This is a genomic window from Rubellimicrobium aerolatum, assembly GCF_017872975.1.
GTDB classification, from domain to species: Bacteria; Pseudomonadota; Alphaproteobacteria; order Rhodobacterales; family Rhodobacteraceae; genus Rubellimicrobium; species Rubellimicrobium aerolatum.
The window spans coordinates 1-54872 of the sequence record NZ_JAGGJP010000014.1 but is presented as its reverse complement, the minus strand read 5'-3'; the positions used below and the strand labels follow the sequence as shown (position 1 = coordinate 54872).

Here is a 54872-nt window from a genome sequence, read left to right as displayed (position 1 = left end):
GCCCCGTGGCCGAAGATGGAGGCCACGACCTGCGCCTTCGCCTGGACCCGGCGCCGATCACGGTCCGAGGCGAGAAGGGGCTCCTTCAGCAGGCGGTCGCCAACCTCGTCGACAACGCCCTGCGCCACACCCCTCCGGGCAGCCGCATCGTCCTCTCTGTGGAGGTTTCGCAGGGTCGGGCCGAGGTCGCGGTCGCCGATGACGGCCCCGGCGTCCCCACGGCGGAGCGGGACGCGGTGCTGCGCCGCTTCACCCGGCTGGAGCGCAGCCGCACCACCGAGGGCCACGGCCTGGGGCTGTCGCTGGTGGCGGCCGTCGCGGCGCTCCATGAGGCCGAGCTGACGTTAGAGGACAACGACCCGGGTCTGCGGGTGCGATTGATCTTCCCGGCCGGCTGAGGGTTCACGGCACCGGGCGTTCGCGTCGAACCTTCGCCCGCTCAGGCCTTGCGAACCGCGTCGGTGCTCAGGGGGAGGCCTCACGACGAGCACCCCGCCGCGCAAGGCCGGTGACCAAGGGGCGGCTGCATGGCCGACCTCGCCTTACCCATTGTAGGCGACGAGGACGGCGCCGCCGGCGATCAGCGCTACCCCGAGCCAGTTGAGCCCCGAGAGCCTCTCGCCCAGGAACAGGACGGCGAAGACGGCCACCAGCACCACGCTGAGCTTGTCGATGGGCGCCACGCGTGAGGCCGGGCCGAGCTTGAGGGCGCGGAAGTAGCACAGCCAGGACGCGCCGGTGCCGAAGCCCGAGAGCACAAGGAAGGCCCAGGTACGTCCTGAGACCGTCGCCGGGTCCTGCCATTGGCCCGTCGCGCTGAGAAGCGTGCCGAGGACTGCGAGCACCACGACCGTGCGCGCGAAGGTGGCGAAGTCCGAGTTGACGCCGGCGACGCCCACCTTGGCGAAGATGGCCGTGAGCGCCGCGAAGGACGCCGACAACAACGCCCAGAGCTGCCACGACTGAAGAAGGCCCCTCACGACTCGCTCCTCCGGCCCCCGCCGCTCGCCGCCACTCTGCGCGTTCGCTCCTGCGTCGGCACCTTACAGATCGTTGAGACGGCCGACAGGCCGCTGCTAAGTCGCCTCGCGATGCAGCGGGCGCCATGACGGCGCCTGGGCCAGCAGCCCATCCCGACCCCGCCGCCATCCATGAAAGGATGCGTCCAGACCCTTCCCTAGCGGAAGCCGCATCTCTTCCCGGCCTCAACGTCCCTTACGGAGACCACACCCATGACCCTCCCCTCGGCGCGAGCCGACCAGGCGGCCCTTTTAAGCAAGGTGCCCGCCGTCACCCTTGGCTTCTGGGCCATCAAGGTGCTCGCCACCACGTTTGGCGAGACCGGCGGCGACACCCTCAGCATGACACTGGATCTGGGCTATCTCGCCGCCACCGCCATCTTCGGTGCCATCCTGGTCGGCATGATCGCCTGGCAGATGTCGGCGGACCGCTTCCGCCCCCTCCTTTACTGGGGAACCATCATCGCCTCGACCACAGCCGGCACCACGCTTGCGGACTTCGCTACCCGCTCGCTCGGCATCGGCTACCTTGGGGGCTCGACGCTGCTCCTAGCCTCGGTGCTCCTGTCGCTCGGAGGCTGGCGGCTCGCGGTCGGGCGCATCTCGGCCGACGACATTCACGACCGGCGCTCCGAGCTTTGGTACTGGATCACCATCACCCTATCACAGACGCTGGGCACCGCGCTCGGCGACTGGCTCGCCGACACGGCCGGCCTAGGCTACGTCGGCGCCGCGGCGATCTTCGCGGTCGGGCTCGCCGGCGTCGCGACCCTCCACTGGCGCGGCTTTGGCGACCGCGTGCTCCTGTTCTGGGCGGCCTTCATCCTCACGCGTCCGCTCGGCGCGGCCGTCGGCGACTTCCTCGACAAGCCGCTCGACCACGGCGGGCTCGACTTCAGCCGTCCCGTGGCCTCGGCGGTCCTCGCGGGAGCGATCCTGTCCCTTCTCGTCCTGCTGCCGCAGCGGGCTGGCCGGCACGCGTAGACAGACGCAACCACATGGGCCGCGCGGCCAAGAATGGCGGGTTGGGACACACCTGGCCCGTCCAGCCGAATGGCCACGACGGAAGGCTGTCCTGGCCACGTTCAAATCTCGGTCAGCCTGAACCCGGTTCAAGAAGCCGTCGAGGACATCATGAGCACCATCGAGGGGATGCGCCCCGCCATCTCGCACCGGCTCGCCGAGGCCCGCCGCAGGCTCGCGCCCTTGCGTCACCAGGGGCCGGAGGCCCCGGCGCACCACTGGGCCACCAAGTGGGTCCACTGGGTCGCAGCCGCGCTTCTCGTTTTTGCGTATGTCAGCAACGGCGACGTGACAGGCGCGCTAAGGGACCCCTCGGCCATGCGCTTCGAGGTCTGGGTGGGGATCGCCGTGACGGTGGCCTATGGGGCGCTCTGGCTCCTCGTGCGCAGCGCCAGCAAGGGTTCGCGGCTGCCGGCCGAGGCGCCATGGTGGGAGCGGCTGCTGGCGGGTCTCGTCCACAAGGGCATCTACCTCAGTATCGCCGCGGTCATCCTGACTGGCTTCGCGATGGCCTGGCTCGCGCCCTCGGATGTCACGGTCATCGGGCCTGGGTTCTTCGGCATCCAGACAACTACCCGCTTCGCGCTCGCCCGCGACCTCCACGAGTTCATGGCTGAGCTCCTCGGCTGGCTCTTTGCGGCGCACTTCGTTGGCGCCTTGTGGCACCGGGTGGTCCGCCATGACGGCGTGCTGCGCTCAATCTCGGTTCTACAGCGAGTGAAGACGATATAACGATGCGTCGATTGTGTCTGCGGGCAGGCAGAAGTCCTGACTAAAGCGCGGCGCGTTGGACGCAAGCCCCGCAGGCTTAGGTCGCGCGTATGTCCCGCGCGAAAGCAGAGCCTTCGCGGGCCCCGGCCACGCCTCTCCCCGCTGGTCTGCCGATCGCTCGCACCTTGGGCTACGCGAGAGTGTTGAAATAGGCCTGTGCTACTGTCGTTCGGCGGGCAAGAGCAGTTTCAGACCTCTGCTCATGCTAGGCAGTTCGGGCCTGCTCAGCAGGATTGGCTTCGAAATCATTTCTCGACAAGAGCGGCCCCGGGTCCGAGACCTCCACCTGCGTCGAGGCCCAGCGCCAAGCCGTGCTGATCCGGCAGGAGGATCCGGCTGGGATCCAGCAGCTTTGAAACTCGGCCTGAACGCGCCACAGTCGCGTCCTGTCCCGCAATCTGAGGTGGACGGGCCGGCCCCAAACAATCATATAATGTTGTCGAGCTTTGGCTGCGGCAAACATCGTTTGTGCCTTGTTGCCGTGACGTGTAACCGTGCGGCACAGCGCGCAGGACTCACAGAAGGAGATCCGACACCAGCCTAGAACGCAAAACCCCCGCGAGGTGGGCACCTCAACGGGGGGGATGCTAGACCAAGGGACGCCAATCCCTCACGGCCACGTAGATTTCAGGTCCGGTTCTAGCACCTCCCTTCATCGACGCAAGCAAAAAGCGCATCCGTGCGACCGGATGAGCCTTGCCCGGTGCCGCCTCGCTCCAACCCATCTGGACCCGAGGACCATGCTCCGACTTGCTTGCCCCCCTGCGGGCGAGGCTTCCCGTCCCGTGCTGCCCCCTGGCTGCACGCGCAGCGACGTGGAACGCCTCCTGCCCGTCCTCCGCCGCGCCTTCCGCCTTTCGGAGGCTTGCGCGTTCACCCTTCTGGCCTTCATCCAGGCCACCCGGCCCTCCGACTGGACCGATCCCGCGCGCGATCCGGTCTGCCACGCCATGCAGACGGCCATGGCGCAGCGGCTCGGGCTCACCCCGCGCGCGCTGCGCTACCACGAGGTCACCCTCGAGCGGGCGGGGCTGCTCCTGAAGACCACCGCCGCCGACGGCAGCCGCGGCTCCTTCGCCGGCGGGACCGTCGTGCAGGGCCTGAGCCTCGCGCCTCTCGTGGAGCGCATGCCGGAGCTCCTGGCGCTGGCCGCCGAGGACGAGGCCGAGCGGCAGCGCCTCCTGGGCCTGCGCCGGCAGTGCTCGGCCGCGCGCCGCGTCTTGAAGGGCGTGCTGCAGCGGCTCCTTGAGAGCGCGCCCCAGGCCCCGGCCACGACCGAGTGCCTCGCCTTCTACGCCGAGCTGCCCCGGCGCTACGACGGGCTCGAGGCGTCCGACCTCGACGCGCTCCTCTCGAGTCTGGACGAGGCTGTGGACAAGGGCCTGGGGCTGCTCGAAATGCGGCCTGAGTCTTCCGGCGTGCCGGAACCGGGCTTCCGCCTATCAGTACAAGCTACAAGAGAAGACAATCTTGAATCTTGTGTCGCCTCCGCCGACGGGACTCGGCCAGCCGGCACGCCGGCTGACGCTTCCTTGGTCGCGGCGCCTGTCGGCGCCGAGGAAGGCAGAGAACCACAGGCTCGCGACTTCCAGCGCGGGCACAAGCCCCATTGGCTGGAAACCTTCACGCCGCGACGGCTCTATGCGGCCTGCTCGGAGGACATGCGGATGTATCTCGACGCCACCAAGGGGCACCGGGCCTTGCCTAACGAGCTCGACCTGGTGCGCGCGGCGGTGATGATCCTGCCCGACCTCGGCATCAACCCCAGCGCCTGGGACGAGGCCACCGAGGCCATGGGGGACCTCGCGGCCGCCTTGGCGGTGATCGTCATCGACGCGCGGCGGTTCGACCCCGTCCGGCCCATCCGCAGCCCCGGGGGGGCGCTCCGGTCCTTCGCGCGCCTCGCCCTGGCGGGCAGGCTCAACCTCGCGGGCAGCCTGATCGGCCTCGTGGAGCGAAACCGGCGAGAGCCGGAGTGAGACCGGGCCCGAGGCCAAGGATCGGCGTCCCACGGCGTGCGCGGCCCGCCGGGCCGCGGCCGGAGACCCGCCGCGCCTTCGGGCCAACAGTTCGGGCGGCCGCGCCCTCGACCGGTGCTTGGAACCCCGCCCCTCCGGGCCCCTCGGTGGCGGCGGACTCTGTGCGGACCCGGCCCCCTTCACGACCGATGACGGCAACGCGCCCTTGGGGCTGGCCGGGCCGAGCCCAGCAAAAAGCCGGGCCGCCTCGGGGCGACCCGGCCTCACCTTCGCGTCCATCGCCGTCCCCGGCTGTGACGCCCCCTCATGCTGCTCCAGGCCGATTCGGCGGTCAAGGATGGCCGCGAGGCCCCTGCCCCTCACCTTCTCCAAATATCCCCGGAGGGCTTTCGAGCGCCTGGACAAGCAGCCGGGGGCTGCTTGTCGAGTCAAGGAAGGCCACGAGCGCCTGCGAGTGGCAGCCGGGGGCTGGCAGCCCCCGGAGCTCACACCAGCGAGGCGTTCGGACGCTCTCGCGTCCGGTCGGGTCCGGGGCGATCCTTCCACCAGACCAAGGCTGCGCCACGTCCCCAATCCGCTGTGGGATCCGAGCGGCGCAGCAAAGCAGCGCCGGAGCTCTTGCGGTGAGAGGACGCGCATGGCCCAGCCCTCGGAGGCGGGCGCGCCTTCTAGCTCGCGCCGGAGCGACGGGTCCGGATCGATGGGTCGCGTACGACGTCCTCTTCTCCGGATCAGTTGGGCCGTGGTGCGGGCAAGCGCCGGCTCCGCAGTGGGGGCGGCAGGGCCGGGGCTACTTCGGTCGGACGATCAGGACCTCGACCGGAACCCCGGCGTCCAAGGCCTCGCGGAACCATCGGGGCGCGCGGCCGCGACCCGACCAGACGTTCGCCTCGTTCTGGGGGTCCCGGTACTTGATGGGCACCTTCGTGCCGGCCAACACCGACGAGCGGGGCGGCTTGAGGGTCTCGCGCGAGAGCCCCCACCTCGCCAGGATCGCGCCCACAGGGTCATCCTTGTCGCTCACGGGGGCCCTCCCGGTTGCAGGAATCTCGACCGCTCGTGTCGATCCGGGCTGGTTCGCGCGATCTCCCGCCGCGAGCGCGCGACCGGACCCGGAGGGCGGTCACACCTGCAGGCCATGTTCCCGCACCGGCTCGAGCACGTCGCGGACGAGGGCCCGACGGAACTGCGGAACCAGATCCTCGCAAGGGACGCGCCGATCCCATTCGGGGTCGGAGACGGCGAACGTCCGGCCGCGCACCCGTCCGAGCCAGTCGCGGCGCGGCACGACCTGGCCCTTCAACCGAACCGGACACACGCGAAACAGGTCTTCGACGGGGGCCGGGGGCGGCTTCGCGGTCTCCCGGCGCTGGACGTCGCACCAATGGACCTGGACGTCGTACCACCGGAGGTCGCTCCACGCCTGCTCGTGGGTAGCACGCCTCCCAGATGAAGGCGGCCAGGCGCTCGATCTCGTTGGTGGGCGACTGGCCGCGTTCCAGGCCGAAGGCCACATGGGTGATCCCCTCGACCGTGATGCGGGCCACGCGCGTCCGGGATGCGGTCGAGCGGGAAGAGAACTCGATGAGGTTCGGCGCGGTGAACCGTTTCCGCGTGGGTTCCATCGGGCCTCTCCAAGTGTCGTGGCGCCATCTCGGTTCGGGGTGGCCGGGGACGGGTCGCACGAACACGGGCCCGGCGGTGAAGGAGTGTCGCCTAATCCGGTCGGATCCTCATGGCCTCAGGCGTGATGCCAGTCTCGACCGCCGCCACGAACCATTGCGGAGGCCGGCCCCGACCCGACCAGACGTTGGTCCTCGAGGCGGGGTCCCGGAACTTGGGAGGGATCCGGACCCCCGCCAGGGGAGAGCGGGACAGGTCCATGAGGTCCGCGAGGTGGAAGCCCCACGCCTCGGCCGCGGCCTGCGCGGCGGCCAGAGCCTTCCGTTTGCGGGCGAGGTCCGTCTTTCCGGCGAGCGCCTGATCGACCTTCCGCCGAAGGATCCGCAATTCGGCGGGCGTCAGGGTCGATAGGTCCGTCTGCTTCGTCGTCACGCCACCCTCGCCGCAAGCCTGTCGCCGTCAGCCCAGCAATTCCCGAAAGGGGCGCATGGGGCAACGCCTCAACAACCAGCCGTTGTTCATCCCGTCCCCGCGTGGCTTTGGCGTCTCGCCCGCGCGGCGGGCGACCGGGCTCTAGTCCCGGCCCGCCGGAGACCGGCCGGGACCGGAGCCAGGGCCTGGAGGCCCCGTCTCCGCCGCACGCGGTCACGATCCCTGACGCGGGCCAGAACCACCCGGACGTCCCCCCGGTCCTGGGGTCGGTCTTGGGTCGGGGGGTCCGGGGCCTGATCCCGAGCGCAGATTTCCGCCGCCGCGCGCGGCGGCGGAAATCTGGTCCCGGCGCCCTCCTCGCCGCGGGGCGATGGCCCCGCCGCGTCCGGCCCTTTGGGGGCCGGACCGGACGGCCCCGGCGCCCGGGAGCCTTCGGCCCCTTGACCCGGCCCCGAGCGGCGTCGCCTTCGGCTCCATCCCCGCCCCCGGTGCCCGGGGTCGGGGCTGGGCCAGTCTCGGCCGCCCGGGTCCGCGTCAACCCCCCGCCCCAAGACCGACCCCAGGCCCTCCGTCGGGCGGGGTGCGACCGGCGCGGCGGGACGGGAGGAGGCTTGCCGTTGATGTCGCTAGACTTTTTGTCCTAAGACGCTTGACATATAGACACAAAGTCTTTATATATGAGGCATGGGGAGCGCGGTGCTCCCCATGGTGCCCCCACCCGCTGGGGACAGGAGATGACCAAGATGACCAAGAGCCCTGAGGACCAGGAGCGCGGCTTCGACGCGGGACGCCTGATCGACGAGGCCAAGACGGCTGTCGTTATCGCAGAGCAGAACGACCGCTTCCGTTACAGCTTCGGCGCGGACCCTGCCGTGCCGGGCCGGATCGTCGTCACTCAAGGTGTCGCGGCCCTGGGCCGGGATGCGGGCCTGCGGATCGTGGTGGCGGTGATGCGCTTCGCGGACTTTTCCGAGGACAACGACCCCCACGGCTGGCGCGACTTCGGCGCCTTCGAGATCGAGGACGGGGGCCGCGCCGTCCGGCTCTACTGGAAGATCGACCTCTACGACGCCGACTACCGCTTCGGCTCCGAGGTCCCCGAGGACCCCGCCTGCACCCGGCGCGTCCTGACGATCCTGCTCCCCGACGAGTGGTGAGGACCGGCAGGGGCGCCGCCGCGCGCCCCTTCCACCCCGCGCGTTCGCGTCACCCTTGGAAAGGACCAACCCCCATGATCACCCAATCCCTTGTCGCCGAGGCCGCAGCCCTCGTCCCCTTCACCGACCTTTACCTGTCCCCGCTCAACCCGCGCGGGCTTGTCTCCGAGGCGGGCATCGAGGCCCTGGCCCAGAACATCCGCGAGCTGGGCCTGATCCAGAACCTCGCGGGTCTCCGGGACGAGACCGGTCGCGTCGGCGTCGTCGCCGGGGGCCGCCGGTTGCGCGCCCTGGCCCTCCTGCAGGACGATCCCCGGTTCCAGGCCGTCCCCGTCCGGCTTGCGCCCGACGAGGCCACCGCCGTCGTCTGGGCCTCGACCGAGAACCACCATCGCGAGCAGCCCCACCCCGCCGACGAGGTGCGCGAATACGGGGCGATGGCCGCGCGCGGCATTGCCGTGCCTGCCATCGCCATCGCCTTTGGCGTCTCCGACAAGCACGTCCAGCGCCGCCTTGCGCTCGCGCGCCTGCCTGCCCCCGTGCTCCAGGCCTTGCGCGACGACCAGATCAGCCTCGGCCAAGCCGCCGCCTTCACCATCAGCGACGACGAGGCGGTGAGCCTTCAGGTCCTGGCCCGCGTGCGCGGCCAGTCCTTCAGCGACCACCAGATCAAGCGCCTCTTGAAGCCCGAGAGCATCCGGGGCACCGACCGCCGGGCCGTCTTTGTGGGCCGGGAGGCCTATCTGGCCGCCGGAGGCCGTCTCGGCGGCGATCTCTTCACCGAGGAAGACCTGTTCGACAGCCCCGACGTGCTCGACCGGATGTTCGAGGCCAAGCTCCGGGCCGAGGCCGAGGCCCTGCGGGTGGCCCAAGGCTGGGCCTGGGCCGAGATCAGCCTGAGTGACTACTTGGGCCACCCGGAGATCGAGCGGTGGCAAGGCGGCCGGCTCTATCCGGCTCCGGGCGAACTGACCGAGGAGCAGGCCGCCCGCTACGACGAGCTGGCCGAACTGGCGAACGGCGACGTGCTGGACGAGGAGGGCGAGGCCGAGCTGGCGGCCCTGTCTGAGGCGGCGGACGGCGCCTACACGCCCGAGCAGAAGGCCCATGCCGGGATCATCCTGCGCGTCGATCACCGGGGCGAGGTGCGCGTCCACGACGGGATCGTGCGGCCCGAGGATTGCGAGGCGGCGATCGCGGCAGGTGTCCTCGCTCCCTCCCTCCACGGGGCGGGAACGGGGCCTAAGCCGCCGAAGCCGGCGATCTCCGCCGCCTTGGCCGAGGACCTGACCCGGATCACGCGCGGCGCGCGCCAAAGCGCCGCCCTCGACCACCCGGAGCTCCTCCTCGACCTCTTGGCCTTCCAACTGGTGGGTCAGCTCGGATACCGCTACGCGTTCGGGCTCCGGCCCACGGAGGTCCGCGTCCAGCCGTTGTCGGAAACGGGCTACACGTTGGACGAGCGCCTCCAAGCCCCGCGAGACGCCCCGAAGGACCCCTGGACGGCCGACTTCGCCAAGGCGTTCCGCGCCTTCCGCAAGCGAGGGCCCGAGGCCGTGCGCGCCGATCTGGTCCGGAGCCTCGCCGCTCTCCTCGACGTGGAGGACGAAACGCTGGGAGCCCTCATCGACAAGGAGGCGAAGGCCGACCTCCGCAAGGTCTGGACCCCCACCGCCGAGAACTTCTTCGCCCGCGTGGGCGGCTCCACCCTCGACGCGCTGTGGTGCGAGCTTCTGGAGCTCGCGCCCGAGCACCCGACCGCCACCTCCTTCGCCAAGCTGAAAAAGCGGGAGAAGGCCGAGACGCTGGAGGCCCTCTTCGCCGACCCCCGCGCCCACCGGAGCGTCACCGAGGCGCAGGCCACGCGGATCGCCACGTGGCGGCCCGAGACCCTGGCCTGAGGTCCCCTCGCCGGGGCGCCTGCCCGCGCCCCGGCCCCCGGCCCGCCCTGCCCCGGCGGTTGCTGAACCTCTGACAATCTTATAATGTTGCAGGGGTCGCTTCCCCTGCCCGATCGCGAAAGGATCGACCAGATGCGGACGTTTGCGGAGTTCCAGATCATCGGCCATGTGGGCAAGGTCCGCATGGTGGGACCCACCTTGCGGGTGGATGTCGCCGCCGACTACGGGCGCAAGGACGACAAGGGCCAGTTCCAGTCGAACCCCTACTGGAACGAGGTCACGCTGTTCAACGACCGGGTGATCGCCTGGGCCAAGGACAGCCTCAAGCCCGGAGACCTCGTTCACGCCCGGGGAACGCTTCGCCAGACCCGGTGGGAGAAGGACAGACAGACGTTCTACGGCGTCACGCTGGCGGCGGACGACTTCGACCTCCTGGCGCCGAAGGCTCCGGCGGCAAGTTGAGGCCCCAGCCTTCGACAGGGCCGGCCCCCGGGTGCGAGACCCCCCTGCGGGCGGTCTCGCACACGCCTTGAGATGCGGACATGGTGTCTCTAAATCAGGGCGCGAGCCCGTGGCGTCCCGCCACGGTCCTGGACCCGAAGGATGGCGAGCATGACCCTCAAGAGCCGTTCCATCGGCGAGCGCCTGTCGCGTGCCAAAAGCCCGGAGGTCCGCCGCGAGATCATGGCCGACTGGATCAAGGATTGGGAGCGCGACCAGCTCGCCATCGTCGCAGAGCTGAACCAGGCCCTCGATCAGCGGGATTGGAGCCAAGTCAGCCGCGGGGCCGGCCAACTCCGCGCCGTCACCCAGGAGCGCCTGGGCGCTCTCCAGCGCATCCTGCAGCGGCTGGCCGGAGAGGCCCCGGCGTGACCAACGTTCCGCCTGAAGCCCCCGGGTTCGGCGAGGTGTCGCCCCTCGAGGACGCCCGCCCGATCGCGACCATCCTGCGGGCGTTCATCGACCGCCATCGCACGACCGACGCCGGAGCCGCCGCCGTCCTTGGGCGGTCGCCCCGCACCATCACGCGCTACTTGGCGGGGGAGCCCTGCGAGGACGAGGCCGGCCTTCGGGCGCTGCTGGCTCTGATCGACGAGGGCCGCCTGCCTCCGCCGCGGCCGCGCGGCCGCAAGGGCCGCCCCCGCCGGCCGGCGTGATCCCGCCCCCTGCCCTATGGCTCGTCCGCGTCCGAATCGGGGTCCGGCGTCAGGAGGGGCGGCACCTTGGTCTTCATCAGCCGCGACACCTGGCCCGTGTCCCAGCGCAGAAGCCAGCCCAGGACCTCGCCCGTCACGGGATCGTTGATGGTGTGGATCATCGTGCCGATCTTGCGTTTCTGCCGTGCCATGCCGTTCCACCTGTTGCTGTGGGGTGCGGCGGCTGGACCGGCTCCTCCTGAACTGGGAGGCGGGGAGCAGCCGCGCTGCTCCCCTGCCCCAGCGGCGAGCGCCGAGAGGATGGGGGGGAAGCGGATTCGACAGGGGTGGTGCGGCCCGCAGGGCGAAGCCCGAGGACACGGCCCTGTCTAATCCGCTTCGGGGGGAAGGAGGTCGGAACTCCTTCCCCCCTGCCGGTCCTTGGCTTGACTGCCGGTGGGGGTCCCTCTTGGTGAGGGCCTGCGGCTCACGTCCGCTTGGCGATCTGCGCCAGCACGTCGTCCACGGCCTCCCAGAACGCCGGCTCGATCTGTCCGCGGATCAGCCACCACGCGCCCTTGACCCCCAGCGGATCATGGACGCGCGCCAAGCCGTCCAGCGCTCCGGCGTCGACCGTCAAGGTCGAGTCGAACAGGTTCTCGCGGCCGCCGCCCCGCTCGACGGCCCGTGGCTCGACGTAGGCGTCGCCCACCACATAGCCGGCGGCCGCCTTGCGCCAGGCGGCCTGCAGCACGTCGCGCTTCCGGAGTCCCGTGGCGGCGATGCGCTCCACCTGCGTGGCCAGCGGCCGGATCCCCACCGAGATCTGCACCCGCCCCTTCTTGGGGCCGGGCGCCTTGCTCGCAGCCGGGGCGCGCCGGTCCGGCTCCGGGCGCGCTGCGGATGGCGGAGCCGGCGCGATGACAGGGGCCGCGTGAGGCTGGAGCGGCCCCGGGGCCGCCTCCGGAGCCGTCTTCTTCGGCTCGGCCCGGGGCCGGGGATGGTCGACCGGCGGCGCGGGCGGTCCGGAGCGGCTCACCCCAAAGGACTCCGTGTAGTCCGGATCGTTCCCCAACAAGGCTTGGAAGGTCTTTCCTGGCCGCGGCATCCCTACCTCTCCATGATGTTGTTGAGCACGCCCATGGCTTCCACCAACGCCTCCTGGAAGTGGCGGGCCCGGTTGCGCTCCAACGGGCTCGGCTGGCTTTGGTAGCTTTGGGCGATCTCGCCCAGGAACCCACGCTCGTCCATCTCCTTGTAGGCGGCCCGGTCCTGGACGATCGTGTTGATGACGGGAAAGAGCCCGTGCGCCCTCTTGGCCAGCGCCACCTCCAGCTTCGTGGCCTTGGAGGGGAAGCGGGTCAGGACCACGCGGTGGGGGGGCAGGTCCTCTGGGCGCGAGGCGCGTTCCTGAAGTCGCTGGAACCACTGAGCGGTCTGCGTCCCCACCACGAGGTCGCTCGACGTGGCCAGCACGGGCGTGATCAGGTAATCCGCCAGCATGGCGATCTGGTCGGCCCACGCTCCGGCCGTTCCGGCCGTGTCGATGAAGATGAAGTCGGTCGCGTCGCCGTCGTAGGCCTCGTTGATCCGGGCGTCGAGCTCCTCGGTGTCCCGGGCCCGGGCGAAGGACGCCCCGGCCGGCACCATGCCCTGCTCCGTCGCGCGCTCGAACCACCCGCCCAGATCGCCTTGCGGATCGGTGTCGATCAACAGGACCGACTTGCCAGCCCCGAGCGCGGCGCTCGCCAGCGCCTTCACGAGGGTGGACTTGCCGCAGCCGCCCTTGCGCGCCACCGCGGCCACCACCACCATGTTGTCGTTCGCCATCCTGAACTCCTCGCCCCGACCCGGTCTGTGCGCCAGGACTGGGGGCTCGCCTGCTGCCTCGGACCGGACCCTAGCTGCTGGCCGCTGATCGGTCATCCCTTGCCGTCGGTTGCGGTCCTCTCCGCGCGGTGCTGTTGTAGCTGGCCCACATGGGCCGGTCTTGGACCGCCGTGTGCTGTACGATAAATGCGGGATGCTGATCGCGTCCAGCTTATTGGTAACTGCCTTGAGTGGAATGCTTGACGGCAAGCGCTTCACGCGGTGAGTGGATCGCTGATAGCTGGTCCGTGGCCCCTGATTCCTGTGTGTCGGGCGCTTAAAGGTTCCTGCTCGTTACTTATTGCTGGTCGCTAGCGGCTCGTTGGTCATGGCTGTTCGGTGAGTGCCGTGCGTCATCAGGGGTCCGTTGGACGGCACAGGGTCATAACTGAGTGCTGGTGGCTGTGCGACGTCCCGGAGTCGCTCTCCGGTTTCCGCCGTTCGGGGTGCGCCGTCCTTTGAACGGTCGGGTCGGCGCTGGCGGCGCCGAGGCGGCCCCTGGGGGCCGCCTGACATGGACTACGACCGCCTCCGACCTCCGCTTGCGCGAAGGCCTGCCTCGGTCGTAGATTTGGCGGGAAATAACACTGTATACTTTACACCATGCCTCGTCTCCGCTTGACCCCCGGCCAGCGCTTGGAGATCGCCCGCGAGCGGGCGAGGGGGGTGAGCGCGCGCGACCTCGCGGCGCGCTTCGCCGTCAGCCGCCAGACGATCCACGCCGTGGCGCGGCAGGTCGGGGACGCGTCGACGGTGCTCGACGGCACCACGCATGTGGTCAGCGCGCGGGTGTCGGATCGCGAGCTGCGGGCCTTCGAGGCCACCATCGGACGGCATGGCCTCAGCCGGTCCGAGGCGATCAAGCGCCTGGTGCGCGCGGCGGGGGAGGTCTTCGTGACTGAGGGGGAGGAGGCCGATCAGCTCCGGCGCCTGGGCGCGGCCGTCAACCGCATCGGCGGCAACATCAACCAGATCGCCAAGGCCTGCAACGAGGCCCGGATCAAGGGGCAGGCCTTGCCCTATACGGCCCGGTCCCACGCGGAGGTCCGCGAGGCGCTGACGGTGGTGTTCGAGGTGGCCGACCAGGTGCGTCAACTCGCGGAGGCGCGGCGCGCGACCCTCAACGTGGTGGTGGCGGCCACCCTCCACGAGGAGAGGCCGGATGAGACGGCCTGAGCTGTCCCCCGCCGCCGATCTGTTCGACACCGGCTGGAGCCGCGTGCGGGGGCGACGCGGCGGAAGCGGGGCAGGGGGGGCCTTCGGTCCGGAGGCCGGGTCGCGGGTCCTGAACCGTCGCGCGCAGATGGTGCGCGCCGCCCGCGGTCACAGCCCGGCGGTCTTCAAGGTCATCCGAAGGGGGGGCTGCCACACCCGCGCGCAGCTGCGCAACCAGCTCACCTATCTCACCACCAAGTCGGCCCATGTCTTCGACGCCCGCGGGCAGTACGACGGCCGCAGGGTGCTGAGCGCCGCGGACATCGACGCGGTGGCGCGGCGGTTCTCGGGGCAGTGGGACACCACGCGGCCTCTCAAGCTCGGCCACACCTCCCACCTGCTCATGTCGTTTCCCATCGGCACCCGGCCCGAGCACGTGCGCGACGTGGTGGAGAGCCTCTGCGACCGCTTCTTCCAAGGGCAGGGCGCCCGGTTCGACTACATCGCGGCCGTCCATACCGATCGCGCCCACCCCCACGCCCACATCGTGGTCAACCGGCAAAGCCCGGACGGGGAGCGCTTCTTCCTCAAGCGCGACCACCGCTTCAACTATCAGGCCTTCCGGCAGGCGATGGTGGAGCAGGGGGACCGGTTCGGGTTGCGCCTGGAGGCCACCGAGCGGTTCGACCGGGGTCGGATCACCTTCGGATCCCGCAGCGTCGAAGTGCAGCGCGCGCGCGTCGAGCGGCGCGCGCCCGTCGAGCGGGAGAGGGCCGGGCGCGGCCTCGACCGGGCGCTCCAGCAGGTCGCCCTGGCCAGCTCGACCTATCAGGACCTCGCGGCCGAGGCGAGCCGCGCGGGCTTCGAGGAGGTCAGCGACGCCCTGCTCCAGGCCAGCGCGATCCTGGCGCGCGGCGGCCACATCCTGCCCCAGGGCGGAATCTATGCGACCTACGACCAAGCCTCCTTCGACGACCTCCTGCGCGACCTTTCGCGAAGCTTGAGAGCCGTCGAGGAGCGCATCCACGCCGCCGAGCCGGCCGAGCGCCCCCGTTACCAGCACGAGCTCAACACCGTTCTCGTGTCGATCAGCCACCTCAACCCGCTCGGGCGCGCCTCCGCCTCGCTTCTGGAGCCCCCCAGCGCGGAGGGCCTCTACTCCCACCGGGCCCTCGAGCCGTCCGCCCGCCACCGGCTGGACGATCCGGCGATCGGGGCGGCGGTGGACGCGGCCTTGCGCTCGACCCCCCTGGCGCGGGCCGAAATCCTGGCCCGGCTGCGGCTCGGCGCCCCGAACGCGGCTCTCGAGCGGCAGTGGCTGGCCTCCGACGCCCGCCGCCTCGCGGCCCAGGACGGGCTCGACCTGTCCGGGTCCGACGGGTGGAGCCGGACGCTGGACCGGCTCGACCATGTGCATGGCGCCCTGGCCCGGACCCTGACGGCCGCCGGCGTCCGGCGCCACGGCGCGGGATCGACGCTGACGGACCCGGCTCCCGCGGCCTCCCTGGCCATCCTGTCCGCCATCGCCGAGCGGCTCCGTGACGCTCGCGCCTCGGCCCCAGCCTTCGATAGCCCCGGAGAGGCCGAGGCGTTCCGCCACGCCGTCGCGCGCCACCTGACGCCCGCCCAGTTGGCCCGGCTCGACGCCGGCGACGAGGAGGTCCTCGCCCCTCTGGCCGACAGCGCCCTGGACCGCTTGTGCCTGGCCAAGGCCTACCTCCAGGCCCACCCCGCCGCGCCACAACCGAACGCCCTCGCGCATGTGCTCGACCGCCTGGTGGACGCCCAGATCGACGCGCAGCGCCTTCGGCAGGGTCTCGGCCATGGCCTCACGCGCCGCTAGCTCATTCCCCGCTCCAGGAGATCCGTCCCATGGCCCCTGATGACACCCCAGACACCCTGACCCGGCAGTTCCACGCGAGCCTGGACAGCGCCCGAGCCCGGATCGCGGCCGCCGCTCCGGCCGCGCGTCCGGCCCTGGAGCAACGGCTGGATGAGGTCCTGACCTCGATCCGGCATCTCGACCCCGAGCGGCGCGATGCGGCTCGCCTGCCCGCCTCATCCTTCGGCGTCTACTCGCAGCACGCGCGCGATCCGGCCGGTCTCGCTCGCCTGGACGGTCCCGAGGTCCGGACGGCGGTGGAGGCTCTCCTGCGCGACACCCCGATCTCGGCCGACGAGGTGATGGCGCGCGTGCGGATCGGGGCCGCGAGCGCCGATCTGGAGGCCACCTGGACCCGCAAGGACTGGGAGGCCCTGGCCCGCGCCTACGACCTCGATGCCCCGGACGAGCGGAGCCGCGCGAGCGCCCGGGCCGCGCTGGAGGATCGCTTCGCCCGGGTATCGGGCGACCTGCGCCATCTGCTCGCCGACGCTGGCGTCGTCCAGCGCGCCGTGAACGAGGAGGAGGCGTTCGCCCAAGGCGGCTCCGTGGCCCGGGTGGTGGCCGAGCGCTTGCGCGACGCGTCCGCTCGCGCCCCGGCCTTCGCCTCGCGCGAGGAGGCGCGGGCCTTCCAGGAGGAGATCGAGCGCCGCCTCACCCCCGACCAGATCGACCGCCTGCTTCAGGGCGACGACGGAGCGTTGGCCGAGGTCGCGTCGGAGCCGCTCGACCGTCTCCAGCTGGCCCGGGCCTACCTCGAGGCGGATCGGGCCACCGAGGGGTCGGCCGCGCACGCCCGGCTTCTGGATCGCCTCGTGGACGCCCAGATCGACGCGCAGCGCCTTCGCCACGGCCACGCGCTGCGGGGAGCCGTCCATGGATAAGCGCCGTGTTCTTGCCGCCGGCCTTTCGTTCTCGCTCCTGGGCGCGGGCTTTGGCTACGCCCTGGCCAGCGCCTACCTGACGCAACGGTTCGGGGGCTCCCTCCAGAGTCCCGACTTCCTGTTCTTCCTGCGCAACTTCGCGGCGTTGCGGGAGCGGGCGCCCACCGAGTTCCTGATCGCGGCCGCCCTGGTGGGGGGATGCGTGCTGTTCGGGCTCGCCCTCACGGGCGTCGTGGCGCAGGAGAAGCTCACCACGTTCGGGCTCACCCAGTGGCAGACCCGGGCGCAGATGAAGCGGCACGGCTTCCTGGGGCCGCTCGGCCAAGGCTTCGTCCTGGGCAAGCTCGGCGATCCCAAGAGCCGCCAGCCGTTTCTCGTGTCCACCGAGTTCCCGCACGCGCTCCTGGTCGCGCCGACGGGGCGGGGCAAGGGCGTGGGCTTCGTGATCCCGAACCTCCTGACCTTCCGGGGCTCCGTCGTGGTGCTCGACGTGAAGGGCGAAAACTTCATGGAGACCGCCCGGCAGCGCCAGACCATGGGCAACCGCGTCATCCGCTTCGCGCCCGCCGACTGGAGCCGGAAGCCCAGCCACCGCTACAACCCCCTGCGCCGCATCTTTGAGCTGAAGAACCCCGACCAGCAGCTGATGGAGCTGCGGCTGACGGCCGGGCTCTTCCTCCAGACCGACAGCCCCGGGGCGGCCGGGTTCCTGGAAGGGGCCATGGACATCTTCGTGGCCGCAGGCATGCTGGCCTTCGAGCGGGGCACGCCCACGCTGGGCGCGATCTACCAGATCGCGGCCACGGGCGGGGACAAGCAGAGGGCCTACGCCAAGCTTGCGAACGAGGTGAAGAACCCGGCCGCGCATCTGTTGTTCGAGAACCTGGGCTCGACCAACGTCGACACTCTCACCTCCTGCATCTCGGTGCTGATGACCGCCGGTCTCAACGCCTGGGCCAACCCGGCCATCCAGGCCGCCACCGCCACCAGCGACTTCTCGTTCCGCGACCTTCGCCGCACGCCGCACGCCGTCTACCTGGAGGTCGCGCCCGACATGGTGCGGCCGCTGGCTCCGCTGATCCGGCTCTTCTTTGCGGACCTGATCGCCTCGCTGCAGGCCAAGAAGCCGGGTCCCGACGAGCCCTGGCGGGTGATGATCCTGCTGGACGAGTTCGACCGGCTCGGGCGGATGCCGATCGTGGCCGAGTCCATCAAGATGCTGCGCGGCTACGGCGGGCATCTGGCGCTGGTGACGCAGACCATCCCGGCGCTTGACGAGATCTACGGCGAGAACACGCGCCTGTCCCTGCAAGGGGGCGCCGGTGTGAAGGTCTACCTCACGCCCTCCGATCCCAAGACCATCGAGGAGCTGAGCGCGTCGACGGGCATGACGACCAAGCGCGTCATCTCCAAGTCGCGGCCCTTGGGTCCGCATGCCCTCAAGTCCCGAACCCTGACCGAGCGGACCGAAGACGCGCCGCTCCTGTCCGAGGACCAGGCCCGGACCATGAGCCTCGACGACGTGGTGGTGGTGATCGACGCCCAGAACCCGATCCGGGCGAAGCGCATCAAGTACTACGACGATGTCACGCTCAAGGCGGTCCACGCGGCCCAAGCCGGCGATTGGCCTTACCCCGATCCGGATGCCTTGGCGGTTGCGGAGGTGGTGGCGTTGCGTCAACGGGCCGAAGCCGCCGAAGAGCAGAACGTCCTCTTGTCCGGCCGGGTCGCCCAGATCGAAGCCAACTTCAAGGCGATGCAGGCGGCCCTCGCCGCGAAAACCGCCCCTCAGGAGCCGGCGTCACCCCCAACGCCCCCGCCCAAAGGCGGGATCGCGTCGGGGCCGCTGTCCGCGACCCCTGAGCCCCAGGCCGCCGTCGCGGCGCCGTCCGCCCGCCGGTCCCGATCCGCCCAGGTCGAACCTCCGGCGCCCCTCACCCTTCGTCCCGTCGTGGCCACGGAGGAGGAGGTCCAGACCTTGAAAGGCGTCATCCGGCAGATCGACAGCATTGCGTCCGACCTGTCCGGAAGCAGCGAGGATGCGGACGAGGCGCGGACCCGAAGCCGGACCTCCAAGCTCACCTGAGCGGGCGGGGCGCGTCAGCGTTCGCGGCTGGACGTGGGCCGGAGGTTGCTCGGTCCGGTGATCCCCGCCGCGTCCAGGCGCTTGTTGCGCTCCATGGCCTCCGTCATCAGGTGGGCCCGGTTCAGGCCCGTGCCGCGGCCGGCGGTGGCGGCGTCGAGGGCTCGTCGGGCCCCGGCCCCCGCCATCTCGGCGGCGCTGGCCCGACCGGCCTCGTAGCGGGCCTGATAGCCCCGGGTGTTGAACAGCCCTGAGGCGCCCGCGCGACCTTGGGAGAACAGGCTTGCGGCGGCGCCCGTCATGCTCGGCGCGGCCGCCATCATGATATTGCCGGAGAGACCTTTCACGATGAACGGGATCGCGGCGATCATGCCGGTGGCCATAAAGACCATGGCAAAAAATGGTAGGAGAGCCCCAATGCTATCGGCTTCAGTAGGATCGCCCATGCGACTTACCAAGCTGTTGGCCATGCCGATGATTGTGGCCATCACGCCCGAGATGACGAGCGGGAACATCGCATAGCTAACAAGATTTGATAGCCAGCGGTGGAAGTAGTCCTTTGTGGCTTCGAATATGGATGTCGCAATCATTATAGGTGCCAATCCGATCAACAGGGCCAACATGATCTTAGAGAAGATCAGAACGCCACCCGCTAGAGCACCTACGATCCCCATCATTGCAGTGCCCATGCTGGTGATGGCTGCACCTCTCATCCAACCCATCTCCTCTGTGGCAGCGTTCAAATATTGCGCAAGCCTGTCCATGAGGTTGTCAAAAGCTCCAGCAAACCCGACTGCTCCTTCGGGTACAGCCCCGCCAACAGCCTCTACCATGGCGCCACCAAGCTGATCTAAGCCGTCAGTGAGGGCGGAAGCGACTGTGTTGAATTGAATCCAATTGAGTGCGAACGCGTTGATAAGAATGAGACGCACAACGAGCAAAATCGCTGTGCGACCGTCCATGGACCGAGTTTGGAGAGAGAAGTTGAGCAGAACTAGAATGATGAGAAGAGTTGAGGCCACTATGAAGATCGATCCCATCGCCTCCGCCAAAGCTGCGAATGAAGATTGTGCCGCTGAGGCGATGAACTCATCGGCGGACTCTACCATCCATGAGACGATCCCCATCGTTCGTCCTCACCAGTTGCCTTGCTTTTGGCAGATTGCGCGCGTTTGTTGCCTTAAGCTATTTTTTAGATCCACAAATTCGCTCGTTGCTTCACTCTGAGCTTCATAATCCAGCTCTGCGTAATCACCCTGATACTCCGTCATGGCTGCGTCCCAGGAGGGTGCCTTGTTCGAGCAGGAGCAGTCACCGCTCGCCACGATGCTCTCGTAGGCCCGTGCTTCGTAGATCGACATCAGCAGCACCCCCTTGTAGCTGTCGCGCACGCTCAGGCTCTCGAGCCAGTCCGGTCGGGGCGGGCGATCCGGACAGGTGCGATACGTACGGGGGGCGTCGGCGCTCAGGTCGGGAACGGTGAGATCCGGAACCTCGGACGGTTCGGCGGCCTCGGACGTAGCTGGCTCTTCGGGAGCCTCCTGAGCCCACCCCGCCTCCCCGAACCCCGCCAGAGCCACCGCCAGGGCGAGGCCGATCCGCGTCGTCGTGGTCGTCATCGTCTCCTCCTTTGCGGCGCTCAGGCCGCCTGATCGTCCTCGGGGTGCAGCCCCGGCAGGTGGAACTCGGTGGGCCCCCGCCGGTCCCCGTGCCGGCCCACCTGCAGGATCACGTCGATGGTGCCCTCCACGTAAGCGACAAGCTCGGCGTAGGTCATGGGCAGGTTGGCCTTGGATGCGGCGATGGCGAGGCGCTTGACGGCGAGCTGGGGCGTCTCGGCGTGCAGCGTCGTCATCGAGCCGCCATGGCCGGTGTTGATGGCCTCCAGGAACGCCATGGCCTCGGCGCCCCGCACCTCGCCCAGGATGATGCGGTCGGGCCGCATCCGCAGCGTCGAGGTCAGGAGCCGGTCGGGGCTGCGCTCGGGGGTGTCCCGGTCGGTGAGGAGCGTGACCACGTTGGGCTGGCGGGGGTGCAGCTCGGCCGCGTCCTCGATGGTGACGAGGCGCTCGGGGACGGGCACCTGGTCGAGCAGCTTGCGCAGCACCACCGTCTTGCCGGTGTTGGTGCCGCCCGAGACCACGAGGTTGAGCCGGTGGTGGACGCAGAAGGCCAGCGCCGCCTCCAGATCGCCCCCGGCCACCACCGCGCGGAGCTGGGCGTTCCGCTCGCGCCGGCGCGCCTCCAGGCTTTGGGGCGCCTCATAGAGCCAGTCGAGCCGGATGGCCTCCAAGGGGACGGCCGAGAAGAAGCGCAGCGAGATGGCGGGGGCGGGGCCGGCGACGGCCGGGGCGGTCACCACCTGGGCGCGGATGGGCCGGCCGCCATGGAGGATCGACACGCTGAGGATGGGCCGGCGGTCGGAAAGCTGCGCGCGCGCCGCCGAGGCGATCTGGGCCGCGAAGTCGCGCCCCTGCACGGGGGTGAGCGTCACGCCCAGGGGCCGCATGGCGTGGTCGCCCTGGAACTCCCCCCAGACCCGGCCGTCGGGGTTGACGGCGATCTCGATCACGTCGTCGCGGCGCACGGCCGGGCCGAGGCGCTGGAGCGAGGCCGCGAGGTAGGAGTCCGCGACGGGGACGGGATCGGCGGGGGCGGGGACGAGGGTGGGGCTAGCGGTCATCCGAGAAGCTCCAGATCGCGGTCCACGAGCACGGTGATGCGGGCGCCCTGGTCGATGAAGAGGGTGGGCGGCACGGCGAGGTAGCCGTCCAGCACCGAGCGGCTGGCGTCCTCGGCGTCCCCGCCCAGCTCCTCCGCGAGCTCGGAGGCGAGCGGGTCCTCGACGGAGGCCGCCGCGGCCGCGGGCAGGGCGGAGATGAGCGACACCAGCGCCGCCGAGCCGAAGCGGGTGCCCAGGCGCCGGTCGATGCGCCCCGCAGTCCCCGACCGGCCCAGCTCGTCGGCGCCGTAGGCCGAGATGCTCACCGACTGGCCGTCGGGGGTGAGGATGCGGTCCCAGGCCACCATGAGGCGGCGCTGGGTGGGCTCGATCTGGCTGTTGTAGCGGCCCAGGAGCTTGGAGCCGCGCGGGATGAGGACGCGGGTGCCGTCGAAGCTGTGCACGTCCTCGGAGACGACGGCGCGGATGGCGCCGGGGAGGTCCGAGACGATGGCGGTCTCCAGGGCGGCCTGGATGACCGTGCCCTGGATCACGGTGCGGGATGGGTTGGCGATGACGGTGGCCTGCTCGACCTCGGCTCGGCGGGCCCCGGCGCGAAGGAACTCCTCGTTCTGTCCTAGGTCGGGCCCGGCGGCTGCTCCGGTCGCGCCCACCCCCGATCCCCCGAATGCCACGATGGGCGAGCTGATCCGCGCCTGGCGCTCGGCCTCGGCGCGGGCGCGGCGCGCCTCCAAGGCGGCCAGGCGCTCGGCCTCCGTGTCCCCCAGCGGGGATGCTTCCAATCCGCCGGGCGGCAGGGTCGGCCCGCTCCCGTCGAACTGGGCCGCCAGCAGCTGGGCCTGAAGGCCATCGGCTCGCAGCTGCTCCTGCTTGGCCTGACGCTGGGCGTCCTCCAAGGCGTCCTGCAGGTTCGCGGACTGCGAGGCGAGGTTGCTGACCTGCGCGCTCAGACTGGCGAGCTGTGCGGCGGTTCCGTCCTCGTCCGGCTGTTCGCCGCCAGCTGGTGCCGCCGCTTCGCGCAAGGCCTCCAGTTCGGCTCGCAGCTCGGCCAAGGTCTGCATCATCGCCTCGTCCGGCTGGGACGGTTCCGAGGAGGCCGGCACGGCGGGTGGCAGGGAGGGTTGAGCCGCGACCGGGATCGGCGCGGGCACCTCTGGCGCGGATTTCTGGGTCGGCATCGTCTCCCAGCCCGCTCCGGCGGGCTGGAACTCCTCGGGCTCGGCGACCGCCAGGGTGTCGCTGGCCTGACGCGACTGATGCAGCGCCAGAATGCCCCCCCAGAGCACCGACACGCCCAGGATCGCCGCAATGACTTTGATCGGTCCCGCTCCGGCCCGTGGCCGGCCTCGCATGGGCGTGTCGTCCAAGGCGGCCAGGTTCTCCCCCAAGCTTGCGGCATCGTCCTCGTTCATGATCCGGCCTCCCGATCTTGGGCCTGCACGCAGACCACCTCCTCGCCCAAGCGCAGCACCCAGCGGGGGCTGATCCCCGAGACGCGCACGACCCCGTCTTCGCGCGACGAGCTGTTGGCGGTGCGCTCGCCGCCCTCGGGGCCGACCCGCAGGATGGCGGGCAGGGGGGCGTTGGACCCAAACTGGAAATAGGTGAAGGTGCCGTCGTCCGAGACCGCCACGGGGGCGAACTCCGCCTCGCCGCTCACGCCGTAGCGGTAGGTGGTGGGCCGTGGCACGACGGCGTTCCTCGGGGGCGCGGAGGCGCCAGGGTAGGCGAAGCGCACCACGTAGTAGGTGGGACCGCCCCCTTCCACGACGTTGAAGTAGTAGGAGCGCAGGTTGGTGTAGACGTTGATGTTGGTGCTCACGCCCGACATCACCGGCTTGACCGCGAAGGCCTGCCCGCCCGGCACCCCGTCGAAGAGGAAGCCCTCGGTGTCGCCCGCGACGATGGAGGTGATGGTCTCGCCAGGGGCGAACTCCACGCTGGTGACGTGGGTCAGGTTGGTGTTGAGCCGATAAACCTCGCCATCGACGTAGGACGCCACCCGCACCCGCTCGTCGCGGTTGCCCCGTTGGGGCGTGGCTTCGGCCCAAGCGGCGGAGGCCAGGGCTGCAGAGAAAAGGGCGATCGAGCCTAGATGGGACCAACGGCTCATCTACTCCTCCAGTCGGTCCGAGACGATGGCGTAGTCCTCCACCGTAAAGCCCAGGGGGTTGGTCCAGACCCCATCGATCTGGCGCTGCGTCTCCGGATGGAAGGCAAACTTGAGTGTGGCCGTGAAGAGCCCGGTCGTGACGCCTTCCGGCGCGGTCAGCCGCTTGCGGAGCCGGACCTGGGCGCGGTCGTTGGTGATGAGCGCGATGCTCAGCACCTCCACGTCGATGCGGGCGTTCGGCCCATAGGCCTCGGGCGGGTAGGCGTCGTGCCCCGACGTCCAGAGCGCGCGCAGAGTGTCAGCGGCGGCGCCCTCGCTCATGGCCAGCGTCCGGCGCACGCGCAGGTCGTTGTCGAGCTGGTTGTAGGTCTCGCGGTCGCTCACGTAGCGGAACACCTCCGCCTCGACCACCGCCTGACGCTCGGTGAGCGTCACCGTCCCCACCCGCGCCTCCGGCAGGGCCATGCCAGTGGCGGGATCATAGGCCACGAGCGCCGGGGCCGGATCCACGTCGAGGACCGCCACGGCCGCTGCCGCGAGGCACCCCGCCACGCCGAATAAAAGACCCGCCCCGGCCAGCGCCTTCCACACGCGCTCGCGTCGCCGCGCCCCGAAGATCAGCTCTTCCTCCACGATGTCGTTCATGCGGGTCATGGGGCCTCACTCCAAGTCCGGCAGGGTAAAGTCGGTGTACTCGCGCTCGGCCGCGATGGTGGCGGCGTCGATGACCCCCGCCTGGCCCGCGCCGACGGTTGCGATCGACTGGAGGCGGAGCATTTCGAGCAGAACGATGCCGATCTCGGCGGTGACGCGGGTGTTGTGGTCGATGGAGGCCTTGAGGTCGGGCTGCTCGCCGATGGCCGCGACCAGCGCCTCCAGGCGTTCGGCCTCCACCCCCGCGTTCTCGTGGCTGACCTGGGCCGCCGCGCTTAGGGTGGCGCCCGTGGTGGCGCGGGTGGCGATGCGCTGTGCCTCCTCGTCTGTGCCGACCCCGTCGCCGGGGGTGCCGCCCGGATCAGACGGGCCGTCGCCGCTTGGGTTGCCGGCCGCCAAGCGCTCCAGGGTGGCCGCGTCGAAGCCCGCCTCGTTCAGCACGCCCTCGATCCCTTCGCGCATCCGGCCCGCGTTGGGGCCGGTGAGCTGCGACCAGTCCCCCTGTTGCACGGCCTGGATGGAGCCCACGACGTCGGTGAAGTTGCCGCCCAGGAGGTTGTCGAGCTCGCCGCCCATGACGAGCTCCATGATGTCGCGCTCGCCCGTGAGCGCCTCGTAGGTCTGAGTGAGCTTCGTGTATTGCTCCTCCAGCGTCCGGAGCTGCTCCAAGGCGGTGTCGAGGAGGTCGGACTGGAGGCCGAAGTCCTCCAGCATCTGGTCGAGCTGGCGGATCTGCTGGGCGATGGAGCTCCAGTCGACCACGGGGATGGCGGCGGAGGCGCTCTGGGCGAACCCCAGGACCAGAGCCGTCGAGAGAAGGAGGCGCTTCATGGCAGGGTCTCCAGGGTGAAATCCGTGTAGTCGCGCTCGGCCGCAAAGATCGCCGCCAGCGCCACCTGCTCGGCGCTCAGCGGCTGGACGTGGGCGGCCTGCAGGCGCGCCATCATCACCATCAAACGCGCGACCTCGGCGCGGGCGTAGGTGTTGAGGCTCATGGCTTCCTCGGCGTCCGCCGTCGCCCTGATGCGGGTGACGATGCTTCGGAGCCGGGTGGCGGCCGAGGCGATCTGGGCCTCCGTGTGGGCGCCGTAGACCATCGCCGCGTCGGCGGTGAGCGACAGCGTCGCGCCCGCGAGCAGCACCGGGTCGATGGTGCCCTTGGCGTCGATCCCGCCCACGAGGCCCAAGTAGCTGTTGTACTTGGCCGGGATGGCCTTCACGTAGCCCTGGGTCTCATCGAAGGGCGGCACGCCCCCGTACTTCTCGACCGCGCCGGGTCCGGCGTTGTAGGCCGCGAGCGCGAAGACGACGTTGCCGCCGAAGGCCTGGAGCTGCTGGGAGAGGTAGCGGGCGCCCCCTTCGACCTGCACGTAGGGGTCCTCGTAGTATTCGGGGTAGATGCCCAAGGCTTGCGCCGTGCCGGGGATGATTTGCGTGAGCCCGAAGGCCGCGGCCGGGGAGCGCGCGCCCACCTGGAAGCGGCTTTCCTGCCAGATCAGCGCCTGCAGGAGACAGCGCCACTGCACGGGCGAGAGGCCGGCGGCCGCGACGCCGGGGTAGCCCGCCGTGTCCTTGGCCACCTGGATGATGAGCTCCTCCACGGTGACGTTGGCGTCGCCGAAGAGCCGGGCGGCGGCCGGGTTGGGGTCCTGGGCGCCGTAAAGGACGGCCGCGGACCCGGGCGCGGTGCCGTCGCCCTCCAGCGCTGCGAGGGTGGCCGGGGTGCCGGAGCCGTCCGTGGCCGAGACGGAGGCCAGGATGCGGTCGAGGGCGGCGAGTTGGCCGCGCTCGATCTCCAGGGCCTGCGCCGCGTTCGTCCGTCGCTGCGCCTGCAGGGCCAGGTCCTCGCCCTTCTGGGCGATCACCGCCTCCTCGCGCAACTCCAGGCCTTCGTCGTGGACCGACCCGCCTCCGAACACGCTGCCGAAGAGACCCCCGAACAGGCCCGCCTCGCCCGCGCCTGGGAGGGCGAGCGCAAGCAGGAGAGCGGAAACGGCGACGGCGCTACGCATCCCCACCCAGGTTCTCAGGCAGAGGCTGGAACTCGCAAGGGTCGTGGCCCGCCAGGAAGCTGAAGCAAGTGGCCGTTGGTCCGGAGGTGGGCTCGCAGCCGGCGAGCCCGAACGCTGCAAGGCCCAGCCCAAGGAAGAGGAGAGCTCGCCGTCCCATGTCACAGCCTCCAGAAGTCGGGCCGGGATCGCCAGCCGGATCCCGCCAGGGCCTCGCCCTTCTCCATCCCACCCAGGATCGTGAGGAGCGGGCCCAGGGCGGACAGATCGGCGTTCAGCAAGGTCGAGCCCCGGTCGTCACGCACCAACGCCAGCCGGGAGCCGGGTCCGGTTTCCAAGAGCATGGCCAGCTCCTTGTCGTTGAGCCCCAGCATCTCGTAGTCGGAGGCCCGGGCGCGCAGGTTGGGCAGCAGCACCTGGGTGGGCACCGCCTCCACGATGGTCCGCCCCGTGCGGGTGCGCTCGAGCTGGCTGGCATATTGCGTCATCATCACCACGGCCGCGTTCTGCTTGCGGGCGGTGACGAGCCAGTTGGACAGGCGTTCCGCAAAGTACGTCGTGTCGAGCGCCTTCCAGGCCTCGTCCACGAGGATGACGGTGGGCCGGCGGTCCTCGATCAGCCGCTCGACGCGCCGGAACAGATAGGAGAGCACCGCCATGCGCTCGCGTTCGCTCTCGCTGTCGAGGATGCCCGTGAGGTCGAAGCCCACCACGTCGCCCTCCAGGCTGAACGTATCGCGGCGGCTTTGCCCGAAGATCCAGCCGTAGCGGCCCTCGGCCGTCCACTCGTGGATGCGCTCGTGCAGGTCGCCCCCGTCGTCGGTCGATGCAAAGAGCGAGGCGAGGTCCGTCCAGTTGCGTAAAGTCGGGGCGGCCCCGGCGTTCTGGCGCACGACCTCGCTGATGCGGTTCGTCTGCACCGGCGAGAGCGGCCGGTCTTCGCGGGAAAGGAGGGCTGTCAGCCAGTCGGCGAGCCAAGCCTGTCCGCGCTCGTCGGTCTCGAGCCACAGGGGATTGAGCCCCGTCGGTCGCCCCGCCTGGATCGGGGCGTACGATCCCCCGAGCGCCCGCACCGCCATCTCCAGGCCGGCTCGGTAGTCGAACACGACGACCCGCGCCCCCGCGCGCCGCGCTTGCGTCATCAGGAAGGCCGCCAGCACCGACTTGCCCGCGCCCGAGCGGCCCAGGATCAGGGTGTGGCCCGAGGTGGGCTCCTTCTCGGGGCTGCCCGCCTCGTGATGGCTGAACCAGTAACCCGACCGCTCGGGCGTGGGCAGCATGGTGATGGGCGTGCCCCAGGGCGTCTCCTCCGCGCGCTTGCCGAGCGAGGTGCGGTGGAAGGCCGCGAGGTCGGCGAAGTTGCGGTTGGTGATCGTGGCGCGGCGTGCGCGCATCGCGGCGTTGCCGGGAGCTTGCGCGAAGTAGTGGGTCTGCGCCGGAAAGGCCTCGTTGACCAGGGTGACACCCCGGCTGGCGGCGATGTTGCGGACCTCGCTTCCCAGTTCGTCCAGTTCGGCCACGCTTCTGGCAAACAGCGTCACGGTCATGTGGTGGTCACCGAAGATGAGCCGCCGGGCCTCCAGATCGTCGTGCGCCTCCTCGAGCTCCGCCGCCAGCGAGAGCGCCCCGTCCTGGCTCGCGCGCATGAGGCGCCTCGTGCGCTTGAGCCGCTCCGCCATGAGGTTCGAGTTGATCGGCGTGAAGCTGTGGGTCATGACCATGTCGACGGGCAGGTCGAGGCCGTCAAACAGCCCCACCTCGGTCTTCGCGGGGTAGGTCTTGATGGCGAAGGTGGTCCCGACCTTGCGGCCCACCACGCCTTCGGACAGCAGGAAGCGCGCGCCTTGGAAGCTCACGCGCGTGTTGGCCACGTCCTCGGCCAAGAAGTGATAGCGCGAGTGCCCACGGATCGGCACCTCCTCGCCGGTGTTGAGCGCGCCCAGGAAGCCCAGGAGCTCGCCACTGGACGCCGTGAGCCGCCGGGCGCGCATGTCGCTGAAGCTTGACAGCAGGAAGCCCGTGACCTCGTTGAGCTTGCGCAGGGCCAGGGCCGTCTCCGCCTTGAGCCGTTCCGACGACTTCCGGGCGAAGAAGGGCACCTTGGTCCCGAGGTCGGGCCGTTTCATCACCGTCAGCGTGAGCGTGCGGTCCCGGAGCCCCAGACCGTCGAGGTGCGCCCGCCAGCGGGCGTCGACGGCGGCGGCGAAGTCCTCGCCCAGGACGGGGCGCAGCTCATGGCGCAGACCCTTGGAGACCTTGTGGACATAGAAGGCATAGCCAGGGCCTACCTGCGCCACCACTTGCGCGAAGAGCCGCTTGGTGCGGTCGAGGAGAGCGTCGTCCACGGTGGCGCTGTTGAGGCCACCCAAGCGGAGGCACTGGAAAAGCTCGTTGCCGCGCGTCCGCACGGTCACGTCGTCCACCAGGGACACGTAGGGCAGCATCCGGGCCAGATGTCGGTCGCCGGGCCGAAGCTGAGGCAACAGGCCGTCCAGGCCGAGAGGGCTGGCGGACTCAGCCGCCCGCCGAGCCTCCCGGCGAGGCTTGCCCGCCTCGGGAGGTGCCGAAACCTTGCGTTGGAACATCAGATCCCTCTCGGGCCGCGCTCACGGCGCGTAATGGATGCGCCCGTCCCTGGAGCGGTTCAGGCTGGGCGGCGTGTGCTGAAGAACGGTCGCGACGACGTCGAGGACGTGCGGATCCCAGTCGGCCGCCTTCCAGATCGCCGGGTAGGCCAGGAGAGCCAGCACCGGAACCACCCAGTGCTGAACCCAAAGGAACAAGAGAGCCGACCCGAACAGCCAGACGACCGCATATAGGATCGGCAGCCCCAGCAGCTTGGGAGGCCGGATCAGGCCGATGAAGAGCCGGGTCTGCTCCGCCATCCCCTGCGCCCTCAGGCCCCACCGAAGATGGCGCCCACGATCGTTGGAGCGGCCGCCACCCCGACCACCGCGACCACCACGTAGAGGGCGCGCTGGAAGTCGATGTAGCCCAGGAGCCAGGAGACGAAGACACCGATCAGCGCCAGCGTGCCCAGCACGAGCCCCAAGGGCCCCGTCAGAGCGTCCACGATGCCTTGAAGCACATTCTGCACGGGCGAAAGGTCGATTTCCTGCGCGCGCGTCGGCGACGCGGCCAGCGCCACAGCAAGAAACACAAACGCATTGTGGTGCAATTTCATTGGCTGATATCTCCTTTAAGCCGCGCAACGACCGACAGCACCTTGCGAACGTGGCCTTGCGTTTCCTGATAGGGGGGAATGCCGCCGTAATCCGTCACTGCTTCAGGACCGGCATTGTAGGCGGCCAGCGCCAATTCAGGCGACCTGAAACGACCCAATTGCGCCAGCAGATACCGCGCCGAGCCATCCAGGTTCTGCCGCCAATCGTGCGGATCGACGTCGAGAATAGCGGCGGTGGCCGGCATCAACTGACCAAGGCCCAAGGCTCCCACGGGGCTGGTCGCGCGTGGGTTATAGCCGCTCTCGACCTCGATGTTGGCCTGGTAGAACAGGAGCCAGTCCGAGGCGCTGAGGCCTGCATGCCGAAGGGCGTCGTGCCCGGCGTAGCGCAGGGCCGTGGCTTCGATCTCGGCCAGGATCTCGGGCGCGGGCGCGCGGCCTCTCGGGGCCGGAGCCTTGGCCTCCAAAGCCTCGGGGATCATCTCCTCGCGACCGAACAGAAGAACGCTGCGGGAGTCCTCTTGAGCCGCCTCCCCGTAACGCCTTGAGAAACCTCGGCCACCTTCACTGCTGGCGGCGAGGGTGCCATCGGGGCCCATGACCATGACCAAGCCATCGGCCACCGCCAGGCCGGCCTGCGAGCTGAACGCCAGCGTCAGGAGCAGAGCCAGCCGTCTAGGGCTGGGTCGGTCCGTGATCCTTGAGATTGTGGCTCTGACGGGCGCCGGGTTCCATCGGCACCATGATGGCCCGGAACCCCAACGCATGGAGGAAGGTGGCCAGACCGTTGAGGGTCTTGAAGAACCGGGGCTTGTCGCCCTCCGGCCCAGACCGGGCGGACACCAGAATCCTTTCGGACGTTCCGTCGCTCGCGACGGAATAAATGCCCCACTGGCCATACCAGACGCTCTTTTTCCAAAAGGGCGGCTCTAGGCAGACCACCACAATGCGGTGGCCGTGACCTAAAAGGTCGCGCAATCCCTCTTCCGTCACCACGTCGGGTCCTAGTTTTGGCATATTCGATCCACGGTTCTTCGTGCCGTGATCGTATCAGCCCACCTCCGCGGCCATGACGGGAGCGATACGATCTTATAATGTATGGAGCAACCCCCTTCTGCCACCTGCGCGCGAACGGACCCCCTGGCAGCCTGCCCAAGAAGCGGAAACAGAAGAGATTAGAGGACCTTAGTTGATGTTCACGAAAGAGTCATTATACCTTGCCCTTTACCTTATTGATGCCATGGTGTCACCACTCTCGGCCCAGACGAGCGGCTGCACGCCACCTATCCGACCCTTCCTGCCCAGCGACCCTCGGGATGTTCAAGCCTACGCGGACCTGCTCCGGCGGGATTTCGAGACCTACATCCGCGACTTCGGCACCTACCTGCGCTGCCTCGACACGGAACGGGCGCGGGTGTTTCAGGAGGCACAGGAGGTCACGGCCGACTACGGCCGGTTTCAGGAGCTGACGACCGGATCGCGGCTGACGCCTGCCGAGTGATGCGGATGCAGGCTCGGGGCTGCCTCAGGTCCGCGCCCGTGGCAGCTCATCCAGCCGCGTCGTGTAGCGCGGGCTGCGGTGCTCGAAGCGGGTCGCCCAGGGGCGCTTGAGGCCGGCGGCTGCCGGGACCAGCGTGCCCCGGCCCCAGCGGGCGTTCACCGCGTCGAGCGCCGTCATGAGATGCGCGGAGCGCTCGCGGTCCAAGCCGTCGAAGAGGGGCCGGGCTGCGTCCTCTGCCCGGATCAGCCCCATCGTCATCACGCCGGCCTTGGAGTAGCGGTGCCCCGGCCGCCAGATCGCCGCCACCGCCGTCCGCGCGGCATGGAGGAGCGCCAGAGTGTCGTTCGTGGCTTCAGGCAGCGTCACCGTGCGGCTCGCCCCGTGCTGCGGCCCCTGGTCGTGCGTCGAGGTGTGGAAAAACACGGTGAGCGCGTCGGTGGCGAGGCCATGGCGGCGCAGCTTCTCCGCGAGCCGCGTCGTGTGCGCGGCCACCGCCTCTTGCAGGGTGGGCAGGTCCTCCACGCGACCGGCGAAGTTGCGCGTGACCGCGCAGCCCTTGCGCTGCGGCGCGACCTCCTCCAGCGGCAGGCAGGAGAGCCCACGCAACTCGAAAACGATGCGCTCGCCCACGACCGTGAGGAGCTGGCGGGCGAGATTGTGGTCCAGCCGCGCGAGGTCGGCGGCGGTGCGGCAGCCGATCGCCTCCAGCTTCCCGGCCGAGGCCGGGCCCACGCCCCAGACCTTGCCCACCGGGATCTTCGCCATCACGGAACGGCGCACGGCCTCGTCGCGGAAGTCGCAGACCCCGCCCCGCTCGGGGTCGTGCTTGGCCACTCCGTTGGCGAGCTTGGCCAGCGTCTTCGTGGGGCCGATCCCGACGCAGGTCGGGATGCCCGTCCACTGCCGCACGGTGGCGCGCAGATCGCGGGCGTGGGCCAGGAGGTCCGTCCCGCCCATGCCCGAGAGGTCGAGGAAGCTCTCGTCGATCGAGTAGACCTCGATGGCGGGGGAGAACAGGCGGTAGACCTCGTTCATGCGCGCGCTCATGTCGCCGTAGAGCGCGTAGTTGGAGGAGAACACCGCGACCCGGTTCGTCCGGCACAGGTCGCGCATCTGGAACCAGGGCTGGCCCATGCGGATGCCGAGGGCCTTGGCCTCCGCCGTGCGGGCCACCGCGCAGATCGTGTAATCGGGCGGTGCCAGCTTTCGGCCGTCGCGGATCGTGGCAGTCTTCCCGATAGTGCAACCCGGTCTGTCGCTGACACCGGCATGGCCGATCATCTGGAGCAAGGACCATGCGCTTCTATGCCGGCCTGGATGTCTCGTTGGTTGAGACGTCGGTGTGCGTCGTCAACGAGGACGGAGTGATCGTGCGCGAGGGAAAGGTGCCGAGCGAGCCGGAGGCGCTCGCGCGCTGGCTGGGCGAGCTGGGCCAGCCTCTCACGCGCGTGGGCCTGGAGACGGGCGCGCTCGCCGGATGGCTGGCCGGGGAGATGAGCGAGCTGGGGGTGCCGAACGTGGTGTGCATGGACGCCCGCCACGCGCGGGCCGCGATGGTCGCCATGACCCACAAAACCGACCGCAACGACGCGCGGGGGCTGGCGCAGATGCTGCGCACCGGCTGGTTCCGGGCGGTTCACGTCAAGACCCGGTCCACGATGGAGCTGCGCACGCTGCTGACCAGCCGCAAGACGCTGGTCCTGAAGATCGGCGACCTCGAAAACCAGATCCGCGGCTCGCTGTGCCTGTTCGGCATCAAGCTCGGCACGGCCAAGCGGCGTACCTTCGGGGAGCGCGTCCGCGAACTCACCGCGGGGATGCCGCGCGTGACGGCCATCATGGGCCTGCTGCTTCAGGCGCACGCGGCCATGCTGCAGGCGCTTGACCGGCTGAGCCGCATGCTGCTGGAGGTCGCCCGCGAGAGCGAGGTCTGCCGCCGACTGATGACGGTCCCGGGCGTCGGGGCCGTGGTAGCCCTGACCTATATGGCTGCCATTGAGGATCCAGCGCGCTTCGCGAAATCGCGCTCTGTCGGGGCGATCTTGGGCCTGGTGCCGCGCAAGCACCAGTCGGGCGAGGTGGACCGCAACGGCCGCATCACCAAGACGGGCGACACCGAAGCGCGCTCGGCCTTGTTCGAGGCCGCCCACGTCATGCTGCACCGGGTGACGAAGTGGTCCGCCCTGAAGGCCTGGGCCACGCGGGTGGCGCAACGGCAGGGCACCAAGCGCGCCACCGTGGCCCTGGCGCGCAAGATGGCGGTGATCCTGCACCGGATGTGGGTGGATGGCACCCCGTTTCGCTGGAGTGCCCTGGGTGGCTCGGGCGCGGCCGCATGAGCCACCCATGTCCATGACGAACTGAGGCCGGCAGCTATCGGTCTCGACGGGTCGTCCTCACGGGGACGAGCGGGAGGTGAAGCCGGAATGACGGGTGTGCTGGCGCAGGCCAAGCCCGCTGTCGCATATAGGCTCGGCTCTCGTCGGAACGCGATCATGTGGCGGCCCACGCGCCGACCACGGACAGAAGCCAAGAGCCCCGTGAGACGAACAGGTCAAGTCCGCTCGGCCGCGCGGCCGCGCGGCCGAGCAGGAGAGCGCTATGACATGAGCGGATGAGCGCAGGCCCAAGACGCGCTTGACGGCGGGGGCCCGATTACAGAAGCCGTCGTTGTTGGACAGGACGATGACGGGTCGCTTGGCGAGGGTCGGATCGAACACCCGTTCGCAGGAACAGTAGAAGCTGTTGCCGTCGACCAGGGCGAAGACCGTCATCGCGAGGTCCTGACCTGAGTGGCAAGCCTCACCGCCGGCCCCGCAGCCAGTGGACGTTGCAGCGCACCACGCCCCAGATCTCCACCTCGGCCGCCTCGGCCACCTCAAAGGCCGGGAACTCGCGGTTCTCCAGCGCGAGGCGCGGGCGGGGTCCGTCGAGGAGCAGCCGCTTGAGGCTGCGCTCGCCGTTGACGATCGCCACCACCACGTCGCCGTGCCGCGGCGTGAGGCTGCGGTCCACGATCAGGATGTCGCCGTGGAAGATGCCGGCGTCCTTCATCGAGTGCCCGTCCACGCGCCAGAGAAACGTCGCGGGCTTGTTGGGGATCAGCAGCTCCAGAAGGTTGATGTCCGGCTCCAGATGATCGTCGGCCGGCGAAGGGAAGCCAGCGCAGAGCCCTTCGAGAAAGAAGGGCAGGGACCAGGCCTCGGCCTGCGACTCGAACTCGTGGTGGCGCAGCAGGAACATAACGTGAACGTGTAGCGCCTTCGGTCCGCTTGGCAACAGCGATGCTCCGCCGCCTGGCGCCCCGCCTCGCGCGGTGACGCGCCCCGGCCACGGCGTCGCCCAATCCTTGGGCGGCGTGGGTCGGGTCCATGATCGCCGTTCCTGATCGGACCTGCAGAATTCTCGGTCCGATTGGATCGGCTCCCTGCTCCTCACCTTCTCCAAATATCCCCGGGGGCACCGGGGGCCGGCCGCCCCCGGCGCTCGGCCCCGCAGGACACCGGGTCCGGATCTGGCGATGAACCGCTGGAGCGACCCTTCTACCAGCCCAAGAGGCGCGCCACGTCCACGACGCGCTGCGGGATCTGCGTGACGCAGTAGAGGGTAAGCAGGGCGCTCGCGACGAGGAGTCCGCGCGTGACCCAGTCCTCGCGGGCCATGGCGTCGCGCAGCTCGCGCCAGAGGGGCCGCCAGCGGCTCATCCGCTCCACCTCCCGCACACGCCTTCGCCGATCAGGATCTCGCCCAGGTCCTCACCCGCGATGGCGCAGGTGCCCACCTCGCGGTCGTAGCTCCGCCGCCCTTCCAGGTCGCAGGCGAGGGTCTGACCGTCCACGAGGTCGGCCAGGAACAGCCGGGCGCTCTCGCCTTCGGTGGTGCCCAGTTCGGCACAGTCCAAGTTGGCGATCCGCACCGGCACGCCCGCGACCTCCAGGGTGTCGCCGTCGCGCACGTGCGTCACCCGGCCCTGGAGGGTGTCGGCCAACCGGGATGGGGCAGGGGGCTCGGCCTCGCGTGGCGCCGGGGTCGGAGCTGGGGCAGGGATCGGAGCCGGATGCGAGGTCGTGGACCCGGGCAGCCACTCGGTGAGGCTGCCCGGCCACCACGCGTCCCAGCCCTGCGGCAGACGGGCGGGGTCGAGCCAGCCCAGGGCGACGAGGATGGCCACAAGGGCCGCGAGCCAGGCCAGAGGGCGCCGGCTGCGGGAGCGGGACGAAGAGCGGCGGCGGGGAGAACTGCGGCGCGGGCGACGGGTCATGGCCGCGCTCTAGCAGGTCCGACGGGCCGGGTCATGGCCCAGCCAAAGAAGGGGAAGCGGCAAGCCCGACCCCGAGGGGGTCGGGCTCTAGGGAGGACGGACGCGCGGCCAAGCCGGGCCGCGCGACGCTCACGCGAGGTCCTGGATCCGCCACGCATCCCCGGCCTCCCCCGTCAAGGGGCCAGCGCCCGCGGCAGCCGCGGTCGGCTGCGGGACCCCCCGTGTCCTCGGGCTGCGCCCTGCGGGCCGCGCCAGGGGTCCCTCCGCCCCCTCTGACGGGGACGGCCGGGGCCGCGGGTCGGGCTTTCGCCCGCCCCGCTCTGCCTCTCCCGAAACATGCGAGGCCTGTTTCGGAACGACAGACCGGGACGGCTTCGCCCAAGGGCGGATGAGGGCACCAGACCCCCACCGCACACCCACCACATGCGGAGGCCGTCATGGCACACACCCCTTCCAAGACCTTCGACCCCGAGCGCGAGATCAGCGAGCGCATCATCGCCGCCCTGGAGGCGGGCACGCCCCCCTGGCGCAAGCCCTGGACCGGCGGCACCGCTTGCCCCTTACCCTTGCGGAGCACCGGGGAGGCCTACCGGGGCATCAACGTCCTCATGCTCTGGTTGGAGGCGACCGAGAAGGGCTACGCGTCCCCGTTCTGGCTGACCTACAAGCAGGCCGAGGCCCTGGGCGGGCAGGTCCGCAAGGGCGAGCGCTCCACCCTCGTCGTCAAGTACGGGGTCGTGGAGAAGGAAGGCGAGGACGGGACCGAGGAGCGCCGCCCCTATCTGAAGGCCTACCGCGTCTTCAACGCGGACCAGATCGACGGGCTGCCGGCCGAGTTCACCCGCGAGGCCGACAAGCCGGTGGACTTGGGCACCCGGCCCGACGAGAGCCTGGAAGCCTACTTCGCCCGGCTCGGCGCCACGGTCGAGACCAGTGCCGACCCCCGCGCCTACTACGACCCCGCGCGCGACCTCATCCACATGCCCCCGGTCAGCACCTTCCACACCACGCAGAGCTACTACGAGACCTTGGGCCATGAGGCGGTGCATTACACGGGCGGGACGGCGCGGCTCGACCGGCTCACCCGTTGCAAGGATCGGGCCGCCTACGCCTTCGAGGAACTGGTGGCGGAGATCGGGCAGTGCCTCCTCTTCGCCACCCTGGGGCTCACCCCGTCTATCGACCAGTCGGCGGCTTACGTCGCGGGCTGGCTCCAGGCGCTGCGCGAGGACAAGAAGGCGATCTTCCGTGCCGCCTCCGAGGCGCAGAAGGCGGTGGACCTCATCATCGAGCGGTGCGGGAGCGTCGTGGAGCATCCCGAGGAGGTGGCCGCCTGAGGCGGCCTCTGCCTCGCGACGCGGATGGTGGCAGGGAAGGCCGGGCGCGGGGACGCCCGGTCCGGACCGCTGACCGCGCGCTTCTGCGGGTGCGTCAGACCGGTGCCGTCCGGGAGCAGCTTGCGCGCCGCGCATACCTGACCCGCGTCCCCGTTCATTGTGCAGGCGCAGCATTAGCGCTAACTTGGGAGGAAGACGCGACGGGCCACCTCCTCCCGGCCTGGTCGCTCACTGGATCGGACCGGCCGCCCTTTTCTCCTCCCTGGGCGGGCCTCTGCCGACACAAGGCGGCGCCCTCCTCCCGGGTGGCCGCCTTTTTCTTTGGAGGGGATGCGGACGAGGGCCGGTTCAGGGAGAGGGCTGATAGGGAACGAAGCCAACGGGGTCAGTCAGGTCCGACCCGTCGGCGCGACCACAAGACCTGCTCCGCTCCGGGACCACGACCCGAACTCGGATCGCGTTCGCGGTAGTCGCTGCGCCGCAGGATGTCTGGGCCGGCGAACCCCGAGGGATGGCCTCCCGCTGCCCCTCCCTTGGCATTCGGGCCTTTATGGCCCAGACTCGCCTCCATGCCGATCGCCCCCGAGAACCGCTGGCTGTACCCCATCGACTGGCCGGAGCTCTCGCGGCTGATCCGCTTCGGGCGCGCCCGGGGCCGCTGCGAGCGCTGCGGGCGGCCGCACGGGCAGCGGGTGGTCCACCTGGGCGATGGCGCGGGCACCTGGTGGGACGAGGAACGGATGATCTGGCGTGACGGCCGGGGCCGGCGGGTGCGGGGCCTGGCCCCGCCCGCCGTGCTGGAGGCGCGCCAGCCCGCGCTGCCCAGGCTGGAGCCGGTCTCCCGGCTGCCGGTCACCCGCGTGGTGCTGGCGAGCTGCCATCTGCGCCACGACCCCAGCCGCAACGGCCTCCGCGATCTCGCCGCGCTCTGCCAGCGCTGCCACATGCTCCACGACGCCGCCGAGCACCGGCGGACAAGGTGGCGCAAGGCGCACGCGCGGCGCGCCATGGGCGATCTGCTCGGGCGGTAGGGGACGACCGCTTCGCTGATTTGCTGCAACTCCAACCGGTCCCGCGACCTGCGCCGGACCTCGGGGGGACTGCCCCAGCATCCGGGCTGGCATCACTCGTCCGCACCGAGAGTCCGAATGGCGGCTTCGACAGCAGGGATCCCACGGGGGTCGATGGTGATCTCCCCGTCCCGCTTCGCCGCGATGAGGCGAGGCGTACGGCCCGAGTTGTCGAAGACCCAGGCCCGGTCGGCCTGATCGAGAAACCAGGGCATCTGCTCGAGGGAGCGGACATAGCGGGCGCGGACCTTGTCCTCGGGCACGTCGTGGCCGCCCTTCAGGACACGAAGCCTCACACGCTCCACGTTGAGGTCGGGCGAGCGCAGGATGACGTAGATCAGGCGGACCTCGAAGCCCTTGCTCTTCGCGAGCTCCACAAGCCGGCGGTACTTGGGCGACGACAGGACCGTTTCCACGCCCACGGTCTGGTGTGCCTCGATGGAGGCCTCGAGCCACCGCTCGATGCGCCGGACGGCCTGGAGGTTGGCCTCGCCCAGGGGGAGATCTTCCATGTCCCGGATGCGCGCCGCCAGCAGGTCCGGGTTGATGATCCAGACCGAGCGGTTGAACTCCTCGATGTCGGAGCTGTCGTAGGACGTGCTCTTGCCCGACCCGTTCGGGCCGGCCACGATCCAGAGCCGGGGGCGGTTCGCGGTCGGCAAGCGTCAGCTGCGCGCGCCGGCCACTTTCCTGTTCTCGCGGCGCACGCGCTCGACGTTGCGGGCGAAGACGTGCTGGAAGTCCTGGCCGAAGGACTCGCTGTCGGCCTGAATGGAGCGGACCGTCGTCAGATGGCCGTCCGGAGCCCGGACACGAGCCGTGCGCACGGCCGGCTTGGCGGCCTTGGCCTTGGGCGGGTTGAGCTCGGCGACGACGATCTTGACCATGGCGATGGATCCTCTTCCACGTCCACATAGCATCGGCTGGCGGGCATTCAAAGCGTTCGCGCGCCAAGGGCGGCCGGCTCGGGCGGCGGGATGGCTGTCCCAGCACTCCGGGCAATCAAATCAGGACCGTCAGAGCTGCTGGCATAACCTATGTTGTGCGACTTCCATCTGAACCAGGGTCGCAGAGGCATGCGCCCCTAGTCAGTCAGAGCGTCCTTAATAAGCTGCGTAACCGCTTACCGGATTAGGCGAGCAGCGCGCTGTTGTCATCGGGCGTGAGTGAGGATCAGGGGGCAGATCATCACGAGGTGCTTTGCAGTCTCAATTCGGTCGACGCAGCGGTATCACCTGACCACCTTCATCCGCTCGCCCTGGCCTAGCCCGGACTTTTGGAAATGGTACGACCTCTGCTTGCTCTGCGCCCATGTAGCCTTGATCGAGACCGCACAGAGCCTCGACATCGCTGGAGCTGAGGCGGAAATCGCTCATCAGATCTCGGCGCGTCCGATGTCCCTCATCGACAAGCAGACGCACTGACCGGGCCAATAGCCGCGGGTTCTCTGGCACGAGCACATCATCAAGAGGCTCGCCCTTTCTCCAGCCCCTGGTGGTGTAGTGCTTCCACAAACGCTGCTCATAAGCGCCCTCGACGACTCCGAGGCCGATGCACCGCATGATCATGGCACCAATAGACACTTTCCAGCGCTCCTTCAGCACGGCGAAAGTGTTCAGTGACGGCGACCAGACCTCGGCCATGAAGCTCTCGGCTGGCAATAGAAACGCTCCAGCGAACAGAAACGCCTGCCGCTCGATCTCCTTGAAGTCCGCCGGACTGGTGAGGCTCTTGTGAGGGATGAAGCGGTGGAGGACTAGGTGGCCAAGCTCGTGGGCTGCATCCATTCGCGATCGGACAGCCGTCGCCTTGTCGCTGGCAATTAGGATGTACGGCCGCTGATCGAGCGCTGACCAATGAGACACGCCGTCCATCTTTGCCGTGCCGATCTCCTCGCGAACCGCCACGACCCCGGCGTTCTCCATCACCAGCATGAGATCGGAGATGGGCCCGAGCCCAAGTCCCCACCTGATCCTGCACTCGTTTGCTATCTGCTCGATGTGCTCGTCGCGGATGTCGCGATGGTCTGCCGCCTCAAGGAAGGGGACATCGACTTCAGGTAGGTCGACCCACTCCTGAAGGGACAGCGAGATTTCCTCGGCCCAGCGCAACCGAACTCGGGCCCGCTTGCGTTCGGCTTGGGTCGTCGTCGACAGCAGGGACCGAAAGAACATGGGTGCCTCCCCATGCTCCGCCGTGGTGCGAAGAAAGTAGGAGACTGGCAACCGAAGAGCGGTCGAGAGCGTCTCCAGTGCTTCGGGCTCAGGCGATTGATCGCCGCTCTCCCATCGGGAGATCGTCGAACTTTTCCGACCAATGAGGTCGGCGAGCGCAATCTGCGTAAGTCCTCTCGAATCCCTGGCGTCCACCAAGCGCTTCGATTGGAAGCCCGGCGTTCCGTTGCGCATGGTCATTCCCCTCCTAGGGTGTCCGGGGTTTATCCCCCGTTCTGGTTGGTTCGCGTCCGGATCTTCGGCATCGCCTTGTCCTTGACCTCAACAGGAGCCTCGGTGGGCTTCGGCGAGGAAACATCATGATAGCGGGCAATCAGACGCCCGATCGGCTCTAGAGCGAGCCAAGTCGAGCAGTCATCGCTGGGGATGCCTACCCCGACAAACGCAGGAACACCGATATCGCCGTCCTGGCTGGCCGTGACAACCAGCATGGCGCACAGACGATCGGACGAAGGGGCAGGCCGATCCAAGTCAAGTAAATCGATCTGAAAAGGGCTTAGCCAGGCGTTCAGCGATGCCCACCGTTGCCGGAAGCGTGTGGGTCGTGGCACCCCACAGTGGCTCATCACGTTAGTTCTGATCATGAAGACCCCGCCTCCCTCGACCACCGAGTAGCAGGCACCCTTCGGGATCGTGTCCGGCACGTGGGCGTTCAGTCCAGCTGCGCGGCCAGCCGTACGAAAAGCCTGCTCTGTGCAGAAGTGGCGCAGTTGCCCGAGGGCAGCGCGGCGTTCTGGAGGAGCGATCTGATCGGCTGTGGTTCTCTTGGCCCTCGCGAAAGCGGCATCTACCTCTTCGGCGAGGTTCTGGAAGAACTGGGCTGGCCACGTTGTGACGATCCGCTCGATGGCTCTCTCGGACACTCGACATACCCTTTGCTGTTTACAGGATATTCGCATTAAAATTTTGCGTTATCAAGCGTGATGCTGGTGTGATCTGCACCTTGTTGAGCAGATGCACCTGTTTGCAACCGAGTACTCACAAGTGTGGCCTGGAGCCTCAACCGAGGACTATCCGCTCCACCGTCCGCATATGCCTTCCTCGATCAGAACCTCGCCCAGGTCCTCGTTCGTGGCGGTGAATACGCAGGTGCTCACCTCCCGGTCTAGCTCCGGCGGCCCTCTAGGTCGACGTACGCAAGCCTACTTAGCTACATCAGGTTTGACGGTTGCGACCCGGGCATCAGCTTGCCTTTCAACTCCCCGCTGTGCTCTGTCGCAGCGAACACCGCCAGATCACGTCCCCGCCCGATGAGCGAGCCGTGCTGGAGCGGATGGAGCGGGAGCGAGACATGGGGCAGGCAGCGTTCAAGACCAATCCGGTGAGCTTGGAAGAGCTCCTGAAGCAGTGCGGGAGCGGGAAGATTCAACTGCCCGATTTCCAGCGGAGCTGGGTCTGGGACGAGGAGCGCATCAAGAGCCTCGTGGCCTCGATCTCGCAGGCCTTCCCGGTCGGCGCCCTCATGACGTTGGAGATGAAGGCCGGCCACGGCGAGAAGTTCGCGCGGCGGCCCGTCCAGGGTGCCGAGGTTGGCGCCGCCCGATCTGTGCCCGACCAGTTGCTGCTCGACGGGCAGCAGCGCATGACCTCGCTTTACCAGACCTGCCTGCGGCGCGAGGTGGTGGAAACGGTCACGCCCCGGCTCAAGTACGTGAAGCGCTGGTTCTACATCGACATGCGCAAGGCGCTCGACCCCGACATCGACCGCGAGGAGGCGATCATCGGGGTGCCGGAGGACCGCAGGATCAAGTCGGGCTTCCACAAGGTCGACCTCGACCTGTCCGCGCCGGAGCTGGAATACGAGAACCTGATGTTCCCGCTGAACCGGGTTCTGTCCTGGGACGACTGGATGATGGGCTTCTGGTCGTTCTGGAGCGAGCGCGGCGACATGGCCAAAACCAAGTTCTTCATGACCTTCAAGGAGCGGGTGCTGGAGAACTTCAAGAGCTACCAAGTGCCTGTCATTGCCTTGGGCGCCGAGACGTCCCACGAGGCCGTTTGCCTCGTCTTCGAGAAGGTGAACACCGGCGGCAAGCCCCTCGACGCCTTCGAGCTCGTCACCGCGATGTACGCGGCGCAAGGCTTCCGGCTCCGCGACGACTGGCTGGGGACTAAGGGGAAGCCCGGGATGCAGCAGCGCCTGCAGGTCTATGGGCACATGGCCGAGCAGAAGTACGGCGTGCTCGAAAAGGTGGCGAGTACCGACGTGCTGCAGGCGATCGCCCTGCTGCACGGGGTCGACGAGCGCGAAGCCGCCATCGCCGCCGGCAAGAGGGAGAGCGATCTCCCGGCAGTGCGGGCCACGCGGCAATCGCTGCTCGACCTGCCGCTGGAGGCCTATCGCAAGTACCACTCGGCCGTGGAGGAGGCCTTCAAGGCGGCCGCCAAGTTCCTCTACCAGCGCCACATCTTCCGGGTCATCGATCTGCCCTATCAGAGCCAGCTCGTGCCGCTGGCCGCGATCCTCGCCCGGCTCGGCCCCAAGGCCGAACACGCCGCCGTCCAAGAGAAGCTGGCGCGCTGGTACTGGTGCGGCATCTTCGGCGAGCTCTACGGCTCCGCCATCGAGACCCGCTTCGCCAAGGACGTGCTGGAGGTGCCGGCCTGGATCGAGGGCGGTCGAGAGCCCACCACGGTCCTCGACGGCCGCTTCCGCCCGGACCGGCTGCGCACCATGCGCACGCGCCTGTCGGCCGCCTACAAGGGCATCCACGCCCTCCTGATGAAGGACGGTGCGCTCGACTTCCGGTCGGGCCAGCCGTTCGGCCAGGCGGTGTTCTTCGACGAGTACGTCGATATCCACCACATCTTCCCGCAGGACTGGTGCAAGAGAAAGGGCATCGCGCCAGCCGTCTTCGACACCATCATCAACAAGACGCCCCTGGGCTACAGGACGAACCGCATCCTGAGCGGCGCGGCTCCATCGGACTACCTCGCCAAGCTGGAGAAGGGCGGGAACGGCGTTCCCCCGATCCCTCCGGAGCAGTTGGACAACTTCCTGCGCAGCCACCTGATCGACCCAGCGCTGCTTCGCGCCAATGCCTTCGACGCTTTCATGGCCGACCGCGAAGCCCGTCTTCTGAGCCTCATCGAACGGGCGACCGGGCATGCGATCAGCCGGGTGGAGGTCCTGCCCGAGGAAGGCGAGGACGTGCCCCAGGAGGATGGGGGGCCGGACCTGCCCCTTGAGGCTCTCGCGGACGCGACCGTGTAGCGGCTACGGACGGAACGCTTCGGGTGCGGCCCTCGCGAGGCCGCAGCGCCTCATCCATGTGGACAACTGCGGCTCGTCGGTTGACCCTTTCGGGACGGGCGATCTACTTTCGTTCTCGTGTCGCTGACGGCTTGGGACCGGTCAGCTCCTTGAGCGCCAAGAGAGGCCCCCGTGACGACCCCCCTGCGGTTCACCCCGACCCCGCGCCAGCTCTCGTTGCCGAGCTTCTGCCCCGTGACGGCGGCCGTCGAGGCCATGGCCGAGGCGGGCGTCGAGGAGCGCGGCGCGGTCTTCACCCGCCGTGAGGTGGTGGACTTCCTCCTGGACCTCGCGGGCTACACGGCCGACCAGGACCTCGCGCGCCTGCGGCTCCTGGAGCCCTCCTTCGGGCACGGCGACTTCCTTCTGCCGGCGCTCGACCGCCTGCTCGCCGCCTGGACGGGCCAGGGCCGACCCGACCCGGTGGTGGCCCTGTCGGAGGCGGTTTGCGCCGTCGAGCTGCACCGCGCCTCCTGGGCGCGCACCCGCGAGCAGGTGATCGCCCGGCTCGAACAGAAAGGCATCCCGTCCACCGCCGCCGAAACCCTCGCCCACGCCTGGCTGCGCCAGGGCGACTTCCTCCTGGCCGATCTGGAGGGTGCCTTCGACGTGGTGATCGGCAACCCTCCTTACGTGCGCCAGGAGCTGATCCCCGACGCGCTCATGGCCGCGTACCGCGAGCGCTACAGCACCATCTACGACCGCGCCGACCTCTACGTCCCCTTCATCGAGCGCTCGCTGGGCCTCCTCGCTCCGGGCGGGCGCTGCGGCTTCATCTGCTCGGACCGCTGGATGAAGAACCGCTACGGCGGCCCGCTGCGCGCCCTGGTGGCCCGCGGCTATCACCTGCGCACCTACGTGGACATGGTGGACACCCAGGCCTTCCACTCGGACGTCGTGGCCTACCCGGCCATCACCGTCATCGCGCGCGAGGCGCCCGGCCCCACCCGCATCGCGCACCGCCCCGAGATTGATGCGGGCACTCTTACCCATCTGGCGGCCGAGCTGACCGGGCCCGCACCGGACCCGGCGCGCGGCGTGCGCGAGCTCGGGAGCGTCACCGCCGGCGCGGAGCCCTGGATCCTGGAGTCCTCCGACCAGCTCGCGCTCGTGCGCCGCCTGGAGGCGAGCTTCCCCTCCATCGAGGAGGCCGGATGCAAGGTCGGGATCGGCGTGGCCACGGGGGCAGACAAGGCTTTCATCGGCCCCTATGACGCCCTCGACGTGGAGGACGACCGCAAGCTTCCCCTGGTCATGACCCGCGACATCGACGGCGGCACGGTCGAGTGGCGGGGCCTGGGCGTCATCAATCCCTTCGCGGACGATGGCCGGCTGGTGGACCTCGCCCGCTTCCCGCGCCTCGGCGCCTACCTGGAGGCGCGGCGCGAGCAGATCGCCGGCCGCCACGTCGCCCAGAAGGCCCCGGCCAACTGGTACCGGACCATCGACCGCATCACGCCCGAGATCGCACGGAAGCCCAAGCTCCTGATCCCGGACATCAAGGGCGAGGCGCACGTGGTTTACGAGGAGGGGCGGCTCTATCCGCACCACAACCTTTACTACATCACCTCGGACACCTGGGACGTGCGCGCGCTCCAGGCCGTGCTCCTCTCGGGCATCGCGCGGCTCTTCGTGGCCATCTACTCGACCCGGATGCGGGGCGGCTACCTGCGGTTTCAGGCGCAGTACCTGCGGCGCATCCGCTTGCCCCTCTGGAGCGACGTGCCCGAGAGCCTCCGGGCCGGGCTGAGGGACGCAGCCGAGCGGGGCGACCTCGGCGCCTGCAACCGGGCGGTCTTCGCCCTTTACGGGCTCTCCGAGACGGAACGGGCGGCGCTCGGGGGCAACGGACACTAGCATGGCCCTCGATCTCGCGGACTACGAGCGCAAGACGCGCGAGGCCGTCATGGCCTTTTGGGGTAACCGGGCCAAGGCGCTCCAGGCCAAGATCGAGGCCGGCCGGGCCGACGTGGGCGAGCGCGGCGCCGTCACGGCCGGCAACACCATGGACGGCTTCACCGCCCTGCTGATCGACCTCGTGGAGGCAAACGGGCTCGGGCACGCCGACATCCACCAGAAGCGGCACGTCCTGACCCTCCCCGGGTACTTCCGGCCCACCAAGCTGTGGGACATCCTTGTCATCCACCAGGGCCGGCTCGTCGCCGCCCTAGAGATGAAGAGCCACGTCGGGCCCTCCTTCGGCAACAACGCCAACAACCGGGCCGAGGAGGCCATCGGCAGCGCCCATGATTTCTGGACCGCCTACCGCGAGGGTGGCTTCGGGGCGGACACCCCGCGACCCTTCCTGGGCTGGCTCATGATGGTCGAGGACGCACCGGCCTCGCGCAGCCCCGCCAAGCGGGAGGCCTCGCCGCACTTCCCGATCTTTCCGGAGTTCCGGGGCGCCTCGTATCTGCAGCGCTACGATCTTCTCTGTCAGAAGCTCGTGCGGGAGAACCTGTATACGGCGGCTTGCACACTCGCCTCCCCGCGCGAGGGGAAGGATACCGGCGCTTACGCAGACCTGTCGGAGCTGACGAGCCTGCGAAGCTTTGTCAGTGCGTTTGCCGGCCATATCGCGGCCGAGGCAGCAAGAGCCTCATAATGGAACACGAGTACACGGTGCTTGGCGGCGTAAGCCGGGCCATTGTCGGACGTTACCTTAGCTTGATCGCAGCCGGCGTCTCTGCCGGCGTTGTTTTCGCCATCCTATGGGCCGTCGATATTGCTCATCGCTTTGGCCTGCCCGCGAACCTCCCGCCCTCCGTCCTTTCTCTAGTCGGAGCTGGAGCAGTGTTTGCCGCTCTGTATTGGCTATTGGATCGGTACGCTTGGCGTTGGAGTCTAGTGAGCAAGTTCCTGAAAGTTCCTGACCTGAGCGGCGAATGGAGTTGCAAAGGCCAGACACTCAATCCAGATGGAAGCCCAAGCTATAACTGGGAAGCACAGGTCACAATCATCCAGACATGGGATAAAATCCGCGTCCGCTTGCGGACGCCCCAATCAGGATCGAACAGCAACAGTGCAGCACTTATTTGCGATGAGGCGGATGGCTATCGGCTATTCTACAGCTACAAGAATGATCCGAAGATCGGGGAGCCGGAGCTAAGGAGCCATCGCGGTTTCACTGAGATCACCTTCGACAAAGACCTTCGCTCGGGCGAAGGGGAGTATTTCAACGGATATGGGCGCTACACGTTTGGCACCCTCAAGCTGCACAGGCTGTAGATTATGGCACGAGATATCAATAAACGCCTGAGCCAACTCAGCAACCGCCGGCGCGGGACCGATCGGCTCTCCCGCTTGAACGAGTCCGCGCGCGACGAGTTGATTGCGAAGAGCTCTCTCGAAGAGGAATGGCAGAAGCGTGCGAAGAGCCAGCCTTACACCCGCTACGCCCTAGGGGCGATGCAGGAGGTGGGCAAGGACTACACACGCATCAGCGTCGAGACGGCTGAGCGTGTCGGCAATCAACTCAACAACGGGCTGACGGCGGCGGGGTTCTCCGTCGGGTTCAGGCTCCAAGGGTCAGTGCCGCTCAACGTTCATATTCGCGGCGTGAGCGACGTGGATCTCCTCAGTCTCGACACGGGATTTCACACATATCACACTCAAGGTATGAAAAGCCGTTTTGGTCAGTATACGGCCCCTACAACCAAGACATCGATTGGGGTCTTGGCTGCATTGCGAAAAGAGGCAGAAAAAATTCTGATCGCCAAGTTTCCGGCTGCTAGTGTTGATACATCGGGGGGCAAGGCCATTGCCATTTCTGGCGGCTCGCTCGCTAGGCCCGTCGATGTTGTTCCTTCTCATTGGTACGATACCATCGACTACCAAGCATCCGGACAAGAGCGGGACCGAGGCATCACCATTCTGAACAAGAAAGTTCCCGAGACCGTGGACAACCTTCCCTTCCTGCATATTCATCGTATTGATGAACGCGATCAACAATCTCTAGGTGGCCTGAAGAAAGCCATCCGGCTTTGCAAGAATGTTAAGAACGATGCGATCGAAGAAGGTAAGTCGATCGTGTTTCCGAGCTTTGATATCGCCGCAACGATGTACCATGCTGACCTTAGTGCTTTTCGTCGAGGTTATCTCTTCGAGCTTGCGATCCTTGCGGAAACGCAAAGGTTCCTAGACGAGCTTTATCATAACCCGGCGAAGGCTAAATCCTTGATCGTTCCTGATGGATCACGAAGAATATTCGACACTGAGGAAAAGTATGCCGGACTGAAGACCCTTTCTGCTGAAATGGACGACCTCGTGCGTGAAGTCGCAAAGGAGCAGAGCGTCACCTTGAGTTTGCGTCCGGACGTCACTTTGCTGGATAGCCGCTCGGCTATCGCATCGGCCGTTGTACCAGCAGCCTAGTTCCATCTCGCGCTAAGCTTCGCCTTCGGTCGTTGATGCAGTAAATACAGGTTATGCCCTAACTCATTGCGATTATCTACGTTTTTGGATTTTCAGCCAGATTACCTGGGTGATCGTCATGTCGGCTGTCGCCGTACTCGCAGTCCTTTTGGCAATTCTCGTGACTTGGGCTGCTGTGATGACGTGGACGGCCTCGCCCTCCGGCTTCCACGCTCGGTACCGTGACCGTCGATGATGGCGTCACAGTAGGAGCGACGAAGATGTCGGACATTGCGGTAATCGGGCTCGACCTGGCGAAGACGGTGTTTCAGGTCCACGGCGTATCGGCGGCAGGCGAGGTTGTTGTCCGTCGACAGCTTCGGCGTTCGTAGGTTCTGGGCTTCTTTGAGCGGCTGCCGCGCTGCATGGTCGGCATGGAAGCATGCGCCTCGGCCCATCACTGGGGCCGGGAGCTCACGGCGCTTGCTCACGAGGTGAGGCTCATGTCGCCGGTTTACGTGAAAGCCCACGTCAAGCGCGGGAAGACCAACGCGGCCGACGCCGAGGCAATCGCAGAGGCCGTCACCCGGCCGACCATGCGTTTCGTGCCGATCAAGTCGAAGGAGCAACAGGCCGCCTTGATGCTGCACAAGACGCGCGATCTCCTGATCCGGCAGAGGACCATGCTGATCAACGCGCTCCGCGGCCATCTGGGCGAGTACGGGATCGTCGCGGCGCGAGGGCCGGCGGGGGTGCGGACAGCGCTGGCGTCGATGGAGAAGCGGAGCGAGGAGCTGCCGGCCTCGGCCGTGGCCGCTCTACGAGCCCTTGCCCGTCAGCTGGCGAGTCTCGACAACGAAGTCGCCGATCTGGAGAGGCGTATCCTCGTCTGGCGTTGCGCCAACGAGACCAGCCGTCGGCTTGCCACCATCCCCGGGATCGGCCTTATCATGGCCCCGGCGATTGCGGCGACAGTTCCCGACCCGGGCCAGTTCCGATCCGGCCGGCAGTTCGCAGCCTGGCTCGGGCTCACGCCGCGAGCGAACAGCAGCGGCGGCAAGGAGCGCCAAGGCGGCATCAGCCGAGCGGGCGACGGATACATCCGACGGCTTCTGGTCGTTGGCGCGACGGCTGTGCTGCGGTTCGCGCGCCAGCGCGGGGGCGAGGCGTGGATTTCCGGGCTGATCGCCCGGAAGAAACCGAAGGTTGCCGCGGTCGCGGTTGCCAACAAGAGCGCGCGGATCGCGTGGAGCCTGATGGCACGCGTCGAGGTCTTCACCCCGAGAGCTGCCTGAGAGATCGACGCCGTTGTCACAAAGCGACGGTGTCGTGGACGTGAGAGTGATGAGACGTGATGACGATCCGGCCGCAGCCGGGGATCGGACAAACCCAGGGGGTCAGAGCGCTTCGAGCGCGTTGCTGTGATCAGGGATCCGATCCGCGGACTTCATCAAGGCCAGCGGCCGACAGCCGCGACAACAGGCCGAACACATGACTGCACTCGACCGAGTTCAGCACGTCGAAAACATCCTTGCGTCCAAGAGGCCGTCCACACATGACGCCATCATCGACGGTCACGGTACCGAGCGTGGAAGCCGGAGGGCGAGGCCGTCCACGTCATCACAGCAGCTCGGCTCCGTCGACCGCGCTCAGGCGTTCAACCGTGTCCAGGAACCGTGCCTAGCAATCTCCTGTCCGGCAAAGGACCGGGTGAAGCAATCCGGACGGCGCCCATGGTCATCACTCGGCAGCAGTCTCGTTCGTTTTCCTGGCTCCCTCACCAGCTTCACCGCCTCAAGCTTGAACTCGCGACTGAACTTCTGCCCCATCGGCACTCTCCAGTTCCAAGGTCACGATCTTATGGTCGTGTTCACGAAACCGGCAGCAGGCCAATCATGGCAGTTTACTCGGGAGTAGCTTCATCGAGAGGCATTCGATCATTATTAATAACTTTCCCGGACTCTCTGAAGATCTCGAAGCTTCCGCCCGAGAAGCTCAGGCCCACTGTGAACTCGGCAGCGCCGACGGAGCGTTCGTTTCGCTCGTCACTCGCTACGTCCCAGTCGACGATGCCGGACACGCTGCATCGCTCATCGTCAACGCACTCAACGCTGACCGTCTGCGGTCGCAGTCTATAAAGTCGTTCAGGCCACCGCTCGGCGAAGTCTTCCTTTAACTGGACTACTTCCGCGCTTTCTTCTAGGCTGCCGTAGTACTCGACTTCGTCTGCATAGTGGCTTTGCCAGAATGGCATAGCCTGCGAGTTTGATAGGGACCAACTTGCCCACATGTCTTGGACAGCTCTAATAGCATCTTCCCGGGCGGATGAAGCCGGTTGAGCTCGAGCCGGAGTTGCAACGCCTCTACACGCTCCATCGCCGGGCAGAGCCATTAGCACCCTATCGTAGATCGCGCAGTCCCGGGCCAATACCATTCCATTACGCCACTGTGTCGAGCCGTCGAGAGTGCGCGCGAAGCCTAGCATGACATTCGGCGTCTCGAGCCTCTCTGATCCACCTAGGTCGGCTACCAAGGCATTGATCTGATTCGGCGCGAGCAGCACGAGCTTGCTCATCACCATGGAGTTGTAGGCGGCCGGAAGATTCCGGTAGTCGAAAGTCTCAGCGGGGTTCTGGTAGCCTGGATCTTCAAGCCCTAGATACTGGGCATTGAAAGTTGCTAAGGTGACGTGCTCGCCGTTGCCTCGGGACATCACAACGTCGAAGTATTGGTCGGGCCGAGTTAAATAGGCCTTTAACCCTTCTTTAGTCATGCCAATGGCACTTTTGAGAAGCGCATTCAGCATGTCCTCTTTCAGTTGTCTCAGCGGCTCGAGGAGGAATTCTGGGGTGATGGCTTCGACGATATCGCCGATCACTTCCGCAGTCAGTCCGACGAAGTCAGGCGCCCCAGCCATGGACAAGAGGTGGCGCAGGACATAGTTTGTCAAAATATTATCGGCCGCAGCAGTGTCCGCACTACGTGCGACGTTAAAGAATAGGGCAAGCGCCACCGCGTGGCTTGTGGCCGGCCAAGCGCGGAGGCCGTCATCAATGTCGTCGCGCCAATACTCTTTGTAAGTCGTCTGTAAACCGTTGGCCGCCACGTAGCCGGCCAACTCAATACCCAGCGCTACCTTCGAGCAGGAAAAGTCCAGAACGTCGCACTCGTCGATCTGTCGTTGCAAATATTCCTTATGCGCGTAGTAGTCAGAGATCTCGCCATCCAGATCGCGCCGCAGAGTCGAGAATATGCGCGGCACTGAGTAGGCTACGCCCGGGCTACCTTCAGGTAGCAACGTCGTATCGAGGACAGTACCCGGCCGCGCGTCGATCATCACCCGATAAATGGTGTTCTCAAGGCCCGAGATCGAGGCGTTGAACATCTCTGGGCCCATGTCTTCGATGGGCAGCCGCTTGTCGATGTAACTCTCCAAGACAACGTGCTTGATTGCGTTGTCGAGCGGCGAGAGCGTGAAGGGCGCCCCTGTGAAATGATTTATGTAAGTGTGGCCATACATGTCCCCGGCGGCATGGGTGAGGTACCCAAGTCGGAAAGCTCGCTCCTGGGGAGTGGCCGCAAAGCCCAGCCACACTTGTGCTAGCCATGCGTCCGAACCGCCAAGCACGCCTGTCTCAGTGCCGTCGGGATGGATGACCTGTTGGCCCGTGGCGATATCGGGATACGCGTCAGGCCCTAGCACGCCTGAGCGGTACTGTGGCATGCCTAAGCGTAGCGCCTCCAGAGTCTCGGGTGCGACCGCATATGTTCTTGTTTGACCCGTAGACAAATCCTCGATGACTACCATTCCGTCATCCAAAGCATCGCGGATGGCAATTTCAGCTAGGAACACGTGCGTTGAGGGCTTCCAAGCGTAAGAAGCAGATGGAGCAAAGAACAGCGACGAAAAGGCTGAAACCATGATCGCAAGACGGAACATCATTGCCCTCTTCGCCTCGTTAAATTATAGGAGACACGGCGGTCGGCGTTCATCACGACGATGGATTTTGCTCCCACAGTGCGTCTGAGATCAAACACATCTGATTGTCGCTATGTTTAGGCAATTCGTTCAACATGCCAGCCGTATTCTGTTAAAAGGGCGAGAAATCTATGCGCTTCAAGCTCCTGCTTCACTCTAGTGGAATAGCAAGTAGAGGCGAGGGTGTGGATGGAGGTAGCAAATGGAGTAACGGTTTACCAAGGATACAGTTGTAACTGCCCCTAGTATGGTTGATATGCTACCACTCGAGTCAGAGTCTTCGTTCAAATTAAGATTGTGATAACATGTATTGGATTGTCGGACGATAGCTTGATGCCAATCATTATGGAGCTTCCGGTGCTGGGCACCGGAAAGGAGCCGACCTGCTAAGTAGCACCAGTGTCTAAAGGCTGCCCCTTTACTGTCCCAAGCACAAGTTATCCGGGCAGGGAATTCTAATATTTCCCGTGACCCCGGTATCAGAGACCGATCCGCCAAGTGAGATATCGGGGGTGACTTGGAGCCTAGTTTCCGGTCTAGGCTCCGGCATGGAAGGGTCAGGAAACAGATTGACGGGCGGCGGGGCTGTCACGACTTCCGGGTAAGTCGGCGGAGGATCTGGAGGCGGCACAACATCTTCGAAGCTCGTTCCGTCCTGGGCGAAACAGGCTGATCCTAATGTCGAGAGCAGCACAATCGAGGCGGCACGAAGAGTAAAAGGCATTCTCGTCTCCCTAGACACGGGTTGCGAGTCTACTTGTGTCCAGAATACCCGAAATCTGACCATCTGTTAAGTGAAATCTAATCCTTCGGCCCCCTGAAGACTCAGGGCCTGTAGTTGCTCTTATTTCAGTAACTTAGTGGTTTAGTCGGCGCAGCGAGGGGACGTGATAAGCGAGCAGTTCTGGTTGTCCAATGGGCAGGCGCGCCTTGAGTTTGTCGACAGTGTCCGTTCGTGTGTTGGACATCCAGACCAGCCTCTTGCACCGCATGTGTTCGGCAGACCCGGACCGGAGTACCGCCCCGGCCCGGAAGCCCGGTCTAGGCTTCCCGCAGGCGCGGTGCATCGCGCAGAGGACAAGCCTTGACAGGGCTGGGGGCCCAAACCCTCGAACCTGTTCCCTGCAAGGCGTGTCATCGCAGGGAACTGCCCGGCGGCGAGCCACCCTGTCCTTCGAGCAGTTCTGGTGGAACTGGCCGTCCTGGCTGAGTGAACCGAGCCTACCGGATCACCTCGACGTCTGCACCCGCCTCGACCCCCGCCCAGGCTCGATCTGACGTCAGCGCCACGGCCCCAAGCTCGGACGCCAGCGCCAGGCAGGCCCGGTCGCCGAGCGACAGACTCAGCGACCGTGTGGCAGGTCGTAGATGTCCCGTGGCGTAGGCCTGGGCGGCCGTGAGCGGCCGCACGTCGAGGTGCAGCCCGCCCAGCACCTCGTCCACCTCTTCCGCACTCAGGCCACGCTCGCGCAGCTTGGTCACAACCTCCGCGAGGTTTACGGCCCCGATTACCGCCGAGGGCAATACCTCGGCCACGCGCTCGGCCCCAAGCTCCCCGTTGAGGAGGCAGAGCAGAGCCGAGGAGTCGAGCACCACCGCCCTACTCACGCTCGGCCTCGCGCCGGCGGTCCGCGATCAACTCATCGGCCAAGGACACGCCTTCGGGCACGTGGCGGCGCAGGATGGCCTGGGCGCGTGCGATCGCTTTCGACAGCGACCGGACCCGCAGCTCGCCATCCTCTACATCGACCAGAACGGTATCGCCGGTGCCGATGCCGAGCTCGCGGCGCATGCTCGCCGGGATCACCAGCTTGCCGCCTTCGATGATCCGGACCCTCTGGGCTGGCATTTGACGCCCCTCGTATTTTGCAGTCATAGTATCTTCATACCTGACGCGCTCTGTTGGTCGCAAGCAGCGTCCTCGGTCATAGATAGCTCAGATATCGCGATGGGTCGCGAGCAGACCCACACTGAACCTGTCGACTAGCTATCACGTCATCTAGGGTATACCCCAGCCGGCCAGTCGCATCGGACACCGCCGCGCGTCCAACTAGGGTTGCTTTCGGCCATGTCGGACAGCATGGTGGGTGGGTCTAGACCCTCACAGGACAGATCGCCCCTCCCATGACCCTCTACGGCTACGCGCGAGTATCAACCACCGACCAGGACCTCTCTCTGCAGGAGGCGGCGCTCCGGGCGGCCGGGTGCCAGGTGATCCGGGCGGAGAAGAAGACCGGCACGAGCCGGGAAGGCCGGGCCGAGCTCGAGCTGCTGCAGCAGTTCCTCCGCCCCGGCGACACCCTGGTCGTCACCCGCATCGACCGGCTGGCGCGCTCAGTGAAAGACCTCCAGGATCTCGTGCATGAGCTGAAGGGCAGGGGCGTGAGCTTGCGCGCCACCGAGCAGCCCGTGGACACCTCGACGGCGGCCGGCAAGGCCTTCCTCGACATGCTGGGGGTCTTCGCCGAGTTCGAGACGAACCTGCGCCGCGAGCGGCAGATGGAAGGGATCCAGGCGGCCAAGGCGCGCGGCGTCTACACGGGACGAAAGCCGAAGATCGATCCCGAGGAGGTGCGGCGTCTCCACGCCGAGGAACGGCTCAGCCCCACCGCCATCGCCAAACACCTGGGGATCGCACGGTCGTCGGTGTACAGGTTCCTGACAGGAAGCGGAAAGCGAGCCGTCCCGTCTATGTGAGAGGAGTAAGCCGCCATGGCGATCTACCATCTGGTGGTCAAGGTCGTGCAGCGCTCCGCCGGCCGCTCGGCCAAGGCCGCCGCCGCGTTCCGCGCGGCTTGTGTCATCTCCTGCGAGCGCGAGGGCAAGACGCACAACTACGAGCGCAAGCGGGGCGTGGTGGACGCCTTCATCGTCGCGCCCGAGGACGCGCCCGCTTGGGCGCAGGACCGGGCCGCGCTCTGGAACGCGGCCGAAGCGCGGGAGCGGCGCCGGGACGGCGTTCCCGCGCGGGAGTGGGAGCTGGGGCTGCCGGCGGAGCTGAGCCCGACGGAGCAGCGGGAGTTGGCGCGGGCCTTCGCCCAAGCTCTGGTCGCCCGCTATGGCGTGGCCGCCGACGTGACGATCCACGCCCCGGACCGCGAGGGCGACCAGCGGACCTGGCACGCGCACGTGCTGACCACCACGCGCCGGCTCGGGCCGGAGGGCCTGAGCGGCAAGACGCGCGAGCTGGACGCCCGGGCACCGAGGCGGCGAGCTTCGGGTCGTGCGGGAGCTCTGGGCCGACCTGCAGAACGCGGCCCTGGCGCGAGCCGGCCGGCCCGAGCGCGTGGATCACCGCCGCTTGGCCGTGCAGCGCGAGGCGGCGCT

Annotated in this window: 56 protein-coding genes and 2 pseudogenes (1 of these 58 running past the window's edge); 26 read left to right on the top strand and 32 right to left on the bottom strand. The window is 67.9% G+C overall.

Features of this window, described 5'->3' with window-relative positions:
- Positions 1–398 carry the 3' portion of a sensor histidine kinase gene (locus J2Z33_RS18855; protein ID WP_209842177.1) on the top strand. It extends 970 nt beyond the left edge of the window, so 398 of the gene's 1368 nt are visible here — the last part of the coding sequence; its start codon lies off the left edge, out of view; its stop codon occupies positions 396–398.
- Between the two features lie 144 nt (positions 399–542).
- Here J2Z33_RS18855 and J2Z33_RS14135 read toward each other — a convergent pair whose 3' ends face one another.
- The gene (locus J2Z33_RS14135) at positions 543–980 is read right to left on the bottom strand and encodes an EamA family transporter (protein ID WP_209842175.1); all 438 of its coding nucleotides are present in this window, start codon (positions 978–980) and stop codon (positions 543–545) included.
- Between the two features lie 252 nt (positions 981–1232).
- Here J2Z33_RS14135 and J2Z33_RS14130 point away from each other — a divergent pair, with 252 nt between their 5' ends.
- From J2Z33_RS14130 to repC, 3 genes are all read left to right on the top strand, one after another.
- Positions 1233–2003 carry a COG4705 family protein gene (locus J2Z33_RS14130; RefSeq protein WP_209842173.1) on the top strand — a complete coding sequence of 257 codons (771 nt, stop codon included), beginning with the start codon at positions 1233–1235 and terminating at the stop codon, positions 2001–2003.
- Between the two features lie 150 nt (positions 2004–2153).
- Entirely contained in the window at positions 2154–2774 is a 621-nt protein-coding gene (locus J2Z33_RS14125) for a cytochrome b (protein ID WP_209842171.1), read from the top strand.
- Between the two features lie 824 nt (positions 2775–3598).
- The gene (gene repC, locus J2Z33_RS14120; RefSeq protein ID WP_342454199.1) at positions 3599–4792 is read left to right on the top strand and encodes a replication initiation protein RepC; all 1194 of its coding nucleotides are present in this window, start codon (positions 3599–3601) and stop codon (positions 4790–4792) included.
- Between the two features lie 790 nt (positions 4793–5582).
- Here repC and J2Z33_RS18475 read toward each other — a convergent pair.
- The 3 genes from J2Z33_RS18475 to J2Z33_RS18975 form a co-directional block, all read right to left on the bottom strand.
- Positions 5583–5816 carry an H-NS histone family protein gene (locus J2Z33_RS18475; RefSeq protein ID WP_342454198.1) on the bottom strand — a complete coding sequence of 78 codons (234 nt, stop codon included), beginning with the start codon at positions 5814–5816 and terminating at the stop codon, positions 5583–5585.
- A gap of 99 nt (positions 5817–5915) precedes the next feature.
- Positions 5916–6080, bottom strand: coding sequence for a hypothetical protein (locus J2Z33_RS14110; protein ID WP_209842166.1), 165 nt, complete (start codon positions 6078–6080; stop codon positions 5916–5918).
- Positions 6081–6508: 428 nt separating this feature from the next.
- Positions 6509–6676 (bottom strand): H-NS histone family protein, encoded by a 168-nt coding sequence (locus tag J2Z33_RS18975; protein ID WP_377110139.1) that lies wholly within the window; start codon positions 6674–6676, stop codon positions 6509–6511.
- Between the two features lie 914 nt (positions 6677–7590).
- Here J2Z33_RS18975 and J2Z33_RS14100 point away from each other — a divergent pair.
- The 5 genes from J2Z33_RS14100 to J2Z33_RS14080 all read left to right on the top strand — a co-directional run bounded on the left by J2Z33_RS14100 (position 7591) and on the right by J2Z33_RS14080 (position 11062).
- Positions 7591–8004 (top strand): DUF3768 domain-containing protein, encoded by a 414-nt coding sequence (locus J2Z33_RS14100; RefSeq protein ID WP_209842162.1) that lies wholly within the window; start codon positions 7591–7593, stop codon positions 8002–8004.
- A 74-nt stretch (positions 8005–8078) separates the two neighbouring features.
- Complete coding sequence (locus J2Z33_RS14095; protein ID WP_209842160.1) at positions 8079–9905, top strand: ParB/RepB/Spo0J family partition protein; 1827 nt, start codon at positions 8079–8081, stop codon at positions 9903–9905.
- Between the two features lie 132 nt (positions 9906–10037).
- The gene (locus J2Z33_RS14090; RefSeq protein WP_209842158.1) at positions 10038–10367 is read left to right on the top strand and encodes a single-stranded DNA-binding protein; all 330 of its coding nucleotides are present in this window, start codon (positions 10038–10040) and stop codon (positions 10365–10367) included.
- A gap of 150 nt (positions 10368–10517) precedes the next feature.
- Positions 10518–10778 carry a hypothetical protein gene (locus tag J2Z33_RS14085; RefSeq protein WP_209842156.1) on the top strand — a complete coding sequence of 87 codons (261 nt, stop codon included), beginning with the start codon at positions 10518–10520 and terminating at the stop codon, positions 10776–10778.
- The gene (locus tag J2Z33_RS14080; protein WP_209842154.1) at positions 10775–11062 is read left to right on the top strand and encodes a hypothetical protein; all 288 of its coding nucleotides are present in this window, start codon (positions 10775–10777) and stop codon (positions 11060–11062) included. The genes J2Z33_RS14085 and J2Z33_RS14080 overlap by 4 nt, the downstream gene beginning before the upstream one ends.
- A 14-nt stretch (positions 11063–11076) precedes the next feature.
- Here J2Z33_RS14080 and J2Z33_RS14075 read toward each other — a convergent pair whose 3' ends face one another.
- The 3 genes from J2Z33_RS14075 to J2Z33_RS14065 all read right to left on the bottom strand — a co-directional run bounded on the left by J2Z33_RS14075 (position 11077) and on the right by J2Z33_RS14065 (position 12871).
- On the bottom strand, positions 11077–11253 hold the full coding sequence (locus tag J2Z33_RS14075) for a hypothetical protein (protein ID WP_209842152.1): 177 nt from the start codon (positions 11251–11253) through the stop codon (positions 11077–11079).
- A gap of 275 nt (positions 11254–11528) precedes the next feature.
- Positions 11529–11873: a hypothetical protein gene (locus J2Z33_RS14070; RefSeq protein WP_209842151.1), complete on the bottom strand. Its 345-nt coding sequence runs from the start codon at positions 11871–11873 to the stop codon at positions 11529–11531.
- A gap of 278 nt (positions 11874–12151) precedes the next feature.
- Positions 12152–12871 carry a ParA family protein gene (locus J2Z33_RS14065; protein ID WP_209842148.1) on the bottom strand — a complete coding sequence of 240 codons (720 nt, stop codon included), beginning with the start codon at positions 12869–12871 and terminating at the stop codon, positions 12152–12154.
- Between the two features lie 705 nt (positions 12872–13576).
- On the opposite strand from J2Z33_RS14065, the gene J2Z33_RS14060 reads away from it, so the two are divergent.
- Genes J2Z33_RS14060 through J2Z33_RS14045 form a run of 4 tightly spaced genes read left to right on the top strand, consistent with a single transcriptional unit; the run spans position 13577 to position 18917 of the window.
- Complete coding sequence (locus J2Z33_RS14060; RefSeq protein ID WP_209842146.1) at positions 13577–14086, top strand: plasmid mobilization relaxosome protein MobC; 510 nt, start codon at positions 13577–13579, stop codon at positions 14084–14086.
- Positions 14073–15908, top strand: a complete 1836-nt coding sequence (locus J2Z33_RS14055) for a relaxase/mobilization nuclease domain-containing protein (RefSeq protein WP_209842144.1) — start codon at positions 14073–14075, stop codon at positions 15906–15908. Before J2Z33_RS14060 ends, J2Z33_RS14055 begins: the two co-directional genes overlap by 14 nt.
- A gap of 29 nt (positions 15909–15937) precedes the next feature.
- Positions 15938–16831, top strand: a complete 894-nt coding sequence (locus tag J2Z33_RS14050) for a hypothetical protein (RefSeq protein WP_209842142.1) — start codon at positions 15938–15940, stop codon at positions 16829–16831.
- The gene (locus J2Z33_RS14045; RefSeq protein WP_209842140.1) at positions 16824–18917 is read left to right on the top strand and encodes a type IV secretory system conjugative DNA transfer family protein; all 2094 of its coding nucleotides are present in this window, start codon (positions 16824–16826) and stop codon (positions 18915–18917) included. The genes J2Z33_RS14050 and J2Z33_RS14045 overlap by 8 nt, the downstream gene beginning before the upstream one ends.
- Before the next feature lie 14 nt (positions 18918–18931).
- Here J2Z33_RS14045 and J2Z33_RS14040 read toward each other — a convergent pair whose 3' ends face one another.
- The 13 genes from J2Z33_RS14040 to J2Z33_RS13980 form a co-directional block, all read right to left on the bottom strand.
- Positions 18932–20041: a TrbL/VirB6 family protein gene (locus J2Z33_RS14040; protein ID WP_209842138.1), complete on the bottom strand. Its 1110-nt coding sequence runs from the start codon at positions 20039–20041 to the stop codon at positions 18932–18934.
- A 9-nt stretch (positions 20042–20050) separates the two neighbouring features.
- On the bottom strand, positions 20051–20533 hold the full coding sequence (locus J2Z33_RS14035; protein WP_209842136.1) for a hypothetical protein: 483 nt from the start codon (positions 20531–20533) through the stop codon (positions 20051–20053).
- Between the two features lie 20 nt (positions 20534–20553).
- Positions 20554–21597: an ATPase, T2SS/T4P/T4SS family gene (locus J2Z33_RS14030; RefSeq protein WP_209842133.1), complete on the bottom strand. Its 1044-nt coding sequence runs from the start codon at positions 21595–21597 to the stop codon at positions 20554–20556.
- Positions 21594–23009 (bottom strand): TraB/TrbI/VirB10 family type IV secretion system protein, encoded by a 1416-nt coding sequence (locus tag J2Z33_RS14025; protein WP_245218863.1) that lies wholly within the window; start codon positions 23007–23009, stop codon positions 21594–21596. The genes J2Z33_RS14030 and J2Z33_RS14025 overlap by 4 nt, the downstream gene beginning before the upstream one ends.
- A complete protein-coding gene (locus tag J2Z33_RS14020) occupies positions 23006–23710 on the bottom strand; it encodes a TrbG/VirB9 family P-type conjugative transfer protein (RefSeq protein WP_209842131.1) in 705 nt (234 codons plus the stop codon). Before J2Z33_RS14020 ends, J2Z33_RS14025 begins: the two co-directional genes overlap by 4 nt.
- Positions 23711–24364: a VirB8 family type IV secretion system protein gene (locus J2Z33_RS14015; RefSeq protein ID WP_209842129.1), complete on the bottom strand. Its 654-nt coding sequence runs from the start codon at positions 24362–24364 to the stop codon at positions 23711–23713.
- Positions 24365–24370: 6 nt separating this feature from the next.
- Positions 24371–25195: a type IV secretion system protein gene (locus J2Z33_RS14010; protein WP_209842127.1), complete on the bottom strand. Its 825-nt coding sequence runs from the start codon at positions 25193–25195 to the stop codon at positions 24371–24373.
- Positions 25192–26376, bottom strand: coding sequence for a lytic transglycosylase domain-containing protein (locus J2Z33_RS14005; RefSeq protein WP_209842125.1), 1185 nt, complete (start codon positions 26374–26376; stop codon positions 25192–25194). Before J2Z33_RS14005 ends, J2Z33_RS14010 begins: the two co-directional genes overlap by 4 nt.
- A gap of 158 nt (positions 26377–26534) precedes the next feature.
- Positions 26535–28817: a VirB4 family type IV secretion/conjugal transfer ATPase gene (locus J2Z33_RS14000; protein WP_245218875.1), complete on the bottom strand. Its 2283-nt coding sequence runs from the start codon at positions 28815–28817 to the stop codon at positions 26535–26537.
- 162 nt (positions 28818–28979) lie between these two features.
- Complete coding sequence (locus J2Z33_RS13995; protein WP_209842121.1) at positions 28980–29258, bottom strand: VirB3 family type IV secretion system protein; 279 nt, start codon at positions 29256–29258, stop codon at positions 28980–28982.
- An 11-nt stretch (positions 29259–29269) separates the two neighbouring features.
- Positions 29270–29557 carry a TrbC/VirB2 family protein gene (locus tag J2Z33_RS13990; RefSeq protein WP_209842118.1) on the bottom strand — a complete coding sequence of 96 codons (288 nt, stop codon included), beginning with the start codon at positions 29555–29557 and terminating at the stop codon, positions 29270–29272.
- Positions 29554–30168 (bottom strand): lytic transglycosylase domain-containing protein, encoded by a 615-nt coding sequence (locus J2Z33_RS13985; RefSeq protein WP_377110137.1) that lies wholly within the window; start codon positions 30166–30168, stop codon positions 29554–29556. Before J2Z33_RS13985 ends, J2Z33_RS13990 begins: the two co-directional genes overlap by 4 nt.
- A 64-nt stretch (positions 30169–30232) precedes the next feature.
- Positions 30233–30553, bottom strand: a complete 321-nt coding sequence (locus J2Z33_RS13980; protein WP_209842116.1) for a hypothetical protein — start codon at positions 30551–30553, stop codon at positions 30233–30235.
- Between the two features lie 196 nt (positions 30554–30749).
- Here J2Z33_RS13980 and J2Z33_RS13975 point away from each other — a divergent pair, with 196 nt between their 5' ends.
- Positions 30750–31058 (top strand): hypothetical protein, encoded by a 309-nt coding sequence (locus J2Z33_RS13975; RefSeq protein ID WP_245218862.1) that lies wholly within the window; start codon positions 30750–30752, stop codon positions 31056–31058.
- A gap of 24 nt (positions 31059–31082) precedes the next feature.
- Here the strand turns inward: J2Z33_RS13975 and J2Z33_RS13970 are convergent, their stop codons facing one another.
- Positions 31083–32231 (bottom strand): Y-family DNA polymerase, encoded by a 1149-nt coding sequence (locus tag J2Z33_RS13970; protein ID WP_209842114.1) that lies wholly within the window; start codon positions 32229–32231, stop codon positions 31083–31085.
- A 122-nt stretch (positions 32232–32353) separates the two neighbouring features.
- Between J2Z33_RS13970 and J2Z33_RS13965 the strand changes: the two genes are divergently transcribed.
- Positions 32354–33397 (top strand): IS110 family RNA-guided transposase, encoded by a 1044-nt coding sequence (locus J2Z33_RS13965; protein ID WP_209842112.1) that lies wholly within the window; start codon positions 32354–32356, stop codon positions 33395–33397.
- A 57-nt stretch (positions 33398–33454) separates the two neighbouring features.
- Here the strand turns inward: J2Z33_RS13965 and J2Z33_RS13960 are convergent, their stop codons facing one another.
- The 4 genes from J2Z33_RS13960 to J2Z33_RS13945 all read right to left on the bottom strand — a co-directional run bounded on the left by J2Z33_RS13960 (position 33455) and on the right by J2Z33_RS13945 (position 35229).
- Positions 33455–33832, bottom strand: coding sequence for a Y-family DNA polymerase (locus tag J2Z33_RS13960; RefSeq protein ID WP_209842110.1), 378 nt, complete (start codon positions 33830–33832; stop codon positions 33455–33457).
- 28 nt (positions 33833–33860) lie between these two features.
- Entirely contained in the window at positions 33861–34301 is a 441-nt protein-coding gene (locus J2Z33_RS13955) for a LexA family protein (RefSeq protein ID WP_209842108.1), read from the bottom strand.
- Between the two features lie 299 nt (positions 34302–34600).
- Positions 34601–34762 (bottom strand): DUF2985 domain-containing protein, encoded by a 162-nt coding sequence (locus J2Z33_RS13950; protein WP_209842106.1) that lies wholly within the window; start codon positions 34760–34762, stop codon positions 34601–34603.
- Positions 34759–35229: a thermonuclease family protein gene (locus J2Z33_RS13945; RefSeq protein ID WP_209842104.1), complete on the bottom strand. Its 471-nt coding sequence runs from the start codon at positions 35227–35229 to the stop codon at positions 34759–34761. Before J2Z33_RS13945 ends, J2Z33_RS13950 begins: the two co-directional genes overlap by 4 nt.
- A gap of 527 nt (positions 35230–35756) precedes the next feature.
- Between J2Z33_RS13945 and J2Z33_RS13940 the strand changes: the two genes are divergently transcribed.
- A complete protein-coding gene (locus J2Z33_RS13940) occupies positions 35757–36656 on the top strand; it encodes an ArdC family protein (protein ID WP_209842101.1) in 900 nt (299 codons plus the stop codon).
- Positions 36657–37225: 569 nt separating this feature from the next.
- The gene (locus J2Z33_RS13935; RefSeq protein ID WP_209842099.1) at positions 37226–37687 is read left to right on the top strand and encodes a hypothetical protein; all 462 of its coding nucleotides are present in this window, start codon (positions 37226–37228) and stop codon (positions 37685–37687) included.
- Between the two features lie 92 nt (positions 37688–37779).
- Here J2Z33_RS13935 and J2Z33_RS13930 read toward each other — a convergent pair whose 3' ends face one another.
- The 4 genes from J2Z33_RS13930 to J2Z33_RS13915 all read right to left on the bottom strand — a co-directional run bounded on the left by J2Z33_RS13930 (position 37780) and on the right by J2Z33_RS13915 (position 40823).
- Complete coding sequence (locus tag J2Z33_RS13930; protein WP_209842097.1) at positions 37780–38388, bottom strand: ATPase; 609 nt, start codon at positions 38386–38388, stop codon at positions 37780–37782.
- A gap of 3 nt (positions 38389–38391) precedes the next feature.
- Complete coding sequence (locus tag J2Z33_RS13925; protein ID WP_209842095.1) at positions 38392–38613, bottom strand: hypothetical protein; 222 nt, start codon at positions 38611–38613, stop codon at positions 38392–38394.
- A 321-nt stretch (positions 38614–38934) separates the two neighbouring features.
- Positions 38935–40140 carry a helix-turn-helix domain-containing protein gene (locus J2Z33_RS13920; RefSeq protein ID WP_209842093.1) on the bottom strand — a complete coding sequence of 402 codons (1206 nt, stop codon included), beginning with the start codon at positions 40138–40140 and terminating at the stop codon, positions 38935–38937.
- Positions 40141–40163: 23 nt separating this feature from the next.
- Positions 40164–40823, bottom strand: a complete 660-nt coding sequence (locus J2Z33_RS13915; RefSeq protein WP_209842091.1) for a hypothetical protein — start codon at positions 40821–40823, stop codon at positions 40164–40166.
- A 428-nt stretch (positions 40824–41251) separates the two neighbouring features.
- On the opposite strand from J2Z33_RS13915, the gene J2Z33_RS13910 reads away from it, so the two are divergent.
- The 6 genes and pseudogenes from J2Z33_RS13910 to J2Z33_RS13885 all read left to right on the top strand — a co-directional run bounded on the left by J2Z33_RS13910 (position 41252) and on the right by J2Z33_RS13885 (position 48861).
- Positions 41252–43174: a GmrSD restriction endonuclease domain-containing protein gene (locus tag J2Z33_RS13910; RefSeq protein WP_209842087.1), complete on the top strand. Its 1923-nt coding sequence runs from the start codon at positions 41252–41254 to the stop codon at positions 43172–43174.
- Positions 43175–43345: 171 nt separating this feature from the next.
- The gene (locus J2Z33_RS13905; RefSeq protein ID WP_342454197.1) at positions 43346–45070 is read left to right on the top strand and encodes an Eco57I restriction-modification methylase domain-containing protein; all 1725 of its coding nucleotides are present in this window, start codon (positions 43346–43348) and stop codon (positions 45068–45070) included.
- Position 45071: 1 nt separating this feature from the next.
- Positions 45072–45818 carry a PaeR7I family type II restriction endonuclease gene (locus J2Z33_RS13900; protein ID WP_209842085.1) on the top strand — a complete coding sequence of 249 codons (747 nt, stop codon included), beginning with the start codon at positions 45072–45074 and terminating at the stop codon, positions 45816–45818.
- Complete coding sequence (locus J2Z33_RS13895; RefSeq protein ID WP_209842083.1) at positions 45818–46441, top strand: Cap15 family cyclic dinucleotide receptor domain-containing protein; 624 nt, start codon at positions 45818–45820, stop codon at positions 46439–46441. Before J2Z33_RS13900 ends, J2Z33_RS13895 begins: the two co-directional genes overlap by 1 nt.
- A gap of 3 nt (positions 46442–46444) precedes the next feature.
- On the top strand, positions 46445–47587 hold the full coding sequence (locus J2Z33_RS13890; RefSeq protein ID WP_209842082.1) for a nucleotidyltransferase-like protein: 1143 nt from the start codon (positions 46445–46447) through the stop codon (positions 47585–47587).
- A 260-nt stretch (positions 47588–47847) separates the two neighbouring features.
- Positions 47848–48861 (top strand): annotated as a pseudogene (locus tag J2Z33_RS13885) (IS110 family RNA-guided transposase).
- Positions 48862–49469: 608 nt separating this feature from the next.
- On the opposite strand, the gene J2Z33_RS13880 reads toward J2Z33_RS13885, so the two are convergent.
- From J2Z33_RS13880 to J2Z33_RS13870, 3 genes are all read right to left on the bottom strand, one after another.
- The gene (locus tag J2Z33_RS13880) at positions 49470–51506 is read right to left on the bottom strand and encodes a zinc dependent phospholipase C family protein (RefSeq protein WP_209842079.1); all 2037 of its coding nucleotides are present in this window, start codon (positions 51504–51506) and stop codon (positions 49470–49472) included.
- Positions 51507–52766: 1260 nt separating this feature from the next.
- Positions 52767–53153, bottom strand: a complete 387-nt coding sequence (locus J2Z33_RS13875) for a type II toxin-antitoxin system VapC family toxin (protein WP_209842077.1) — start codon at positions 53151–53153, stop codon at positions 52767–52769.
- Positions 53146–53394: an AbrB/MazE/SpoVT family DNA-binding domain-containing protein gene (locus J2Z33_RS13870; RefSeq protein WP_209842075.1), complete on the bottom strand. Its 249-nt coding sequence runs from the start codon at positions 53392–53394 to the stop codon at positions 53146–53148. Before J2Z33_RS13870 ends, J2Z33_RS13875 begins: the two co-directional genes overlap by 8 nt.
- Before the next feature lie 275 nt (positions 53395–53669).
- Here J2Z33_RS13870 and J2Z33_RS13865 point away from each other — a divergent pair, with 275 nt between their 5' ends.
- The 3 genes and pseudogenes from J2Z33_RS13865 to J2Z33_RS18750 all read left to right on the top strand — a co-directional run.
- The gene (locus J2Z33_RS13865; RefSeq protein ID WP_209842073.1) at positions 53670–54242 is read left to right on the top strand and encodes a recombinase family protein; all 573 of its coding nucleotides are present in this window, start codon (positions 53670–53672) and stop codon (positions 54240–54242) included.
- A 15-nt stretch (positions 54243–54257) separates the two neighbouring features.
- A pseudogene (locus J2Z33_RS13860) lies at positions 54258–54683 on the top strand (MobA/MobL family protein); the annotation flags it as partial.
- Positions 54684–54768: 85 nt separating this feature from the next.
- A partial coding sequence (locus J2Z33_RS18750; RefSeq protein WP_342454200.1) for a hypothetical protein occupies positions 54769–54872 on the top strand: 104 nt, incomplete at its 3' end.

Bases quoted from the DNA above. Each gene is read 5' to 3' on its own strand.
- J2Z33_RS14130 (WP_209842173.1), top strand. From the start codon at position 1,233: ATGACCCTCCCCTCGGCGCGAGCCGACCAGGCGGCCCTTTTAAGCAAG.
- J2Z33_RS14125 (WP_209842171.1), top strand. From the start codon at position 2,154: ATGAGCACCATCGAGGGGATGCGCCCCGCCATCTCGCACCGGCTCGCC.
- J2Z33_RS18975 (WP_377110139.1), bottom strand. From the start codon at position 6,676: ATGGACCTGTCCCGCTCTCCCCTGGCGGGGGTCCGGATCCCTCCCAAG.
- J2Z33_RS14100 (WP_209842162.1), top strand. From the start codon at position 7,591: ATGACCAAGAGCCCTGAGGACCAGGAGCGCGGCTTCGACGCGGGACGC.
- J2Z33_RS14095 (WP_209842160.1), top strand. From the start codon at position 8,079: ATGATCACCCAATCCCTTGTCGCCGAGGCCGCAGCCCTCGTCCCCTTC.
- J2Z33_RS14090 (WP_209842158.1), top strand. From the start codon at position 10,038: ATGCGGACGTTTGCGGAGTTCCAGATCATCGGCCATGTGGGCAAGGTC.
- J2Z33_RS14085 (WP_209842156.1), top strand. From the start codon at position 10,518: ATGACCCTCAAGAGCCGTTCCATCGGCGAGCGCCTGTCGCGTGCCAAA.
- J2Z33_RS14075 (WP_209842152.1), bottom strand. From the start codon at position 11,253: ATGGCACGGCAGAAACGCAAGATCGGCACGATGATCCACACCATCAAC.
- J2Z33_RS14065 (WP_209842148.1), bottom strand. From the start codon at position 12,871: ATGGCGAACGACAACATGGTGGTGGTGGCCGCGGTGGCGCGCAAGGGC.
- J2Z33_RS14055 (WP_209842144.1), top strand. From the start codon at position 14,073: ATGAGACGGCCTGAGCTGTCCCCCGCCGCCGATCTGTTCGACACCGGC.
- J2Z33_RS14050 (WP_209842142.1), top strand. From the start codon at position 15,938: ATGGCCCCTGATGACACCCCAGACACCCTGACCCGGCAGTTCCACGCG.
- J2Z33_RS14045 (WP_209842140.1), top strand. From the start codon at position 16,824: ATGGATAAGCGCCGTGTTCTTGCCGCCGGCCTTTCGTTCTCGCTCCTG.
- J2Z33_RS14040 (WP_209842138.1), bottom strand. From the start codon at position 20,041: ATGGGGATCGTCTCATGGATGGTAGAGTCCGCCGATGAGTTCATCGCC.
- J2Z33_RS14035 (WP_209842136.1), bottom strand. From the start codon at position 20,533: ATGACGACCACGACGACGCGGATCGGCCTCGCCCTGGCGGTGGCTCTG.
- J2Z33_RS14030 (WP_209842133.1), bottom strand. From the start codon at position 21,597: ATGACCGCTAGCCCCACCCTCGTCCCCGCCCCCGCCGATCCCGTCCCC.
- J2Z33_RS14025 (WP_245218863.1), bottom strand. From the start codon at position 23,009: ATGAACGAGGACGATGCCGCAAGCTTGGGGGAGAACCTGGCCGCCTTG.
- J2Z33_RS14020 (WP_209842131.1), bottom strand. From the start codon at position 23,710: ATGAGCCGTTGGTCCCATCTAGGCTCGATCGCCCTTTTCTCTGCAGCC.
- J2Z33_RS14015 (WP_209842129.1), bottom strand. From the start codon at position 24,364: ATGACCCGCATGAACGACATCGTGGAGGAAGAGCTGATCTTCGGGGCG.
- J2Z33_RS14010 (WP_209842127.1), bottom strand. From the start codon at position 25,195: ATGAAGCGCCTCCTTCTCTCGACGGCTCTGGTCCTGGGGTTCGCCCAG.
- J2Z33_RS14005 (WP_209842125.1), bottom strand. From the start codon at position 26,376: ATGCGTAGCGCCGTCGCCGTTTCCGCTCTCCTGCTTGCGCTCGCCCTC.
- J2Z33_RS14000 (WP_245218875.1), bottom strand. From the start codon at position 28,817: ATGCTGCCCTACGTGTCCCTGGTGGACGACGTGACCGTGCGGACGCGC.
- J2Z33_RS13995 (WP_209842121.1), bottom strand. From the start codon at position 29,258: ATGGCGGAGCAGACCCGGCTCTTCATCGGCCTGATCCGGCCTCCCAAG.
- J2Z33_RS13990 (WP_209842118.1), bottom strand. From the start codon at position 29,557: ATGAAATTGCACCACAATGCGTTTGTGTTTCTTGCTGTGGCGCTGGCC.
- J2Z33_RS13975 (WP_245218862.1), top strand. From the start codon at position 30,750: ATGTTCACGAAAGAGTCATTATACCTTGCCCTTTACCTTATTGATGCC.
- J2Z33_RS13965 (WP_209842112.1), top strand. From the start codon at position 32,354: ATGCGCTTCTATGCCGGCCTGGATGTCTCGTTGGTTGAGACGTCGGTG.
- J2Z33_RS13960 (WP_209842110.1), bottom strand. From the start codon at position 33,832: ATGACGGTCTTCGCCCTGGTCGACGGCAACAGCTTCTACTGTTCCTGC.
- J2Z33_RS13955 (WP_209842108.1), bottom strand. From the start codon at position 34,301: ATGTTCCTGCTGCGCCACCACGAGTTCGAGTCGCAGGCCGAGGCCTGG.
- J2Z33_RS13950 (WP_209842106.1), bottom strand. From the start codon at position 34,762: ATGAGCCGCTGGCGGCCCCTCTGGCGCGAGCTGCGCGACGCCATGGCC.
- J2Z33_RS13940 (WP_209842101.1), top strand. From the start codon at position 35,757: ATGGCACACACCCCTTCCAAGACCTTCGACCCCGAGCGCGAGATCAGC.
- J2Z33_RS13935 (WP_209842099.1), top strand. From the start codon at position 37,226: ATGCCGATCGCCCCCGAGAACCGCTGGCTGTACCCCATCGACTGGCCG.
- J2Z33_RS13925 (WP_209842095.1), bottom strand. From the start codon at position 38,613: ATGGTCAAGATCGTCGTCGCCGAGCTCAACCCGCCCAAGGCCAAGGCC.
- J2Z33_RS13920 (WP_209842093.1), bottom strand. From the start codon at position 40,140: ATGACCATGCGCAACGGAACGCCGGGCTTCCAATCGAAGCGCTTGGTG.
- J2Z33_RS13910 (WP_209842087.1), top strand. From the start codon at position 41,252: ATGGGGCAGGCAGCGTTCAAGACCAATCCGGTGAGCTTGGAAGAGCTC.
- J2Z33_RS13900 (WP_209842085.1), top strand. From the start codon at position 45,072: ATGGCCCTCGATCTCGCGGACTACGAGCGCAAGACGCGCGAGGCCGTC.
- J2Z33_RS13895 (WP_209842083.1), top strand. From the start codon at position 45,818: ATGGAACACGAGTACACGGTGCTTGGCGGCGTAAGCCGGGCCATTGTC.
- J2Z33_RS13890 (WP_209842082.1), top strand. From the start codon at position 46,445: ATGGCACGAGATATCAATAAACGCCTGAGCCAACTCAGCAACCGCCGG.
- J2Z33_RS13880 (WP_209842079.1), bottom strand. From the start codon at position 51,506: ATGTTCCGTCTTGCGATCATGGTTTCAGCCTTTTCGTCGCTGTTCTTT.
- J2Z33_RS13870 (WP_209842075.1), bottom strand. From the start codon at position 53,394: ATGCCAGCCCAGAGGGTCCGGATCATCGAAGGCGGCAAGCTGGTGATC.
- J2Z33_RS13865 (WP_209842073.1), top strand. From the start codon at position 53,670: ATGACCCTCTACGGCTACGCGCGAGTATCAACCACCGACCAGGACCTC.